We start from the raw sequence: 57671 nt of genomic DNA, 5'->3' as shown, positions 1-57671 counted from the left end.
AGGAATATTCACGCCACGCTGCTGCAATTCGGTCAATGCCTCGATTCCATCCATCACCGGCATCAGCATATCCATCAGAATCACATCCGGCTGCAGCTCCAGCACCCGATCTACACCCTGTCTGCCATTTTCTGCCTCGATCGTCTCATAACCGGCCTCACGCAGCAGTCTGGATGCCAGCACCCGTGCCAGCTTCGAGTCATCCACAATCAGTGCTGTCGCCATCGTTTATCCCCTTCCATCATCATTTATTTCCGGCCGGCCCCGGTTACCAGTGTCACAACTTTGTCTGCCATCAGCGCCAGAGGCAATACCATGCGGGCGGCATTCATCTCCACAGCTTTATGAGGCATGCCATAGACCACACAGCTTGATTCATCCTGCGCAATTGTCATGCCATTTTCTTCCCGGATTCGCTTCAATCCGCGCGCTCCGTCATCCCCCATGCCGGTCAATAGCAGGGCAATCGCTTTGGCGCCGAAATGGTTGGCGACGGAGTGAAACAACACATCCACGGCAGGGCAATAGAGATCCCCTTCACTATGCGGAGAGAACTGCAACAGACGATTGGCGTTGACTGTCAGATGCTTTCCTTCCGGTGCAAAGTAGACAAACCCGGCCTTCAGCGACTCAAGATGGGAGGCCTGTTTGACCTTGAGTTTCGAGCATGAGTCGAGCCAGCTGACCATGCCGGGTAAAAAACCCTCGCTGATATGCTGAACACAGATGACCGGCAGCGGAAAACTGGCCGGCAGGGCTGACAGAATAGCCTCATAAGCCAGTGGCCCACCGGTTGAGGCACCGATCACCAGCACATCAAAACTTCCGGCAACAGGCGGTAACTCCACCGTGGCAGGTCGCGGTGGCGGTGGCGATACACGCGCGGCGCCATGGCTGCGACGGGTGAAGGCAACCACACCGCTGATCGCGCGAATTTTCTGAATCAGTGCGCGGGCGACAGGTTCATCGGCCGTACGCAGCCCCGAACGCGGTTTGGCAAACACATCAACCGCTCCGGCCTGAAGCAGGTTGAAAACATTATCAGACTTGCTGTCAAACACGGAGATACTGATCACCAGAATCGGACGGGGAAAACGTTGCATCACCGCCTCGGTAAAGCGCAGCCCATCCATCACAGGCATATGCAGATCGGTACAGATCACATCCGGCTGCAGTGCCGGAATCAGATCGAGTGCCTCCTGGCCATTGGCAGCCCGCCCGACCACCGTGATATCCGGCGCTGTTTCGAGAATGCGACTGATCGTCAGCAGTGCAATCGGTGAATCATCAACCAGCAGAACCCTGATCATCGCACTTCACCACGACGCAGTTGTTGTACACACCACATCAGATCAACCGGCGCAATGTTTCAAGCAGTATTTTCTGATCAAAGCGGGGTTTGGAGATATAGGCATTGGCACCAGCTGCCAGTCCTGCCTTTTTATCCTGATCCGATGCCAGGGTCGTCACCAGAATCACCGGCATCTCATTATACTTGCTCTCCCGTCGGATCATCGCCGTCAGCTCAAGGCCATCCACATTCGGCATCACAATATCCGATACCACCGCATCGATCCGGTTGGTCACCAGCTTGTTCATTGCATCGATGCCATCCACTGCCGTGACCACCTCATAACCTCCGCCCTCAAGAATTCTCTTCTCCTGTATGCGGGTTGTCATCGAATCCTCGACCAGCAGCACCACCTGCTTGCGCTGCTCCACCGTTGCTTCCACCTCTTCACTGTCCATGGTGACATGCCTGTGTACGGAACGGGCCAGATCCTGCGGATTGAGAATCATGCACACCTCACCGCTATCGAGAATCGTCACACTGGAAACATTGCGAATACGCCTGAGCAGGGAGCCATGTGGTTTGACAACGACCTCACGCTCATCCAGCAGGTCATCGACCAGCAAGCCGAACCGTTCACCAGCCACCTCCACAACAACACAGAGAAGATAGCCATTTTCAGCCTTTGCCGGCGCCGCCTCCTGCGCCTGCTTCTCGACCAGTCTCGATTTAAGCAGCCGCTCGTCCACCTCAAGCAGATCGGCCAGTGCCACCACATGCAGCGCTGTCCCCTGCCATGTGATGTTTTTACGTCCCTCAATGGAAAAAATCATGTTTCGGTCCAGATGAATACTGGTGTTCACCGCTTCGGCCGGAATCGCATAGGGCCGGTGATTAACCTCTGCAACCAGAACTCGGGTGGAAGAGAGCGTCATCGGCAACAGTATGCGCATCGTGCACCCGTTACCCGGAACAGAATCAATCTCGATGTGTCCTTTCAGGCGCTCGACATTGTTACGCACCACATCCATGCCGACACCACGGCCTGAGATATCGGTCACAAACTGACTGGTCGAGAAACCGGGAGAAAAAATCAGTGCCTGAATTTGCTCGATACTCATCAGATCGAGCTCCTTCCTGCTTAACAGCTTTCGTTTCAAAGCGGTTCTTGCAATCACTTCCGGATCGATACCGCGTCCGTCATCGCAAATCTCTATGACAATATTTGTAGCCGTCTGCCGGGCCCGGATAGAGAGTGTACCTGTGGCTGGCTTGCCTCTGGCCACCCGCTCAGCTTCCATTTCAATGCCGTGATCCACGGCATTCCGGAGCATATGCATCAGTGGGTCCTTCATCTCTTCGACTATCTGTTTGTCTGCCTGGGTGTCGCCACCATAGACACGGAAATCCACCTTTTTCCCCTGCTCGGCAGCCTGATCACGCACCAGTCTTGAAAACAGGTTGAAGATTGATGACAACGGCAACAAGCGGATATTACGCACTTCCGCCGCGATTTTGTCCGCCACACTTTCCAGACGGGTCATATCTTCAGCCGAGGCGCGATAGAGCGACTGAATCATACTGCCCAACTGATCAAATCTGCTGCGCCCGCCGCCCTGTCCGGCCTGATTGAGAAATGCGGCAGCAACGGGTGATCGCTGCCACTCCTCCCATGCATCGGCAAGCTGCTCGATCTCAACCATACGACGGGAGACCCGCCCCCTGGCCACAATCAACTCCCCCATCTGGCTCAACAAACCATCGAGTTTTTTCGTCGGCACCCGGATCGTTTCAATGCGATATTGTTGGTTCACCGGCTGGCCCGGCTGAGCCTGCTCCTCTTCATCCGGTGCCGCGACCTCCGCCTCAGGCGCCACAGGCTGCTCAGCAACCACCGGCTCTGCGACTGCGCCAGGCGCTGCTTCAACCGGCACGGCTTCAACCGGCGCAGAGTCACTGCCATGGCCGGCCAGTGCCGCATCAAGGGTCGCTATCACTCCTGCCACATCGATGTCAGCCCTGGCCCCTCCCAAAGCTTCATCGATCAATGCATGCATGGCCGAGAGCAGCGGGAAGAGATGACCGACCACGACCCCGGAAAACGAACTATCTCCGTTTTTCCCCAGCCTGAGTACATCCTCGCAGCGATGCGCCACCGTCTCCACATCAGTTAAATACAGCATGCGGGCCGCACCTTTCAGACTGTGAGCTGCCCGGAACACCTGATCAAGTGTGGTCTGATCGAACGGATTTTTCTCCAGTGCCAGCAATCCTTCATCCAGACAGAGAAGGTGCTCGTCACTTTCCTCCTTGAAGAGGTCGCGAAACTCCTGTTCATCGATCATCTGATATCCCCCGACTGACCGGGTAGCGATAGCCCCCGGTGACAGCGATCAAGGATTTAATGGGTGTCGTCAGCATGTCCGACCAGAGTTCTCAGCTTCTGGGCAGCATCCTTGAGGTTTCCGATACCGACCTTACTCTGGCTGATACCGGCTGCCGTCTCCTTGGCACCGGCATTAATGCCCTGCATGGCGTGCACCACCTGATTGATTGCCGCTGCCTGCTGTTTCACATTCAGGGCAATCTGCTGCAGGCTTTCAAAGGCGCTTCCGGTTGCATGCACAACCCCCTCAAAACCACCGGCCGTGTTGTTGGCCAGTCGTACGCTCAGCTCAACCATCTTGGTACTTTCATCCACGACCATCACCGTTGAATTGCTTGAGGTCTGGATATCCTCAACCAGTGCATTGATGCGCTCGGCCGATTTTTTACTCTGATCGGCCAGCTTGCGGATTTCAGCTGCCACTACGGCAAAGCCTTTACCATGCTCACCGGCACGGGCTGCCTCTACGGCCGCATTCAGGGCGAGCAGGTTGGTCTGGTTGGCCAGTTCACGAACCAGTGAGGTGATATTGCCAATCTGGGCGGTCTGCTCGCTGAGGCTGAGAATCTGCTGGGCCGTTGCCGCCACCTTTTCTTTCATGCTGATCATGGCATCAAGCATCTCATGAACATTGCGCCCGCCCTCTTCAGCCAGCATTGTCGCTTCGCTGGCACCTGCCATGGCTGCATCGGCCTGCTCCTCCACCCGTCTGGCCGAGGTACCCAGCTCATTCATCGTCGTCGAGGTTTCATTCACGGCCGATGCCTGCGAGGAGGCGGTACGTTCATGCTCTTCCACAGTCGTCGCCATCTGGGTGGATGTTGCGGCAAGATTCTCGGCCACCCTGCGAATCGGTTCACTCAGCGAACGGCCGAAATAGACGGCAAGCAACAGCACCGCCACCACGATCACACCGCTGACCATCCATATAATCCGGGCAAGATTGGCGATCGTCTGAAATGCCTCATCGGCCCCGATCTCGACCAGAATCGTCCAGCCCAGCTGAAACTTTTCATTCAGATCATCGCCCATGGAGGCGCCCACCACCTTCATATCGCGATAATTGTTGTAGATACCTGCCATCATCCGGTTCTGGTTATGAGCAAGACGGACCGGTTCACTGTCCACCTTCTGCTTCAAAATCACATCTTTAAGAAAACGCGATTCAGTCACCATAAAGCCATGTTGATTGACAATATATGCCTCACCGCTCTCACCCAGTCCCTCATGGTTGGTCGCAATGGCATTCAACTCTTTCAGATCGATACGACTGACAATCACGCCGAGCAGCTTTCCGGCCTCATGCAGATCCTTGATCGGTGATGCAATGGTAAAGCAGGGCAACTCCTTACCAGTAGCCACTGCGACATCATCAATATAGGAGCGTTTGATCCCCTGCAGAAATACTGCCTCCCGGCCATAGTCACGGCCGATCTCCTGACTGGCCGTCGATGTAATCACTTTGCCATCCATACCGATGATCAACATTTCGATGATCGATTTATCCAGCGGCATTTTTTTGACTTTAAGATATTCGACCAGCTTGTCCGCGTTATCCCTGTTCGCCGAACCGTTGACAAGTCCCTGTACTTTTTCCTCGATAAACTGATCTGCCGCCATCGATTCATTCAGTATACGCTTGGCATCCAGATACTGAATGACCGTGGCCTCACGTCCCTCTGCGATCGCCGTATAACTCTCGATGATCTGATCATTGAGTGCCTGCTTGCCAAACTGAAATCCGAGCACCCCGACAATCAGAACCGGAATCACTGATACCCCGAGCAACAGAATAATCAGTTTTCGCATCAAGCCTTTACCTATCAGATTTAACATATTTCACCTCGCCCCTTTGTTCAACATCATCACCTGCCTGTGGATACCTGCATCCGAATGCCTGCTTCCCGCTATACCATCTCATCAACCACGAGCTCCGGCGCTCTGATCACCTGTTCAAGGTCCAGGATGCCCAGCATCTGGCTGTCATAGGCGATGGTACATTTCAGGTAATTGTCATTGCCTGCGTGACCGGCCAGATCGCCGGAAATCCTGATAAGATCACGCACCTCATCAATGAGGATGCCGATAATTTGTCCATCCATCGCCACAACGATCAGTTTCTCTGCCCTGACACCACTGCGATCAGGCACACCGATCAGCCCCCTGATATCCACCAGTGTCAAAATTTCGCCCTTCAAATTCATATCACCGACAATATGCCTGGGTACGCACGGAATCGGCACCACATGACCGATCTCGGTAAACTCCCTGATCAGATCGAGCTCAATCCCGAACAGCTCCTTACCGATGGAGATCACAGCAACCATCTTCTCGTTGACGCCATTCTCTCCTGCAGGAGAAACCATCAACTCCCTGGCCCGCCCCCTGAAGACCTCCATCTCCTCATCCGTGGCTGCCGGACAAAATCGGCGGTGAGGTGATAGTGGTACCTCAGCCATGCCCTCATCGGCATCCGCAATGACATCGTGATCAAGCTCCAGCGCACAAACGGCCGTTGCACTCAGAAGCATGACAATGCGCTCGGCCAACTTGATCTCTGCACATATGTAGCTGGAAGGGTGGCGCTTTTTCTGTTCTGCCATTGGCGTATCGGCGATATCAGCCGCAGGTATATCCACCACATCGGAGACATCATCGACAATGATACCAACCAGATGACTGGCGTACTCGAGCACGATCACCTGGTGTTCAACCCTGTAGCCAGTCGAAACCCGGCCGAAGCGAAGATTCAAATCAATGACCGGGGCAATCACACCGCGCAGGTTCAGCACACCAACCACATAGTGCGGTACCTCTTCAACCGGTGTCAGCTTTGGTAACCAGACAATCTCGCGCACCGTCGCCACATCCACGGCAAAATCGAGACCGTTCAAAGTAAACAGCAAACAGGACAGCCCCCCGCCCGCGCTCTTGTCTGTATAAGCGTTCATCATAGCACTTTATTGTCCATGGCTATGATACGCATACAGCATGCCATTCACCGGCAGCTTAAACACGAAACGACAATAAAACCCATGCACCTGCTCACCCCCCGGCTGCCATCTGCTCCAGATGCGATTTTACCTCACTCAAGGCGACATCTTCCATAAAGGGAATCGGCGTACCGTCAGAGAGCTGTCCGATCAGATGAAGTGCGACCGCCCACTCTCTGGCCGCCCGCTCGGACTCGCCTGCGAACTGGTAGATTCCGGCAAGATCCATATGCGCAGCAATAAACTCGGGGGCAAGGTAGATCACCTTCTGTAACAGCTCACGGGCCTGATCACCGTTGCTTCTCTCCTGTGCCAGCTGGGCAAGGATATAGTAGGCATCTGCACATAACGGGTGCTGCCTGACCAGCCGCCGGCATAATGACTCTGCCCCGACCTGATCCCCCGTATTGGCCATACAACGGGCCATCATCACATTCGCCTTGATGCTGGCGGGATCCTGGTCCAGGTAGATTTTAAGCAAACCTGCGACCTGTCGATATTCCCCGCGCAGCAGTTGCTTCTCCAGTTCAGACAGTGATAACAACGCCTTCTGACTGGCTGAATGCGCCGCAGGTAACTGGCGCTGCCAGCTGCTCGCCGGATGATGCGGCCTGGCTGCAGCCGGCCGGGCTGTCACCGGCTGTTTTATCGGAGACGCCAAGTGAGCGCTGCCACTCCTGACCACGATCTCCTGCTCCTGATGCTCCGGCTGGCGCTGGAAGATCGTGGACTCGGCAAAACTGCGTAACTTCAAACCTGATTTTTCCGGGTTGGCCACTTCGGCATGACCGGTCAGCAAGTAGCCACCATCGGTCAGGGTTGCTGCAAACTTGCGCATCATGGTGTTGATTGCATCCTGGCCATAATAGATAAAGACATTACGGCAAATAATCAGATCCATGCCAAACAGGGACGACGTCACATCAGGGAAGCGATCATTCATCAAATCCACCTGAATAAACGACACCATTTGCCGAATCTTCTGATCCAGCTGCCAGCCACTGCGATGAGAATGAAAATAGGTACGAATCTGTTCATCGCCTGTGCCACGGAACGACCAGTCACGATAGATGGCTTTTTGTGCATCATGAATCGACGTCTCATTGATATCGCTGCCAATCAGCGTAAGGCGCCACCCCTGTCGCTGTTGCAACAACTCATGAATAAGAATTGCCAGCGTATAGGGCTCCTCACCGGTGGAGCAGCCGGCACTCCAGATTTTCAGACTGCGTTTATGCGCATTTCGCTCGATCAGCTCGGGTATAATCCGATGTTGTAGCAGCTGCAATTGTCCTTTATCACGAAAAAAATGGCTCTCACCACAGGTCAGCCTGATCATCAGCGTTTCCCATTCGCTTTCGTGACCACCGCTCATGAGATAATGATAATAGGCATCTTCACTGGCAAAACCGCCATGGTCGGTGCGGGAGCGTACCGTCAGCAACAGCTTGTCCATATCCTTGTCATAAAGGTGCAGACCCGTCTGCCTGCATATCAACTCACTAAACCGTTTGAGTGTATCCTCTGTTCCAGACATGCCTCTCCCCACTCGACATTGTTCTCTCGCCTGAGTCGTCTCTCAGCAAATCTTCCGCCAACTTTGTCTCCCCCTTCCTGAGGAGGTGCTGATTGATTGTGATTTATTGTCGTCCTGGCAAAAATCAGTTCGCAAAGGCAAAAGCGCGGTTTTGCCTTTGATTTGACTCGCTGCATCCTGCTGCTCACCGGGCGGCGGCAACGCCGTCCAATCCGGCTATCCTGCCGGATTGAGGCGCTCTATTTTCCGTCGTTAGCCCACAACCATGCCATTGACGGCGGCCATCGGCAGAGGTCTCGGTGCCTTGGCGCGGGCAATCAGATATTCGTGAAGGATCTCCTCTTCGGTAATGGTGGTCGCACGCTTTTCTGTACCCACACGAATACTGCCGGAGGTATTCACCGGTGCTGCATCGCGCAGCCCCTTCGCCCCTTTACGCATGGCAATCGCAGTCAACCCCTTACCCTTGCCGAGCAGCGGGAACTCTTCCCGCTTCACAATACCCATGCGACCATCCGAATCGATAAAGGCAATGGCATCATCTGACGGGCCGAACTCCCGGATACAAAGCAGCTTCGATTTGGCCGGCAGGTTGAGAAACACCTTACCCTTGCGATTGGCAGAAACCATGTCGCTGCCCATCGCCCGGAATGCATGGCCGGCGGTTGTGGCAACAAGGTATTCGGCTTCCGGCCTCACCATCACCAGCCGATTCGGCGCATCATTGATCGAGAAGATGAAATTCTTGGAAACCGGGTCGCCGGCACCTCTGCCGCTGGCAAGATCGGCAGCCAGCATACTGAATGCACGTCCTGTCCTGCCGATCAGTATCAATTGATCGGTGGTATGACCGGCCGCTGAATCGATCAGTGCATCCCCCTCCCTGAACTTCACAGAGGCCACATCAATGCCGGAGCCGCGCATGCCCTTAAGCCAGCCCTGCCTTGAAAGCACCGCCGTAATCGGTTCACGGGATACAATCTGCTCACGGCTCATCGGCCGTGATTTCGGCGCATCCGGTTGCACCTCGGTACGTCTCTCATCACCAAAACGCTTGAGCGTATCCTGCAGCTCGACGGTGATGCGTCCCCAGCGGTGGCCATAATCATCCACCACCTGTCGCAAATCCTCCGCCTCCCGACTCAGTGCATCGTGCTCGCCACGCAGCTTCATCTCTTCGAGCTTGCGCAACTGGGAGAGGCGAATGGCAAGAATCGCATCCACCTGAATGGCTGACAGGGAATATCGCTCCATGATGATCGGTTTCGGCTCATCATGATCGAGAATGATTTCAACAATCTCCCTGATATTCGGGTATGCCAGCAACAGTCCATCGAGAATATGTAAACGGGCCATAATTTCGGCAAGCCGGACCGTCGCACGATTCATCACCAGCTGTTCCCTGTAGTTGAGGAAGGAGTGAATCATCCGATCCAGCGGAAACAGGCTTGGCAGACGATAACGTTCACCATTTGCTCCATCCACCCACTGCTCCAGTGCATAGGTGGCATACTGGATCGTGACCTGCAGATTGGTGGCTGAAAACAGATGCAGCATAATCTGTTCGGGATCGAGATTCTTCGATTTCGGATAGAGAATGATACGAATACCATCCTTGCTCGATTCATCGCGCAAATCATCCAGCATCGGCAACTGGCGCGCTTCGGCGATGGTTTTATCGGAGATGCGCATACCGATATCCACCAGCAATGGCGACTTCTCTACCTCAAACGGTAATTCGGTGACAACAATCTGCCATAGCCCCTTGCCAAGCTGCTCCACGTGCCATCTTGCCCGCAACAGCATGCGGCCATGACCTTTGGCATACATCGCTTCCAGCTCTTCATGGCTGTTGGCAATAATGCCACCACCCGGAAAATCGGGGGCGGTAATATGCTTACGCACCAGGGCAAAATCACCCGGTGACTCAGCCTGACCGCTCTTTTTCCGACGTTTGGCAATGGCAATCGCCGCCCCCAGAAGCTCAGTCAGGTTGTGAGGAGGGATTTCTGATTTAAAGCCCACAGCCGGGTTGCCGGTCGTACCATTCATCATGATCATCGGAAATGGTGCGGGCAGCACCATCGGCTCCTTGTCCTGATCATCATAGTTGGGCTGGTAGGGAGTGATGCCATCCTTAAGATCAGCCGAAAGCATCGCCTCCGCAATCGGCGTCATTTTAGCCTCGGTATATCGCATGGCCGCAGCCGAGTCGCCATCAATCGAGCCCCAGTTACCCTGACCATGGACCAGCGGATAACGCATCGCCCACGGCTGAGCCATGCGCACCATGGCCAGATATACCGAGCTGTCGCCATGCGGATGATATTTACCGATCACGTCACCGACCACGCGGGCGGCTTTTTTTGTACCGGCATTGGCGCGCAGCTTGAGCATCTCCATCGCATAAAGAATACGGCGATGAACAGGTTTCATACCATCGCGCACATCGGGGATGGCACGATCACCGACCACCTTCAGACCATAACCCCGGTAAAGCTCACGAAACACCGTCTCAAACGGTGCAATGCGGTTATTTCCTGACTCATAGGGCTGAAAGCATCCCGCCTCATCCACCTCTTCCGTGACATCACACGGGTCGGCAATAAAACGCGCCTCCTCAATTTCCTTCCCCATCAACAGATCCCGTCGCTGCTCGGCATCATCACCCATCAGCTTGGTCATCAATGAGTCCATGCGATCGAAGTTTCTGGGATCGACCTTCACCAGCACCCTGTTTTCAGGGTCCATACAGGTTTCGGCCAGTTCAGGCGGATCCATCTCACCCAGACCTTTGTAGCGGATGTACTCGATCTTTTTCCCTTCAGCCAGCGCCATCGCTTTCAGCCCGTCCAGCTCTTCATCATCCTGGGCGTACTGGACCTGCTTGCCGATGGTGGCGCGATAGAGAGGCGGCTGCACGATATAGACACGGCCTGCTTCAACCAGAGGACGCATCTGACGCCAGAAAAAGGTGGCCAGCAATGTCTGGATATGGGAGCCGTCAATGTCGGCATCGGTCATAATAATGACTTTGCCATAACGCCGCTTTTCCGGATCACACTGCTCACCGATGCCGCAGCCGATGGCCGTCACCAGATCCGCGATCGCCTCACTGCCAATCGCATCCTCGGCGGTCACCCCTTCGCAATTGAGAATTTTACCCTTGAGCGGAAAAATCGCCTGCAGATCACGATCATTGGCCTGCTTGGCCGAACCGCCGGCAGAATCACCCTCGACCAGATAAAGTTCGGTATGTTCGATATCATTACTGCGGCAATCCTGCAGTTTGCCTGGCAAGGGAGTGCGGCCGGTATAGGTTTTACGATCCACCTTTCTGGCCTTACCGCTCTCAGCCGCTGTACGTGCAGTGGCCCGGTCGATAATCAGTTTGACCCAGGCATCGGAAACCTCCGCATCCCGGTTCAGCCATAGCGAGGCGGAGTCATGAATGACGCCGCCAACAAACTTGCTTGCCTCAGCTGAGGTCAGTCGCTGTTTGGTCTGCCCTTCAAAGGATACATCCTGAATATAAACCGACAGACCGAGCTGGGTATTGGTCATCACATCCGAGGCTGCAATACGGGTGTTTTTACCCAGCGACTTTTTCAGCTCCGGGCGCATTTCAATATATTCACGCACCGCCTTCAGAATGCCGGTTTCAAACCCCTTCTCATGGGTACCACCCCGTGGCGTTGGCACGGTATTCACATAGGAGCGCGTATAAAGAGGGATCGTTTCAACAAAGGCGGCAAAAAACCAGTGGATTTTTTCCATTTCGCCCAGCTGACCGGTAAATTCGAATACCGGCGTATACTCCATGCGGGTACTCATAAATTCAGCCAGACCATTTTTAAAGCAGAAGGATTCGGGCTCCAGCCCCGGTGCCTTGAACACCACCTCAAGACCGGGAATCAGAATCGCCTTGTCCATGGCTTGCTGGCGCAGCTGCTGAACACGGAATTTGGCACGTTCGTAATACTTCGGGTTGGGCGAAAAACGGATGCGGGTACCGTGCGTGCGCGGACCGACATCCCCCACCCGGCGCAACTTTTCAACCGGGCGTCCGTTCTCAAAACGCATGGTGAACTCGCCACCATCCCGCTTGACCGTCGCCTCCAGCCATGATGAGAGCGCATTGGTGACCGTCACACCGACACCGTGTAATCCGCCTGAGACCTTATAGGCCTCGTGGTCAAACTTGCCACCGGCCTTGTCCTTGGTCAGCACCAGCTCAACACCGGACATACCACTGGCATTTTCCTTCACCGGAATACCGCGACCGTTATCACTGATGCTGATCACCGTCTCGGATTCAAGCTCGACAACAATACGGGTACAGAAACCGCCTATGGCCTCATCACCACAGTTATCGAGCACCTCCTGCGCAATATGATGGCAGCCAAGCTCCAGCCCCGTATCGGTGTACATATTGGGCCGTAGCTGAATATGCGCGATACCGTCCAGATCCTTGATCGAATCAATATCGTAACTGCCTTGCTGACTCATAAGCACAATCCCTCTGTCGTATGGTCTTGCGGCATCCACCGTGCGTATAAACGCCCCCCGTGTGGTGCCAGAACAAACCAGCGACGCAACGACCATACACCCTATCCAACATCGGAACAGTGGAAAGATGTATGTTTTGCGTTGCCTTATCCCCTACTGCTAAACGTTATGCTTATTGATTTAACAATGCAAAGTCGAAGTTTTCACTATCCGGCAGCCAGCAGTGCAAGTGGTCGAAAAGAGACTCATCCCATGATGAAACAGATGATTGACAGGCCTTCGCCCATCATCCGGAATGCACGAAAGCACGGCATGCGTCAGCGCTTTCGCACTACGGGTGGCCGTAAAAAATATAGTTGGTGGCGTAATCACTGAACTCGAAATAGACCTTTTTCTCACCGGCATCCGCCTGCATATTCATATTGCTATCGAGAATACCATAACCAAATCGATAGGGACGGGGTGTATCGCCATTGGTACTGATGGCAGTGGAAATCTTGTCGATCTTGATAAACCGTTTCACCAGCTTGTCACCGGCATAAATCTCCAGCACACCATCTGTACCGGTATAATTCTGCACCACGCGACTGATCTTGTTCTGTTGCTCCTGAGTACAACCGCCAATGAGCATCAGTGCCAGCACGGCTGTAAATATCTGAATTCGCATCACCTTCTCCTGGTGGAGTAAACATTTACCAACACATCCACACGGCATGCTGGCCTTATTTCTCCAGTAAATCTCTTATTTCATGACTGAGCACAGCGATCGAAATCGGTTTGGAGAGTATTCGCTCGCCCTGCAATCCATTGCCGACCATAACCGCTCCACCCTTGTTATAACCAGTGGCAAACAGCGCTTTCACATCAGGGTTCGACTGCCGTATCCATGTCAGTACCTCTGCCCCGCCCATGTTCGGCATCACCACATCCAGCAGCAACAAATCGATCTCACCCTGATGCCGGTTGTATACCTCGATGGCCTGAGCGCCATCCATGGCTGTCAAAACACGGTAATGCAACCCTTCCAGCAGCTCCCGGGTCACCTCAAGCACCATCTCGTTATCATCCACCAGCAGGATCGTTTCGCCCTGCCCTTCGACCACCGCATCCCGATGAGACTGAATAGCCGGCTCCTCATCCAGATCCACCAGAGGCAAATAGATTTTCATGGCGGTGCCATGCCCCCCCTCACCCGGCTCGGCAAAAATCCAGCCGCCATGTGTTTTGATGCACCCGTATGCCATCGCCAATCCAAGTCCGGTGCCTTTACCGGCAGGTTTGGTGGTAAAAAACGGTTCAAAAATATGATCGAGATACGCCCTGTCGATACCACAACCATTATCCATCACAGTGATACAGACATAATCGTCAGTAGCAACCACATCCTCAGCGGCAGCACCCGCTATCGGCAATGATTGCCGTGCCATGGTGACCGTAATGCGTGGAGAAGCCACGCCTTCAACAGCATCGCGGGCATTATTGATCAGGTTCATCAACACCTGTTGCAGCTGATTAATATCCCCCCGGATCTTCAAGCCGGACTCTTCAATCGCATGCTCAAGCGTAATATTTTCAGGAATTGAAACGCGATGCAGTTTGATTATCTCTTTCAGAAACGGGGCGACCTGCAAGGTGTTCATATTGACCACGGCCTTGCGCGAAAAGCTGAGCAGCTGCTGAATCATGGCAGCGGCAGAAAAGGATAACGACTCAACATTTTCAATTTTGCCAACGATATCAGGATCTGTGGATTTCTGTTTGATCAGATAGAGGTTACTGATAATCCCGGCCAGCGAGTTATTAAAATCGTGGGCAATACCACCGACCAGCGTCCCTATTGCCTCCATCTTTTGAGCCTGATGAAAGCGATTCTCCATATCCTCATACTCTTTCAAACTCTGCTGCACTCCCACATAATGAGTCAGCTGCCCCTCATCGCCGCGAATCGGCGAAATCGTCAATAGTACCGGATATACACCCCCGTCATGTGTCCTGTTGAGTACGCGCCCCTGCCAGACCTTGCCTTCGCCCAGCTCCGTCCACATGGCCTTGTAAAAAGAGGGATCATGCTCTCCGCTTTCAAGCAGGTTGGCGCTATGCCCGACCGCCTCCGCCTCGCTGTAACCGGAGATGCGACAAAATGCCGGATTCACATATTCAATCACGCCCATACTATCGGTGATCATCACCCCTTCGCCTGCCTGCTCGATCGCCTGCGAAAGTGTTTTCAGTCGTGATTCGGCTCTCTTGCGCTCGGTAATATCCTCCCCGGATGAGATCATACCGGTCACCTGACCATTGTGATCCATCAACAGCTCATGATGAAACGCGAACATTCGCAGCTCACCCGAGCGGGTCATGACTTCATTCTCATGATACTTCAACGCACCGTCTTCACCGCTCATCAGCCGTTTAAAGACATCCCGGACAAGTTCCCGCGATGACGCCGGTACACAGTGGGTGAACCAGTCCTGGCCGAGCAGTTCGCTCTCGTCAAACCCGAGCATCTCCAGCCCTCTTCTGTTCATCAATTTCACGCATCCGTCGGGATTCAGGGCAACCAGCATCACACCGGCCACATCCAGGTAGCGCTGTGCCTGATTGCGCTGCTGGACCAGTTGCAAATAGAGCTCACGTCGCTCCGTGATATCACGGGCAACGGCATAAACCAGCCCGTCTGATGCCGGCACCGATACCCACTCCAGCCAGCGATAACTGCCATTCTTGCAGCGATAACGATTGACAAACTGGAAGATGCGCACGCCATTGGCCAGTGAAGATGAAGCATTGAGCGTCGCCTCCCGGTCATCCGGATGAACAAATTCGATATATGGTCGGCGGCACAGCTCCCCGGCTTCATACCCCAGTATCCGCTGCCATGTATCATTCAATTTTCTGAAGTAACCATCGGTTGTCGCAATACAGGCAAGATCCGGCAGCAGGGCAAAAAATGTTTCCCGCTCCTGCTCAGCCCGTTTAAGATCGGTGATGTCGCGCCATGACGAGCGGCTGCTGATGATATGGCCATGCTCATCCCTGATCGCAGAAGCATTCAGCATCACCTCAATCAGGCGCCCATCTTTGCATTTGACCTGTAACTGCTGATTCACCACTTCACCACAGCTGATAAAGCCTTCAAAGACCCGATGAACATCCTCAAGGCAACGTTCATCGTAGAGCTGAAAAACAGGCTGTCCGACCACCTCCGCCTTTGTGTACCCCAGTTTATCAAGCAACGTCTGATTACAGGTCAGCACACATGCAGTAGCAGCATCCACGGAGGCAAACATATCCGGCGCATTGTCATACAGATCCTGATATTTACTGCCGAGGAGCTCCAGATCCTTCACCTGCGCACGGACCTGCCGCCTGAGAGAGACATTCCACAGAACCGCAAACAGAATGATGACCACCAGTATGGCCGTGACTATCAGAGTTTTTTCTATCAGGGCTGCATATTTAGTCTGGCGGGGATCAATATGACCAAACCATCGGTCATAGATACGGTCATACTCGCCACTGGCCTGCACCAGCACCAGCCCGCGATTCAACTCCGCCAGCAGGTCACTGTTACCTTCATGCACGGCAAAGGCATAGCCCTTGCCGTATGCCTCAAGCGGCTGACCCAACGGCTCGATATTGGCAATGCCCATTTGTTGCAAAAGAATCAGACCGGAAAGTTTGGGAGCAATGACAAAATCATGCTGCCCGTCAGCAAGCAGCCTGAATGCATCGGCGATGGTATCGGTCAGGGTGATTTTATTGGTTAACTGACTGAATCTGACATATTCGTGGGATGAGTCGCCATTCATCACAATGACCTCTTTGGCGCGCAGATCCTCCAGTGAATGAAAACGCTGTTTATCCTGCTTGCGGATAAAGGCGACCGCATGACTGATGATATGTGGACGGCTGAAGTCGAAATATTTATCGCGTTCGACCGAGTAGGCGACCAGTGGCAGGGCATCGATCTCGCCGCGTTCCAGCTTGCCTTTGACCTCGCTCCATGGTCCCACCTGAAAAATCAGCTTCAGGCCCACTTCACGGGCAACCGCCCTGATCAGATCCACCGAATAACCGATAGCATGGCCATCCTGATCGACCATGGCATAGGGCGGATAATCGAGCTCGCTGCCAACCGTGATGGTACGCCCGACATAAGAGGATTGAGCCTCCTCTGCTATCACCACCCCCGCGACCCATAAAAACAGGCTGCCAATCAGCCCGGCGATCATCCGGCTGATCGCTGCAGATCCTCTACAGCGTCGATAGAGCATTCAAACCTCCCTGCCTTCACAACTGAAATATTTTCAGTGATTCCCCTGAAAGCCCGGAAACCAATCCCGTCACACCGGATCGGTCCTCCCCATACCCCAGTCTCGATTTATACATTGGCCACACGGTTACGGCAATCGCTTTCGCCACCGCCTCAGCCCGGACATCATCTGTAACGCATGCGTGTGCCCAGCTTTACCGACATCTGAATCTCATCGGCTGAAAGTTCAGGCGGAAAATAGCAGCCGGTAATATGTGCATCATGCAGACTGGCACCTTCCAGATTGCACGTTCTGAAATCGAGCCCGCGCAGATCAGCCATGCGAAAATAGCTATTGGAAAAATCAAGGTTTTCCGTCAAAAGGCCGCGTAAATGAAGTGCTCTGAAATCGGTCCCCGAGAAGTCAGGCTGAATACCGCGCCTGATCAGTTCATTGGCCTCTTCGATCTTCTCCTCACGCAACAAAACATTGAGCGGATCGTGTTTTACCCTGGGTCTGTTATCCATCGGTCACCACCTGCATGATATTCTGTGAATATCAGGAATGCTCCTGAGTTATCAGACATACATTAGCAAGTTCACGGCCATCGAAAGATGGCGCGGTCTCCCTCCCTGCCTGCAAATCCCCCTCTGATTTTCTGCAGCCGTCAGGGCATATGCCTATTATCATTGCCCCGCCATGACTCACATGCCATATGACCTCCACCTGCAGCAACTCGATGAATTTCTCGTCGAACACAGTTCACTTTGGCAACCTCAGCCGTTCAAAACAGTGCGGCCGGCATGGTGTTTCAGCCATCCTGAGCTCACACAGGCATTGCTCGACCTGGATGACGCGACCCTTTATCATTACGACTCTTGCCAGGATGCATGCATCGCTTTCATCTCAGCCTGGCTGCCACCACTTGCGCAAATCAGCACACTCACTGCCCTGCCCGAATCCGGACAAACTTCCGGGGATCCTGTCCCTGCCCACCTGAACACCGGCATGCCCGGCCGGAAATGGCAGCAAATCAGCGCGCTGTACCGGTCCATGGAAAATCCGCATCAGGCCATCACTGAATGGTGTGGAGGCAAAGGCTATCTTGGACGCCTGCTATCAACGCAGTGGCAACAGCCGGTGACAACGCTTGAGATCGACCTGCAGCTGATCCGGGACGGCATCACACTCGCCACCAAACACAAAACCAGACAGCAGTTCAGGCAGGTGGATGTATGCACGGATGCCTGTGCCCCATACCTGGATCACCACTACCCGGTCGCCTTGCATGCCTGCGGTGACCTGCACCGTGAGCTGGTCAAACGGCTTGCACACAGCCACACAACCGGATTTTCCATCGTTCCCTGCTGCTATCATCTGGGACAGGCACAAAGATACACTCCGCTTAATCACCACCTTCAACTCAACATCAGCAGAGAGGAGCTGCGGCTGGCCGTGAATGAAACCGTGACCGCCCGTCACCATGAGATTGAAAAGCGCGATCAGGATTCAGCATGGAAGCTTGCCTTTCATCAACTGCGACAGTCACTTGTCCCGATGGAGTACAAGCCATTTAAACCGGTACCCAAAGCATGGCTCAATGATGGCTTTGAGTCCTATTGCCGGAAGCTGTCTGCAAGGGAGAAGCTTTACCTGCCTGCTGCCACAGACTTCAGCCACTGGGAGCAAATCGGATATCAGCGCCGGCATGAGGTCGTACGACTGCAATTGTTACGCCACTGTTTTAAACGCGTACTTGAGCTCTGGCTGGTGATGGATATGGCTGTTTACCTGGAAGCGCATGGATATTTCGTCAATATATCCACCTTCTGTGACCGCACATTAACGCCTCGCAATATTCTGCTGCAGGGGGCCGCCCGGCCCTGATCTGTAAGCATTCACAGAACAAAATATCTGACAACGTGAGCTACCGCACATTTTTCAGCCGCGCGAGCAGCAAACATTCACCCATGCGACGACTGATCCTTTTTCCGACCTTTATTCTCTCTGCCCTGTGGCTGCATGGCTGCGCGGCCGTGACCGCTGCCTCAGCCGTACCCGGCTCCCTGGTGGAAATGGCTGCCACCCAGCTTGCCGGCGAAGAACGCAGCTTCCCCTACAGTGCGAACACAATATTGGCTGCCATTCAGTCCAGCCTGCGCACCATGAAGCTGGACGTCGATGTCGTCGAAATTGAGGAACAGGGCTACTCGCTTGCATTTACAGATGAAAATCTGACCGGCAAGATCACACTGAGATCCATGACGCCAAAACTCACCACGATCAACGTCAAGGTACGGCGCACCATGCGGGAAGAGTCGGTTGAGAAATCCATTATCCAGTCAGTGCAAACCGAATTGACCCTCAACAGCAAAAAGAAGAAAAGCTTCCGCTATGCCGGCTACCAGAACCTGAGGGAAAAAGCCGATATCAAAACGGCCCGCGTCGGCTGGTACCGTAAGAGCGCCACCATCGAAACCTGGCGCAATGGCAAATCCGACTGGTTCAGAATGAAACTCCCCTCGGGCAAAACCGCTTACCTGAAAGGAGATCCACTCCAGTTTGCCAGCAATTAGCGAGATGCTGATTGATGGCCATCATGGCAACCATCACTCCGCAAAGAAATAAACGCGGTTTGCCTGCCTGCAGATCGGTCAATGAGGCGTTCGATTTGATCGGCTGCTTTGTACAATCACCCGACACCCGCCCGCTATCATCACCCCTGGCGACTCTTCGAGGCTTCGGCAATATCAGCATGCACCTGTGCCATGTCGACGGCCGCAGCCTGATCGATGACATCTTCAAGCGCATGTTTCGGTAATGCACCGGCCTGTGAAAAAAGAACCACCTGCTCCCGGATGATCATCAGTGTCGGGATTGAGCGGATACCGAAATGCGCAGCCAGTTCCTGCTGCTCCTCCGTGTTTACCTTGCCAAAGCGCACATCTTCACGGTGTTCTGATACCTGCTCAAAAATCGGAGCAAACATTTTGCACGGGCCACACCACGGCGCCCAGAAATCAATCACAGTCATGCCTGTGCCCGATACCTGCTGCTCAAAATTATCCCGGGTCAATTCAATCGTTGCCATAAGCTCTCCTCTGCGTGCCTTGGTAGATAAACGATATTATATTAATCAATCATAATATATCAATACTGAAAACATGACATCATCCCGGGCGACCAGGGACTCACACAGCCTATAAAGGCAAAAGTTTTCATGGATGCACAAGATGATCGGCAGATGGCACGATACTTGTATTCCTGTTCGTAAAGGACGGTCATATCGAATTGAATACATCTTTTCTACTGATCAGAGAGCTGTTCACCCGCTGGAAACAAATGTTTTCAGGCCTGACCGGCACAGCCGGTGACAGCAGCAGAAATATTCACGAGCGCAATAAGGGCGTGCGCTATTTCGCGCTGGTCTTCGTCCCGGCTGCCCTCATATTCGGCGCTGTTGATCTTTGGCTGGGCCATCCACTGGTTGCAGGGCCGCTGCTTGGCTCGGCCATTGCAATCATCGGCTGCCTGCGCCTCTCCCCCACAGACAAGGTATCACGTTGCGAACATGTGATCATGCTCAGCTGTACCACCATTGCACTCGGGCTGATCTGCGATGGCGGCATGATGAACTCAGGCATCTACTGGGTGCTTCTATATCCGTTCCTGGCATTTTTTATCAGCGGCCAGCGACAGGGCTGGTACTGGCTGGCCACTCTGGTTACCAGTACGACGGTACTGGCTATCATGCAGTGGCAATCGCTGATCCATCTGGCTTACAGTGGCCATCACCTCCTTTACGGCTTTACCACATTTTTCTTTTTCGCGCTGATCGCCGCCGGATTAAATCAGTTAAAACATCGCTACGAACGGCTGCTTGAAGTCCAGCTCGGAGAGCAGTCACGTACGGCAATGGGCTACCTGGAACGTCTGGAGTATCTGGCCCTCTACGACGCCCTCACCGATCTGCCCAACCGGAACCTGGCCAGGGATCGTCTGGCTCAGGCTATTGAAGAAGCCCGTCGGGCCTCGGGATCTTTTGCACTCGGCTATCTGGATATCGAACATTTCAGCGAGATTAATACGCTTCTTGGCGAGCATAAATCCGATCAGGTCCTGAAAATGGCCGCCAAACGGCTGAAAAGTATTGTCCGCGGCGTTGATACGGTGGCGCGTCTGGAAGGAGATGAATTTCTGATGATCTGGTCAGGGGTGAACGAAGCCAGCATTCACATTGTCGTCAACAAGACCCAGCAATGTATGGAGGAGCCATTCATCATTGACGGAACAGCGATCAATATCCCTGTTCGTCTCGGGGTGGTCATTTATCCGCAGCACGGTCATTCGGTCAACGACCTGTTACAACATGCACGCACCGTACACCGGCGGGTCAAAACCGAACAGATCCGCTACCTTCTGTATCAATCGGAATGGCACTCGGAAGCACTGCGCCGTGTTCACCTGCTGAGCCGGATGCGCGAAGCCATCGACAACCATGTCATGCAGCTTCACTACCAGCCACAGGTTTCGCTGAAGGATGGAACATTATGCGGTGTCGAAGCGCTCCTGCGCTGGCCCGATGACAGGGAGGGGTATATCTCACCGGCAGAGTTCATTCCGCTGGCGGAGCGATCCAGATTTATTGAAGAGCTCACCTTCATGACCATCGATATGGCGGCCCGGCAGGATCAGCTGTGGCGGCAGGCAGGATTGGATATTCAGATGTCAGTGAACCTTTCCGCCCGCAATCTTATTGACCTGCATCTGCCGGAAAAAATCGGCGCTTGTCTGCAGTATTATGAGCATCAGGCGCATCATTTTATGCTTGAGATCACCGAAAGCGATATCATGACCCACCCGGATCTCGCCCTCTCGGTCATGCAGAGGTTAAGCGACATGGGCATTCGTCTTTCGATTGATGATTTCGGGACCGGCTATTCATCACTGACCTACCTGCGCAAACTGCCCATGAACGAGCTGAAAATTGATCAGTCTTTCATCCGCGATTACATGCGCAACGAAAGCGATCGGAAAATTGTCGCCACCATCTACTCGCTGGCTCATACACTGAATCTGCACGTGGTGGCTGAAGGAGTGGAAGATGCCGATACATGGCAGGCACTCAGCACACTGGGTGTCGATATTGCCCAGGGATATCTAATCAAACGGGCATTGCCGGCGGATGAATTGCTCATATGGGCCCAATCACTGGATAGCGGCAGGTTTCGCCTCTGAACCGGTCGTTCGCCACCGCAGCGCACGGATAAAGGTTAACCGCCCGCAGCAAGACCGAATACAAAGCTCCTGTTGAGCCGCTTTCCGCTACTCCCATGATGACAGCATGTCCTTCTGCACGCCATTCCCATGCACTGTCCTGCCGTTGACAGATAGCAGCATCACAGCTGGCCTGACAGCCCCAAATGGCCAGAGTCATCGCATTAGGAGGGCCGCCACTTAAAACCGTTTCACCGCAAAGAACAGCAAGTGCTTACAGCATTAAGTGGTTGTATTCGCCCTGCGCGTGACTTCCACCCACAGTCCCCATAAACAGAGATGCTGATTTATTGGCCTCGTGGTAAACATCAGTTCGCAAAGGCAAAAACGTGACAAAGAGGCAGGAAGCCGATTGGACAGCCAAAGGCCGCCCGCAGAGCGAGGATGATGCCCGGGTCATTTTGCCTTTGCTTACAAATCAGGCGCTTACGCACTCGATTTGACGCGCTGCATCCTGCAGCTCAGCGGGCGGCGGCAAAGCCGTCCAATCCGGCGATCCTGCCGGATTGTGGCGGGATGTATGGAATCTCCGGCCAGATCAGCACCTCTTCATGCACACTATTTCCGGACTTTCTCTGCGCGTTATTAAAAACAAAGACTATCGCGCGCCGGGAGCACCGGCGTTTACTTCTGCGGTCTGTTGCTGCTTTATAAAGACCTATGAAACAAAGGAATTTTTAATACGATTACCCTGCCCAAATGTCCGGGAAGATTGACCAGCCGGCCTACACCTGCTATTCATTCACCGCTCAATAAGCCCACACTTCATCATTTTTATGCAGAACTACTCCCGGCTTCGACCCCCGCTGCCTCCGGGCAAGCACCATGACCGGGAACTCTGTACCAGCGTAACCACTGAAGATGAATGTGAATACCGGCTTCGCGAGTGGCATTGAGGGAGGGATAAGGTTTATGAGGTCGACGCATGCACTCATGATCACAGCTGCATTACTTACAACAGGAGCTCTGCTGACGATTCAGCCGCAGATAAGCTGTGTGAGTGTGGCCAGCGCTGCAGAGGTCGGGCAAACCATGAAATTGCTCAAACCGGCCAAATTGCATGTAAAAGCCTCGGGCCCATCCAAGGTACTGGAAATCGTCTGGACCGATGCAACCGGCCAGTTGCTTGATCAGCAGGGTGAATGGATCCAGTTGCGCATGGAAAAGAACGGCCGTACCGGCTGGATTCACCAGAGCTATCTGAAAGCGGTATCCATGCCAGCAACGACCAGAGAGGCCTCCCCGCCTGCAGTCTCCCCATCTGCGCCACCAACAAGCGAGGTGGTGCAACCTCTCAACGGACCGCAACTCAAGCTGCGCAGAGCATCAAAGCTGCATGCGGAAGCTTCCGGCTCATCCAGGGCGATTGAAAAAGTCGAAAAGAACGAGGTTGTCACCTGGCTGGATAAACAGGATGTCTGGGTCAGGGTTGCGGTCAACAGCACGGGTCATCCCGGCTGGATTCACCAGTCTGATCTCGCCCCGGCCAGTATGGCTGTCGCCACACCGGCAGAAACCGTGGCTACACCGGCTGCAACCAGCTCGGCTCCGGGAACTGCCTCAACACCGGAGGCTGTCGCATCTGAAGCCACTGCCCCTGACACAATCGCTATCGATACCGGTATGGCAGCCACAGATCCTGCCACAGCCACCGCTCCCGCCATGGACATGGGTAACTGGCAGCCACCGGCCCGTACCCCCCATAAGAGCTCTTATTGGGGACTTGCCATGTGGGGCGTTGGCTCCGTGGTCATTCTGGCTGCACTGTTCTGGCTGCTGCAGATGAGAAGGCGGAAAGCTGATGCAGCAGTTGCAAGCAGTGAGGAAGCCAAACAGGCATCATAATACCGCGCGATCAACTTCTCACCTATGACCGGATATTGACCGGGTAACGCTTGCAGGAGTGCCCTGTGCCGGTAAAACATGGCCGGAGATCACTGATCAATTCACTTTGGAGATGCTGATGAGTTGCCAGCCCGCGACTCACCAGCATCCGGCTGAAAATATGCGTTACAGTGGCTGCGTCTGTCGACTGCCACCCTCTTCTTCTTCGGGCAGTACCCATCCTGCACGCGGATAATGGCAGGTGTAACCGCCCGGATATCGCAACAGGTAATCCTGATGCTCGGCTTCCGCCTCCCAAAAAGCCCCAGCCGGGGCTACTTCCGTCACAATGCTTGCGGGCCAAATGTGGCTGGCCTCTATCTCGGTGATAAGGTTGAGGGCGACCTGCTTCTGCTCCTCACTGACATAATAGATGGCCGAACGATACGATAATCCCTGATCGTTCCCCTGCCGGTTCAGGGTAGTGGGATCATGAATGCGGAAAAAGAACAGCAGCAGGCTGCGATATGAAATCACTTCAGGATCAAAGATCACTTCAATGGCTTCGGCATGGCTGCCATGGTGGCGATAGGTGGCATATTGCACATCGCCACCGGAATAACCGACACGGGTGCTAACCACTCCTGCCAGCTTGCGAATCAAATCCTGCATCCCCCAGAAACAACCACCGGCGAGAATCGCACGCTCATGTTTCATTCAGCCCTCCTCTACCTGATCAAGCCAGGCGGCATATCCCTCCGCCTCCATCTGATCCCGATGAATAAAGCGAAGTGCTGCTGAATTGATGCAGTACCGCAGCCCGCCATGCTCTTGCGGTCCGTCAGGAAATACGTGACCAAGGTGACTGTCACCATCCCGGCTGCGCACCTCAACACGCAACATGCCATGACTGCGATCCTGCAACTCAAGCACATGCGCCGGTTCAACAGGCCTGGTAAAGCTCGGCCAGCCACAGCCCGAGTCAAACTTGTCGGATGAGACAAACAGTGGTTCACCGGAGACAATATCGACATAGAGGCCCGGCTCGCTGTTGCGCAGGTATTCACCCGTACCGGGATATTCCGTACCATTTTCCTGTGTCACCCGATACTGCTCGGGCGTCAGGCGGGCAATGGCGTTCGCTGATTTCTGATATTTCATAAGCAGGGATCATCCTATAACAGGTCACGCCGTGTCCAGAACAGCAATGTGTGCTCCTCAATCACGACACATGTTGGTGACCTGATCTGTCCATTCCGCCCCGGATGTAAGGGATGTGGAGCAGGCCCATGCAATACGCCTGAACTTGTCTATAATGCCGGCGGAAATTCAATCGCCCCGACTCAGAGAGGAAAATCAGATGCCAGATGACAGAAACCTTGAAGGTATCAAGCCAAGGTCTGAACAATCCCATATTGAAATAGTATTTGAAGATGGCTTGTGGTTCGGTCGCTGGATGGTACTGATTGCTGTGATGGGGGGAATGCTGACAGCAACAGGTATGTTTATCATCGGTTCGGTCGATGTATTTCATGTTGCCGAGATGGTACTGGAGTATCCCGCAATACAGGAGCATGAGGCCAGAGGTATCATGCGGGCCAATCTGGTTGGGCATATTGTTGAAGTGATTGACGGATTCCTGCTGGCCATCGTGTTACTCATCTTTTCATATGGCATCTATGAGTTGTATGTCAGCCGCATTGACCGGGCCTACTCCAAAGGCAGTGCTTTTAAACATATGCTTTCCATTTCCAGTCTGGATGATCTGAAAGCCCGCCTGGGTAAAGTGATTTTGATGATTCTGGTTGTAAAGTTTTTTGAGATGGCGATTAGCATTGAGTTTCACACGATTGACGATTTGTTGAAGTTCTCCCTTGGCGTCATTCTTATCGGCACGGTGATTTTCGCCGCACAACTGGTCGACCACAAAGTGCATGGTAAATAAATAGCCTCCTGCGTACTGAGGGAACCGCGGATGAGTCCGGTGATGCCATGCGGGCCATGGACGGCTTTGCCGCCGCCCGGTGAGCAGCAGGATGCAGCAAGTCACATCAAACGCGCCAATGTTTGATGTGTATGCAAAGGCAAAACAGCGCTTTTGCCTTTGCGAACTGATGTTTGCCAGGGGGGCAATAAATCAGCATCGCCCTAAAACAGGCTTGCGTACATCAACGATACAGGCATAAAAAAGCCCCCTGTTTTGGCAGGGGGCTTTATTCATATGTCCGGTCTGATTAAAGATCAGCCCTGATTACGTTCAAACTCCTGCATCCAGGCAACCAGCAGATCCACACCCTCTTCCGGCATGGCGTTATAAATGCTTGCACGCATTCCACCAACGGAACGGTGACCTTTCAGTGTCACCAGACCGCGTTCGGAGGCGCCTTTGAGGAAGGCTGCATCCAGCTCCGGATTGGCCAGCGTAAATGGCACGTTCATCCATGAACGGGCATGAATGGCCACCGGATTGGCGTAGAAGTCACTGGCATCAATAGCAGCATAGAGTTTTTCCGCCTTACGCTTGTTGATCGCGGCCATGCCTTCAAGACCACCAAGCTCCTTCAGCCATTCGAATACAAGCCCGGCCACATACCAGCTGTAGGTCGCCGGGGTATTGTACATCGACTCGTTTTCGGCATGGGTAGCGTAGTCGAACATGGTTGGCGTACCGGCAGAGGCCTTACCAATCAAATCCTCACGAATAATCACAATGGTGAGTCCCGCCGGGCCGATATTCTTCTGTGCGCCAGCGTAGATCATGCCAAATCTGGATACATCAATCGGGCGAGAGAGAATGGTCGAGGACATATCTGCAATGAGAGGCACATCGCCGGTATCCGGAATATAGTCGAACTCAACACCACCGATGGTCTCATTCGGTGTATAGTGCACATAGGCAGCATCGGGATTGAGCTTCAACTGATCCTGACTCGGCACAGTGGTAAAACCGCTGTCAGAGGTGTCGGCAGCGATATTGACCGTAATATAACGCTTCGCCTCGGAAATCGCTTTTTTCGACCACATACCGGTGTTGATATAATCGGCACTCTGCTTGTCACCCACCAGATTCATCGGGATCATGGCGAATTGCGAAGAGGCTCCACCCTGCAGAAAAAGAACCTTATAGTTATCAGGGATTGCCATCACATCGCGCAGGTCGGCTTCCGCCCTGGCCGCAATCGACATATACTCCTTGCCACGATGGCTCATCTCCATGACGGACATTCCCGACCCGTTCCAGTCAAGCATCTCAGCTTGCGCGCGCTCGATCACGCTAGTCGGCAACATTGCCGGCCCTGCACTAAAGTTAAACTTTCTAGCCATGGTTAATATTCCTTTTCCCGGGTAATTTCTGGGCACAGACGATCTGCGCCCCCGCCAGTTTTTCGAACGCGAACAAGATACCCCCGCAATGCCGATTCCTCAATGAGCGAATACAGACAGCCATCGCCTGTACAGTTCTGCGAGCAAAATCAGCTGAAAAAACGGACGAAAACATCATGCCCGGCTATGATGCATGCTGCTGCGGCAAGAACCACCTTTTCTATCCTGGCTGCGATACTTTGGCCGCTCTTGCTGATACTTCATCATCGCTGTTATCCTGTGGCGGAACAGGGAGACAAGCAGGGTTCTCTCCAGCAGGGCTGCGAAAAGACGGTCCCCCTTGTACCCATGGACGGGTGGGCAAATCAAACGATTGGCTTATGCTCTCACTTCTCATATCCGGAGCGTTGAATGGCCCTGAAGACATTGCATTGACGACAATTAGAAGGATTGGTCACCCCCATTGAATGCCCCAGCGAATATGAAAGAAGCCATGCCATCCCCGGCGTTGACACGTTCTCAGCAGAGCCCTGAATATGTCGAAACCCTCATTATCGGCACCGGTTTTTCCGGGCTGCTGGCAGCCGTCCGGCTACAGAAAAAGAAGTTCAATGATTTCCTGCTGCTGGAGAGGAGCCCGGAGCTTGGCGGCACCTGGCAGATCAACTCCTATCCCGGTGCCGAGGTGGATGTGCCAACCGGCCTCTACTCGATCTCCTTTATTCCCTTTCCGTTCCGTAAAACCTTTTCGCCGCAAAGCGAGCTGCTGGAATACACCAATCACATCATCGAAAAGTTCGGGCTGCGCAAACATGCAAGAACGAATCAGACCGTCAGCAGCGTCAGTTATGACGAGAGCAATTACCTGTGGCACATCGAGACCGAATCAGGCGACCGCTATACGGCAAGATTTGTCATTGATGCCAGCGGTGTGCTGGCAAATCCGCATATTCCCCATATTCCGGGGGCTGCGAGTTTCAATGGCCCGATCTTCCACGCCGGTCACTGGGATCATACGGTGGATTACGCCGGCAAGCGCGTCGGTGTGATCGGCTCGGGCTGCTCAGGAGCCCAGATCGTGCCGGCCATGGCAGACAAGGTTTCCCGGCTCACCCTGTTTATGGGCAGGGCGCAGTGGATTCTGCCGCGCACAGATCGCCAGTTCAGCGCTATTGAGCGTTATCTGCGAACTCTACCGGGAATCCGGCACCTGATTCGCCTGGCGATCTTTATCTTCTACGATATCCGCTTTGTCGCCTTCCGCCACTATCCGCTGATTTCGGCCATCACGGCGCCGGTGAAAAGAGGGTACCTGAAAAAGCTGAAAAAGCAGCTTGAGACATACATCGATGACGACAGGCTGCGCGCGCACATGACCCCCGATTATGCTTTCGGCAGCCGGCGTCTGATCCTGAGTAATCAATATGTGCCGGCGCTGGGTCGCGACAATGTTGATGTCGAGATCGGCGGTATCGAATGCATCACGCCCACAGGTATCAGGACAAAGGACGGCAAGGATATTGCGCTCGATATCATCGTTTACGCCACCGGTTACTATGCCTATTCGGATATGAAACGGGCACTGACCTTTCAGGTTTACGGTCTGGGAGGCCGCAACCTTAACAGCGAATGGGAGCAGGAGATCGTCTCCTACAAGGGCATGACCGTTTCCGGTTATCCCAACTATTTCAAGGTGAACGGCCCGAATACCGGCTCCGGTCACAGCTCGCAGATCTCCTATATGGAGGCCGCGACCGGCTACATCGTGCAGGCCATTGCGGCTGTGAAACGCGACCCGGGCATCAGGGCCATCGATGCCAGAGCCGATCTGCAGGCGGCCTATGTCGCCAACATGCGCGCGAAAATGCAAAAGACCGTCTGGCAGAATGCAACCTGCTCGGCCTTTTACCGGCGAAACATGACCGAAGAGGTGACCAGCCTGTCACCTGAGCCGGTGACAGAATTTATCTTTTCACGGAAGTGGTTCCGTTTGAGTGACTATCATCTATTGAAGTAATCGCAGGGCGGATATCATGATATCCGCCCTGCCCATATCCTGCCTCTGTCAACCGAACTGTCTGATAAACGGCGGCAGACCGGATTGTTTCCTGTTCATGATCTGATCGATAAAGCCAGGCTGTTTCGCCCTGGGTTGCTCGGCTTTGATGACTGTGGCAGCGGTAACCGCTCTGGCGGAATCCTGAAGATCAGCCAGCTGCCCCATAGTCCGCCGCATATTCAGGCTCAGCGAACGCGAAATCGCCAGCATCAGGGCTGTACCGACACGCGGACGTCTTTCCAGAATATATTCGAAGCGCTCGCGCGTCATCACCAGCAACGTGCATTCACTGCAGGTTACAACGGTGGCGGAACGCGGGAAATGGTCGAGCAGGGACATCTCGCCAATGGTACGACCACGACTCAACGTCAAAACGGAGACAGATTTTCCGCTTCGTGTTTGTTTGAATGCCTCCAGCTTGCCGGACACAACAAAACACATGTAACCGCTTTCATCGCCCTCGGAAAACAACCGTTTGCCGGCCGCCAGGCGAACGACTTTCATCTCCTCAGCTATCATTGCAACCTGCGTATTATCGATCCGGTCAAATAACGGTATAGCCCCTGTCATTTCAATGATCTCGTCAATCCGCTCCTTGTGATGATTCATCGAAGCCGACTGCACCGCATTGGCGCACTGCTGCAGCCCGTCAACACCTTTCGCGTTTCCACTCTGTTGCATATCAACTCCTTTTAATTCACATCCTTGAAGAGGATAAATGCAAGCAGTCAGCCAAACGAAAGAAGAAACAAAATCGTTTAATATTAAATAGTTAATAATTTCACCTGCAAACGAACACTTAAGAACGGGCAATAATTACCGGTTCTCTTTGCAATAACTTCCCCCCTTCAACCGGAAAACATAATGCCCGCAGGGCTCTCCCCCTCTTACGGCAGGTGGGCGTCATGTGTCGATATGAGCTCAGGCACAGGCAGTTCCCCCGCCTGTCATCAGTTGATAAGGGCTTCAGCCCTGGCATTTCAGAGAGCCGGTCACCCTTGCCGCCATTTGTAACAGTGACGGCAAAGAACCCTGTCTGTCAGATAACCAGGAGTCTGTCGGACTTAACTCAAATCTACTGCGCGGCAGGGATAGCGGCCCAAAATGCCCCAGGCTTTTGTCGCATAGTCACCACTATGCTCATCAATCCCGGAACATTTTTTCTTGCAGACATTGCTATCGCGCCATTTGAAGTCATGCCATGGCTTCAACGGCTTGCTCCTGCTCGCTACGGATTGCTTAAGTACGACAGGCTCCCAGGAATGTGATTATCGAGATGCTGATTGATTGTTCCCCTGGCAGACATCAGCAGCCGGCATGGCAAAAGCGTCCCATCCGGGCTTTCCTGCCGGAGTTGTGGTGTCCGTTGATGGCCTGCACAGAAGCACTGAATCAATCAGAGCTGCTCAGTGATCAAGCTCGCTGCGAATCAGGCGACTGAGTGCTTCTATCGTAAACGGCTTAGCCAGGACAATCTCGCCTTCCACATCATGGCGCACTTCAGCATCATAGCCCGTAAAGAAAATGATTTTCGCATCCGGATCAACCATGCGCATGGCTTGTGCGGCTTCTACCCCTCCCACCGATGGCATCACCAGGTCCATGATAACCAGGTCGATAGATGATGGCTGCCCGGAGAACAGCTCAATGGCCTCCCTGCCATCGATAGCCACCTGTACGGTGTAACCGATCATTTCCAGCAACTCCCTGACGGGCTCAACAATGTCCCGCTGGTTATCCACCAGCAGAATCTTTTCCCCCTGCCCGGTCATCACCGGCTCTGCGAAGACTGGCCCGGCAGAAACCTCATCCGCAGCCTGTACCAGTGGCACATAAATGTGGAAGGTCGCACCGCCTTCTGCATTATTTTCGGCTTCGACAAACCCTCGATGCATTTTTATTGCACCGTACACCATGGCCAGGCCGAGCCCCGTGCCCTTACCCGACTGCTTGGTCGTAAAAAATGGCTCGAACAGATGCTGCATCTGATCTTCCTTAATACCACAGCCGTTATCCGCCACGCTGACATGCGCATAGGTACCACATCTGAAATATGGATGTGCTGCCATCCAGCTATCGTCAGCGGTAAATGACTCCATGCTGACAGTGATGCGCGGGGCATTTACGCCATCGACCGCATCACGTGCATTGTTGATCAGGTTCATCAACACCTGATGAATCTGAGTGGCATCACCAACCACACGAAGCATCTCCTTGCACGGATGTTGGCGGAAATCGATATTATCCGGCAATATCGGACCAAGAAAGCGTAAGGTCTCCTTCACAAGCGAGGAGAACAGCAACGGCTTCATCGCGACATCGCCCTTGCGGGCAAAAGAGAGCATCTGACGAATCATGTCGGCGGCACGAAATGAGATTTTCTCGACATCGGCAATTTTCTTTTCCACATCGGGCAGGCCTTTTACCTTCTGCCTGGCCATATAGAGGTTGCAGGTCATACCTGCCAGCATGTTGTTAAAATCATGGGCAATACCACCAACCAGTGTACCGAGCGCATCCATTTTCTGCGCCTGATAAAAGCGGTTTTCCATATCCACCAGTTTGCTCAGATCAGAATGGATGGAAACGATATGAGGGTAGGCATCTACAATACCCGATTGATCCAGAACCGGAGAAACCGTCATCATGGCAGGATAAAAGCTGCCATCTCTCTTCATCTGGTTAATCCTGCCATACCAACTCTCACCATGCATGATGGTATCCAGGATCTCTTTGTTGAATCCGCCATGGCGACTTTCCGGATCCAGATGGCGGGCCATCTGCCCGACAACATCTTCACTCGCGAATCCGGTCAATGCAGTAAATGCAGGATTCACGTATTCGATCACCCCCCTGCGATCAGAAATCATGACCGACTCTCCCGCATGTTCAACCGCCTGCAGCAGCAGCATGGCCTTGGACTCCGCCTTTTTACGCAGTTCCAGCTCTTCGCTGAGCAACCTGTTCTTTCCCTCCAGCTCAATCAACTTGTCTTCCAGTTTGTGAATCAGTCGCTCGTTATAGAGCTTGAGATACTCGGCATTGTCATCAATCTCACAGACAGCAACCTGCCGTGCCCCCTCATGCCACTCAGCCAGCACGGATTTCACCTCATTCAACAAAACCTTTGGTGTCGCAGGCTTGAGCAAAAAGCGAACAGCACCCAGTGCGAGAGAAAACCGCTCATCCTCTTTGGCAGTATAGGTAGCGGTATAAACAATAAACGGAATATGTTTCCAAACAGGATGACGCTTGCATTCGTGGCAAAGCTGATACCCATCCATCTCAGGCATCAGAATATCTGAAATAATCAGGTCGAACGCAGAGAGCTCCAGACACTTTAATGCCTCCACGCCATTCGTCGCCTGGCATACCTGGTACCCCGCCTTTTCCAGCATAAAGCGCAAAAGAAAGAGATTTGCCTCAATATCATCGACGATCAGAATCCGTTTCTTCGCATCTTGTGTCATTGGCTGTATCCTTGTCATGAAATCAATCCCCATAAACACAAGCACTTACCATGCCACTAACATCAAAAAATCGGTGAGCCAACCGCGATAATAAAACTAACAGCAAGGCAGCAGATGTCCCCTCGCATGGCTATGGCTTACGCTTCAATCGCAAGCCATAGCCATGGCAGACGTGCCTGTCATCTATGATTTATTTCTATGGCACAGGCGTACCAGAAAATGACCATGTTTACACCCGGACCAACATCAAATCGCAAAGAAAACATCAATGTTTTCCCTTTACTTAGCGATCAACCGCAATAGTTTCTGAAAGTGCTGAGAATCATATATGCCTCTCTCCTGCCGCCGCCGTTGCTGCGCATCCGGTTCATACAAAGGACCGCATGCATCCGATGGCACCATTGCTGCTTATGACATGAAAACAGTAAGGAGTACTCGATGAATTCGGCAAACCTCATGCAAAAAAAGCTGCCGGCGCTGCTTGCCAAAGAATTGCCGGGCATTGAGCCAAGTATCCTCCAGCAGGTAGCTGATGTGATCATCGGGCGACAGATCAGTTGCAGCATAGACCAGTTGGTAACATCACTGCTGGCATCCAATATTGGTGTTGGACAGCTGGTGGCAGCCTTGCTCCGCTGCGAGTGGATCAGCGTTCAGCAACTGATAGCGACACACGGTAGTGAGGAATCCGATGCACGTCAGGTCGAGCGTTTTTCCCGCTCGATCGAGCATTTCAACAGTTTGCAGGAAGCCATCATCACGGCAGCAGATCGAAACTGGCGGGAAAGCATGGACGTGGAGTCGCGCGATGAAGAGCTGGAGGACTGCCATCATGAATGGCTGCAGAGCGGCCGGGTTTATCTGCATAACTACTTCGAGGAAATGCCGGTTTCCACCCGTGCCCGATTTATCGAATACAGTGATGGTATCCTTTGGATGGAGGCAAACGACAACCTTGCCAGAGTCTTTTGTGTCTCACCTCGCATGAACAGCGCCCTGATCTCAACCCCTGATCGCATGTATAACTTTCATGTACGTGCCCAGCGCTTCGAACAGGGGCGCGTCGGAGCCAGAATCGGTGCCATTGAACGGGCCGAACGTGAACGCCGACGCGATTTACGTGTCCGCCTCGATACACCGCTCAAGGTCGTACTAAAGACCGAAATCCATCAATTACAGGCTGAAATTATCGATATCTCCTGCGGTGGCATCGGAATTCGAATACGCGGCAGCAAACTGGTTACGGATAGCGCTGTTTTATGCAGTTTCGGAATAACCGGCAATGTTCATTTTGATGATCTGGCCGGGCTGGTCTGCTGGGAGTCTGTTACCGGCGCCTGGTTCAGGGCTGGTATCGAGCTAAAATCCGATAGCTCCCAGCGACAGGCGCTCTATCGCCAGGTCTTTGCCGAGGAACAGAAGATTATTAAACGCTTGCGCTTGTTCGATATGCCATGGTGGATGAAGGAAGGCACAGATGAACCAGCCCCCGGATCATAAGCAGAGTCTCTTTCCCCTGAGGCGTTCTGACCCCCCTCCTTTATCAGACCTGTAATAACCTACTATTTTAGTCTGACTTGTACTATACTGGTCACTGCCAGTGCAGGCTTACCCTGTACTCACCGCCGGAGAATGCTCTGGCCGGCTTTTTGGAACCGACCTCTTGCAGCCCTGAGTGCATCCGCATTCTTCGACAAGGAGGTTCGTATGTTAAAAAAATCAGTCCCGCTATGGATGCTTGCCGGAATAAGCATCGCTTTACTGATGCCTGCGCCGGTGATGGCCACGTCCGACCAGGCCGGACGTCACCAGATCATTGATGGCGTATCGATCTATTTCGGTATTTTACCGATTCAAATGGCGCGAAATGAAGCCGATGAGTTAAATCTTCCCACCAGGGTATACAAGGAGAATCAGCGCTATTATGTGCTGTTTGCCATGTTCGATGCAAAAACGGGCAAACGCATCGTCAATGCAAACGTTAAAGCCAGGGTGGAAGCCCTGGGGGGCCTCGACTTCTCCGAAAAAGCGCTGAAGCCGATCCATATCGACAAACTGGTCAGCTACGGTAATTACTTTCATCTGGCCGACCCCGATATGTATCACATCAAGTTCTCGGTTTCCCTGCCGGATCAACAACAGCCGATCAACGGTACGTTCGACTATCATCGTCCGCCATCCAGCATCGCGATGTACTGATCCGATGTATCAGCAAGGCGGCGATTACCGCCTTGCTGATAACCCCTCAGACGACAGGCAAAACGGGATAACGAATGCACTTGCCTGTATAGGGAAGCGATGATGTGTCGGCACTTCCGAGCGAGCCATGGATGGCCGCCAGGTGAGCGGCAGGATGCAGTGAACCCAATCAGGCGCGTAAGTGACTGATTTGTAAGCAAAGATAAAATGCCCCGGGTATCATGCCCTCGCCCTGCGGGCGACCGTTGGCCGTCCAGTCGGCTTCCTGCCTCTTTGTCACGCTTTTGTCTTTGCGAACTGATGTTTGCCAGGAGGGCAATCAATCAGCATCTCCATAGATATGCCAACAGATCCCCTGTGATGACAGACCTGCACCACCAATTTTTATAGTCTGCGGCATCATGGAGGGATTTCAGCATGAAAAAAATGCTATTCGCGTTATCGGGGCATCTTCCCTGCCGGCTGATCAAAGTGGAGGGACAACCTTATCTGGAGCGATATTACGTTGGCTCCCTGTTTGGCTTTACAGCTTTTTTACATCGATTCATTGCAGCTGATGGCGACAGGGAAGTGCATGATCATCCCTGGCGGATTGCCATGTCGATCGTGCTTTCCGGCTCCTACCGCGAAGAGTGGGTTCGTCACATCAACCTGCTCGACCAGGCCGGATGGACAGCCAAAATGCGCCACGTCCGCTGGTTCAACTGGATACCCGGCCACCGATTTCACCGCATTGCCGATGCAGAACCCGAAACATGGACCCTGTTCATCCATGGGAAACGGACAAAAGGATGGGGGTTTCTCAATCACCATGACAATGTCGTCACCTATCACCAGCCTCGCGATCTGACAGAAGCAGGTGATTGGCATAAAACCTCTTCCAGCGGCAGGGATTCGGACAGAGTGCCCATGCCGAGGTAAAAGAGCTCGCCCGGCGCCCGGCTTTATCTCACAGAAAAACGGCTGTATTCCCCGGCTGCCATGGCTGAAACTTTGTCATGACATTTATGAACAGAGGATCCTGCATCCATTGGCTGTGCCATCGCTGCAGATGGCGCAATGGTAAATGCCCGAAGTAGCCTGTATCCACCGCAGCAAACTGGCGAACGAAGGGAAACAGTGCGGCATCCGCCAAAGAGATATCATCACCGAACAGATAGATGGAATCCTGTAGCTGTTGATCAAGTCGGGCTAGAAACACCATTGCCTGCTTCAGATGCCCGGCCCGTAATTCCTCCGGCGGTCTCTTTTGCTGCTCCAGCGCCGGGACAAACCGCTCCGGATATTTATATCGATCAAGATGATGCTTGAATTCGCTGTCATTCAATGCAATCAGCGTGAGCATTTCATCCCATGTTCCTGACTCCGGCTTAAGCCAGCTCTCCGGATCCGATTGCTCCAGAGCCCAAAGCATAATATCCAGACTCTCATCAATCACACGGCCACCACAGAGGGTCAAAACAGGCACCGTCGCTTTCGGTGATACACCAATGAGTGCTTCCGGTTTGGCTTTCAGCACCACCTCGCGTAATTCGCACTGAACAGCTGCATACGACAGAGCCAGCCTGGCCCGGATCGCATAAGGACAACGTCTGAAGCTGTAGAGTACGGGACAGGTCACTCGTGTATTTCAACGGGGTCAGCTTTCATTTTGCTATCCCTGTACGCTTTGGATTTGCGATCGCCGCCCCTGGCCTTCGGTGATGCCTGCCTTTTCGTTAATGTTTCAACCTGCTCCTTGAACGTCCCTGAGCCAAGCACCCATGATTTGTTCGTCGCCTCACGAATTTCATCGAGCAGCGCTGAGTCCATATCCGCCTCAAACAAACGGCTGTAAGCCTCGCAACGCGCCTGCGGATGATTGCCGAGCTGCAGATACAGCGCATGCGCAGTCACCAGATCGCTCTCATACCCCTGGGCATTATACTCATAGCTTGACCATGGATACTCGCCGGGATGCTCCACCATGCCCGCACGGACCGGATTTAGTTCGATATAACGACTGCATGCCATCAGATATGCTTCCGAATCAAGCACGGTGGACCTGTAACGCCCCTCCCAAAGCGTACCGGTTCGCTGGTACTGACGATTGAAATACTGAACATAATAGCGGCCCAGTGATTGCATCACTTTTCCGATCCCGTTCCCTGTATTCGGAGTCATCAACAGATGAACATGATTGGGCATCAACACATAGGCATGCAACTGACAATCAAACCGCTCGCAGACCATCGCAAGCTTTTCCAGATAGAACTGATAATCCTCATCGGCAGCGAAGATCGCATCGCGGTTATTGCCCCGCTGAATCACATGCTGTGGCTGGCCGGGTAATATAAACCTGGGTTGACGCGCCATGCTTTCACCTCACTTAAAAAATGAGCAGAAGCTTAGGCGTCACCATTGCCAAATTCAATCGAATCTGACCCCTTGTTTATCAGTGGTTTTCTGCAACCACATCGCCAAGCCGGATGTAGGTCTCAATCCCCTTCGCTGTATTATTCAGAATGTCGGCAGAGGGAGCCCACCTGCCCTTTTCTCCACATAAAACCACGGTACTGCCACCAAAAAGAAAATATCCTTTTTCATCACCCTTTTTAAACGGCCCGGCTTCATCAAAGGACTGCACGATTTTACCAACACAGGTAGCACCTACCTCGATATAGGCAAGCTTGCCGAAATGCTCCGTTTCCAGAATCGCAACGCGCCTCTCGTTTTTGATAAAAATATCCTGCCTGTATTTCAGGGCCAGCGGATTGACCGAATGCAAATCACCGGGAACAGAAAAAGCCTGCAGGGTTTTGCCATGATCCGGATAGTGGTAACGATGGTAGTCGACCGGACAAAGTCTCGCGATCATCAGCGGGCCACCGGTAAAATCTTTGGCCAGCTCCCGATTTCCAATCAGATCAAGTGCGCGCAACATCGATCCCTTCACCGGAATCGTGAGATCGTCAGTCATATTTTCATGGCCGAAGTAGCGTGCTTCCGCAAATGCCCCCATTTCATGATCGTTCGGGGTAAAGGTTCGCTGCCCCTCCTTAAATTCACGGATAAAGAACTCGTTGAATGATTGATAGGATGTTTCAATTGGATTCTCTGTAAAAGAGCCCTTTTTATATTGATCAATCCGGATGTGAAAATTCCTGATAAAGGGAGCGACTTTTTTGGCCGACTTCGGACTATCCTGAGTGTTTCCATAAAACCGGCTGAACCATTTGCTGGCAATCACAGGCCCAAGCATCCGCCCGACGGGATTGCCATAGGCAAACTTGACCATACCATCGCCATAGACCTTTTCGATCTCGATCTTGTTTGCGTAACGGTTAAAAACCTGAATTTCAAAACCTTTGCTCATTGCATGGAACCCTTTGTCCTTTTCTACTGAAGCGATGATATCATGTGAATCGCAGCAGGCTTTGTATATGCCCTGATCAGGATTCGTCAATTTCTGCTGATTGCACCTCTATCAAGTCAACAACAATGCAGAAAAAGTCCGATCCGGCCCTGACGCCTGTTTATGCCTCTTCCACGGCCATGACAGCCATCTTCATGGTGCTGTCAAATGATTCCGCGCCTGCAATGAACAGGCCGTTATGGCAGAACATGGCATCATCAATACCGGTCACCGCTTGCAGCTCGGCACCGGACAGGCCGGCCCATGCTGCAGGCAGCGACTTCCTGTTTTCAAATGAACCGTGCTCAACCGGTACGGTCTGAATGCGCCACTCACCGGTTTGCGATGGGTAAATCACATACAGCGCTTCCTCAGACAGGGTGCGTACAGTTTTTTTCCACGGCGTATATTGCTCAAGTACAATCACGCGCGGATCGGATGCCTGCTCAATCGCTTTAGCCACAATCGCTTTGGCGCTGATACCACCCTGTGCTGCGGCAATAAAGCGGGTTAACACGCGCACTGCGAAATCAACCGCTTCATGAAAGGCAGTATCAAAAGAGGTATCTTCCTGCCATGTCGGGTTAAACATGCCAATCGTCTGGCTAAGGCTGATGCCTTGCTGAATCCCCTCCACATGACCGCAATCAACGGCATCAATCGTAGAGACCAGGCCTGCGTCCACCGCATCGGCAACCTCCTGACTGCCATGGCACATATCCACACCATATTTCTGCCAGATCAGACCGAATGACGAATAGGGTATGCCATTTTCGCGCGCACCGGCACCACCCCGCTGATGATGATCGAAACGATCCCTCTCCGGATCATATTCCAGCCCCACATCAATCACGATATCAGCCTTCGCGATCAGCTCCGGGTTACGTGTGCGCATCAACTCAAAAGACGGGAGCAGGCTTTTGAATACAGCGACGCTGAATACATCATCAGCATGAAAATTACCGTTGTGTGTTACGATCATTTTATCAGTCATTTGTTGGCTACCATCGCGAATAGAAATTCAGGCAACCCTACCTGTTTCCCGATATTTTTCCTCCCTGCTTATCAAAGGCAGACCTATGCCACTTCGCTTTCAAAGATAAATAACCAGAATAAGGCCTCTTATTCACATCATCCGTATAAAACCCTTATCAACCAGGTATTGATTTCCGCCACAGGCAACAGATGATCCATATATGGATATCGAACTGCTCGACAACTTCGCCCATCGCCAGCTGCTCAATGCCGAGCTGCATCAGCATCCCTACGAGCCGCTGTCACCACCTGTACGAGTATTTTACATTGCCATGCTTGTATCCCCCGAACAACGTGGCGCTGAAGGCATACACCTGCAGCGCCTGCTCGAACATTTCGGCCACAAGCTGGAACAGGGCAGCAATCGCATACGCCGGGATTTTGGCGATTTCCGTTTCAAGATGGAGTGTCACCAGGAATTCACACGCTACAAATTCGTGTTTCCGGTCAGCGATCAGATGCAACAGGATCCGTTTGCAGATGACCCTATGCCACCATTTTTAAAATCATGGCTGACAGGACTGCCCGGCAAAATATTGATCGCCATGGATCTCCCCGTACTGCCTTGCCCGACTGATACTCCACAAACAACGCTGGTCGAACGTTTCAGCAACTGCTTCAACCAGCAGGCACTAACCGCCTCACAAGCAGGCCGAAGCGGCGGACTGGTAATCAGCGATTTTATGATTCGAAGTGATGGCATTGTTCGCATGCTGCTCTTCTCCCGCTCCTCTATGCCATCGCAAAACGGACGTCTGGTACTACGCCTGCTTGAAATAGAGACGTATCGCATGCTCGCGCTGATGGCACTACCGGATGCCAAAGCGCTGCTCAGGGTATTGCAACATGCCAATACAAGACTCACTGAAATCACTGAGGCGATTGCGGAAAGCGGAGGCAATAAAGATGAGGAGTTGCTCGAAAATCTGACGGCTCTGGCTTCGCACGTGGAGAAGCTGGTCGCCGCTAATTATCACAGGCTCTCGGCCTCGCGAGTCTACTTTAACATGATCACGCAGCGACTGGATGAACTGCACATCAAATCGGTGGAGACAACGCCTTCAATCGACGGCTTCCTTAAACGGCGTCTGGAACCATCACGTATGACCTGTGAATCGGTATCACAATGGCTTGACCAGCTTTCGCAACGCGTCGCCCATGCAAGCCAGCTTCTCAGGACCAGAATCGATGTTCGTCATGAGCAGCAGACCCATGAACTGTTAAAAGCGATGAACAACCGCTTCCACCTGCAACTCAGACTACAATCGGCGGCTGAGCTACTATCTATCGCCATCTTCACCTACTATGCAGTTAACTTACTGACCTATGTTGGTGAAGAGGTCTGTGCCTATTTTTCTCTGAACTTCGATCCGGTACCCTTCAAAGGTGTTGCCGCCCCCATTATGGTTGGCGTTGCCTTGCTGTTTATCTGGCAGTCACGAAAAAAACGTAAAATCGAGTAGCAGCGATGGATCCGAATATTCTGCAATCCAGTGTAAAATAGACGGCTATCATAACAATGTCGCACCGAACAGGTTCGAACGGCGGCATTTAAAAGCGCTCAAGTGTATATAGAAAACATAAAGGCGATTCATACAGCAATGAAGAAGATTAGAGATCAACATCATCTCATATCGCAATATTCGATCCCGGCGTATATCGACCTTCTCGTCAATCATTCAGCGCATCTTTATCAAAGTTCCGCCTTGCTGGAAAAAGCATGTCAATATGCGTGGCATGCACAGGACACTGAGTCCGAGATGCCGAGCAGCCTCGATGTCGCAATATTGCTAAGCCAGTTAAGTGCCGATGAGACAACGATAATTGTATGTTTACTCAGCGACAGCCGGCTACGCTCACCTGAGTTTCACAAGATCATTCAACGTGAATTTCCTGATGAAGTACTGCAGATGATCAAAGGGCTTGAAAAACTGCATGGGTTTAAAGCCGGAAAACAGAATGGTCATGAACAGTCCGAGCGTTTGAGACGCATGTTATTAGCCATGGTGGATGATGTACGCGTCGTGCTCATCAAACTGGCCTATCGGGTGCAGCGCCTCAGGGAACTGGCAACAGCCGATGTCGAAACACAAAAAGCGGTTGCCGCTGAATCACTGGAGATCTTTGCTCCGATCGCCAACCGACTGGGTATCGGACAACTGAAATGGGAGCTCGAAGATCTATCATTTCGCTATTTGCAGCCTGAAACCTATAAGCGCATTGCCAGGTTGCTGGAGGAAAAAAGAAGCGGACGCGAATCCTATATTCGTCAGGTTGTCACAGAAGTTGATACGCTGCTAAAGAGTGCGGATATCGATGCCAGGGTTTATGGAAGACCCAAGCATATCTACAGCATCTGGTCAAAAATGACCCATAAGAACAAACAGTTTTCAGAATTGTTTGATGTGCTGGCCATCAGGGTCACGGTCAATACCATCACAGAGTGTTATACCGCACTGGGGCTGATTCATGGCCACTGGCATTATATTGCCAACGAGTTTGATGACTATATCGCCAACACAAAAGCCAATGGTTATCAGAGTCTGCATACAGCCGTGTACGGACCGGAAGGGAAGCCTGTCGAAATTCAGATCAGAACCAAAGCCATGCATGAATTTGCAGAATTCGGTGTCGCAGCACACTGGCGTTATAAAGAGCGTACCAAACAGGATGAAGTGCTGGAAAAAACCATTCACTCGATCAGAAAATTATTGGAAACACCGGATAGTGAGGATGAAGAGTTTTTAGCCAGCTTTAAAACAGAACTGTTCTCTGATCGGGTGTTCGTGTTAAGCCCGGATGGAAAAATCATTGACCTTCCACAAGGCTCGACCCCTCTTGATTTTGCCTACGCCATTCACACAGAAATCGGTCACAAATGTCGTGGCGCCAAAGTGAACGGTCAGATCGTTCCGCTGACCACGCAACTTCAAAATGGTGTGCAGGTCGAGATTTTAACCACGAATCAGGCTAGCCCCAGCCGCGACTGGCTTAATCCCAACCTGGGTTATATCACCAGCAACAAGGCACGCTCAAAGATCAAAGCCTGGTTCCGGCAACAGGATTACGAGCAACATGTGATGGATGGCAAAACCGCGATCGATCGCGAACTCAAACGTATGCACATTGCTAACCCTGATACGCAAAAATCGCTCGCTCATTTCAAAGTGAACAGCGAAAAAGAGTGGCATGCCAAAGTAGGACGCGGCGATATCACATCCCGTCAGTTGGCTTATGGATTAAATCATATCTATTTCGACGATCCGGTTCAGGCATTACCCCAGTCAAGGCTCCCCGGACGCAAGCTGAAAAACACAGGCTCGCATGATCAAGCGATCAATGTTTGCGGTGTAGGCAACCTGTTAACCTATATGGCCAACTGCTGTAAACCCGTTCCCGGAGATGAGATTATTGGCTTCATCACACACGGCAAAGGGGTTTCGGTGCACCGGCAGGATTGCATCAATATCCTCAATCTGGAACATGAAAAGCAAAAGCGATTGGTCTCTGTTGAGTGGGCGGATCATGATCACCAGACCTTTGAGATCAACCTTTCGATCCAGGCTGTTGATCGCACCGGCCTGTTAAAAGACATCACAAGCATCCTTTCCGATCTGAAAGTCAACGTACTCAGTGTTCATACCCTGTCCAATAAAGATACGCAAATGGCAGATATGCAAATCATGCTGGAAATCGAAGACCTCGAACAACTGCAAAAAGTCTCGGATAAAATCCGGCAGTTACCGAATGTGCAAAAGGTCTATCGCCAGAGGGCATAAGATTCGGGACAGATGCCTGAAGCGACTCAGACTCCCTGATTGGTTATTGCAACCATATTGGCATGCAATCATTCAACCAACGAACTCCCGACTGCATGGCAAGCCTCAAACAATGATTGTTCGAGGCCTTGTCATCTACGGCACGAGCGATGGCAACACCGCCAATCATCATGGCAAGCAGTGCAAGCGACCTGTTCCGACTGTCAGCAAAATCCTCAGCCATCTGCGCATCAAGTGGGGTGGCAGCTTTTTTGAAAGCCTTTCCGTACGTACTGCGCACATCAGCTTCGCGGTTGGCAACATCAGTCACCAGAAACGCCAGCGGACAGGGTGATTGACTCTGATCCACATGTGCCGGATCCAGGTACTGTTGTATGAGTTCAAGCACCATCGCTTTTCCCGATGCTTGTATGATGCCTTCGACTGAAGCTATCACTTGCAGCCAGATCAATAGCCTCGGCATACAGCTGCTGCTTTGATTTGAAGTGCGCATAGAAAGCACCATGCGTCAGATCGGCATCCCGCATGACGTCAGCAATTGAAACACCATCAAATCCGCGCGATGAAAACAGCCTGATCGCACTTTGAAGAATCCGGTTCCGACTGATTTGCTTCTGTTGTACTGGCCAGGACATCGCTCGCCTCAGCATATGATATAGATCATATGGTATCACCTTCTAAGGTAGCGACCGGAGATACGCAACAGATAAGGAGATGCTGATTTATTGCCTACAGGAACCACTGTTACCGGGTGCTCAATTTCACCCTCTCCTTCTGCGAAAGGAATGAACCGGCCATACAAAAAACGGCTATTGCTGTGGCCTTCCATGATCCGGGCATCTGGAGCCATGGCACTTTCGATTATCTCCCTCACGCCAAAACACTGGCTTGCGAATATCTTATTGAGCATGGCCTTAATGAATGGCATGAGGAGATAGAAGCCATGATCGGATACCATCACAAATTCACACCATACGGACTGCATCCCGAATGGCTTGCGGAATCATTTCGCAAGGCCGACTGGATCGATGTTTCAAAAGGATGGCTGGCCTTCGGTATCGATGCCTCCTTTCTGAAAGGTCTCATTGCCGCATTTCCCAACGCAGGTTTTCATGCACGCCTGAAATCGCTCACTGTCGAACGATTTAAAAGCCACCCATTCAATCCACTGCCGATGATGCGGCTTCAGATCGAGAAGCAGGAGTGGATATCAGACCTGACAAAGAACCTAGAGCCGCAGGGCAGCTCTTTACTTTATAGCAACACCACGGATAACTTTAAAATACAATAAAAACCCTCAATGAAGGCACACTATCAACTAAAGAACTGGCCCCGAATCTTCGCGATTGACGATGTGAATGCAGTCTATGAAGAATTGCAGACATCTAATAGATTCAGGGAAAGCTCAATCAACTATTCATTCATGGAGCAACCAATATGCTGCATTTTCAGCAGTTCCGTATTTCAGATAACCGCTCAAATTTTTCCGATAAATCGGGTGCCGTCCCCCACTGCTGGGGATTAACCTCAGCCAGGAAGCCTCTGCTCTTCTTCGGCGGACTCGCTCTGGCGCTTTTTGTGAGCGGCAGCGCATTTGCCGAAACTTCGAACGCCTATTGCAAGGCAGCGAGTGGTCTGGGCTACTGGATTTATGAAATCGATGATCAAAACAAAAGCTTCAGGTTGCGAGACGACTCCCACCTGGACTTTCTCGAGTTTCCACTCAGTGAGGATACCAGCTACAAAGAGCGTGTTGTCTCCTTCTCAAAAAAACGCATCAAATATTGCCGTCTGATCAAGTATCGGAATGATGAGGTTTGCTACACACTCGATCGAGTTAAGTGGGAATTGACGACACAACACTTTGCGGGGGAAGTAGCCGGCGACCACGCAGCTCATGGACAACACGGTCTGGCAAAAGAAACCGGCGGACACGGAGCCCACAGTGATCCGGCAAAGCAGACAACTCGACACGCTTCGAAGAGAGAAGCCCTGGCCCCCGAAAAAACCCCATGCTCGCAAGGGCTGCCATCGAGGAGATCAATCGCAAACTGATCGCCCGAAAGCCTGACCCGGACTTTATGGGTGAATCTTCTCTTTGTTGCAGGTCACTAAGGAAGCGCTGATTCATTCGGCGCTTCCGTGCGAGCAATGGACGGACGCCACAATCCGGCAGGATCGCCGGATTGGACGGCTCTGCCGCCGCCAGGTGAGCGGCAGGATGCAGCGAATCAAATCAGACGCGTAAGTGCCTGATTTGTAAGTAAAGGAAAAATGACTCGGGCATCATGCCCTCGCCCTGCGGGCGGCCGTTGGCCGTCCAATCGGCTTCCTGCCTCTTTGTCACGTTTTTGTCTGTACGGACTGATTTTTGCCAGGAGGGCAATAAATCAGCATCCCCCTAATTTATAAGCGTATTGCAAAATAATTTCGCCTGCTTCCGTGTGGATCTAGAGCTCCACTTGTGACCACTCCTGGATTTACCTTCGGCAATCTACATGGGGGGAAAATTTTTTTTGGGGGGGGGGGGCTGAGCGACAGCCATGCATGCCTTTCGAAAATACGATGGTGTCGCATTGGACATGGCGTTCATTCGGCGCATGCTGAAATTCCGTGCGAAACGCGTGAAAACAGACCACCCCACTGCTGTGGCCCTATCTTTGCTTCTGATGATCGTGCGGAAGAACGCAATGCAGCGTTTGGCAGCAAAAATTGTGACTCAATATCTCAAAGGGGCTTTACATGACACCGATTCAATTAAGTTTTTTTAAAATCACCGTGGCAATTGCAGCAGTGGATAACAACATCGATGACTACGAAGCCAGGCGAATCAGGGATATTGGGAAAAAAATGGAAATTCCTGGCGATATCGTGGATCAAGTCATCAAAAAAATGCTCTCGTTCGATAGTGAAAAGGACATGGTTGAATGGCTCAGCAGTGATATCGTTGCCATCAGCCGGCAATCCAAAGGGGTGAGACAAAGCATGCTGGACTCCATGAACCGCTCCGCCAAAAATGATGGTGATGTATGCCCTGATGAGGCCTCACTTCTGAAGCAGTGCATGAAGGCTTGGAGTATCAGCATCAACGAATAACGTAGCCCACACAAACCACGCTTGCCCGCAGATCTAAAGGGGACGCTACCCTTTTTGGGATCAACTTCCGGTAAAGACAAAATTCAGTGCTGCAATAATCTCGTCCCGATAGCATTGAAGATTGGTGATCGACTCTCCCAGAACAGCCAGAGATACACCTGCAAGCTCTGCAGTAGATAACACAAACCGTTCGCCATCCACCTCCAGTACCGGATTCAGATGAAGCATCGGTTTTGGAATCGACTCGTTGGTATACAGCGGGATGACCACCCGAGTGGCCAACACATCCAGCAGATCGGCCTGAACATCAAGCAAGTATGGAATAAATGCGTTTGTATCCGAATTTGGATTTTGATAAAGGTCGAACTGCGCCATCAGAAGCGCCGCAGTCCGTCACTGAACGTCCCTTGCTGCTCAATACGCTTGTTATACGCCTTCACCCGCTCTTCATTTTCAGCCAGCCACGCAGCACGTTTCTTTTCACGCAGTATACTTTCCAGCGACTGCTCCAGAGTCTGGGACAAATTAATCCCCATCGCTTTTGCCTGATCAATCAGGCTCTCATCGATCCGCAGGTTCACAGCCCGTTTAAGCGGTTTACTCATCAGATACCTCAGCACAATTTGCGCGCATGGTTTATACGCACAATACACCTTCATTTGACGGATCGCCAATCAAGCGCCAAAAAAAAGCCCCCTGCCAGCACGTAAACCGGCAGAGGGCTTTGATGTGTTGAAGCGCGGTCGGTTACTTCAGCTGATCAAGGTTACGGACTGCACCCTTGTCGGCAGAAGTGGTCAGGGCTGCATAGGCCTGCAGGGCTTTGGACACGTAGCGATCACGATCCACCGGCTTCCAGGCAGCAGCACCTTTCGCTTCCATGGCGGCACGGCGGCTGGCCAGCTCCTCATCGGAAACAACCAGCTGGATCGAGCGGTTCGGGATATCGATTTCAATCTTGTCGCCCTCTTCCACCAGACCGATGGCACCACCTTCAGCCGCTTCCGGAGAAGCGTGGCCGATGGAGAGGCCTGAGGTGCCGCCGGAGAAGCGGCCGTCGGTGAGCAGTGCGCAGACTTTGCCGAGGCCCTTCGACTTCAGGTAGGAGGTCGGATAGAGCATCTCCTGCATGCCGGGGCCGCCCTTCGGGCCTTCGTAGCGGATGATCACGATATCGCCGGCAGCAACCTTGTCGTTCAAAATACCGTGAACAGCATCGTCCTGGCTCTCGAACACGCGGGCAGTACCGGTGAACTTCCAGATCGATTCGTCCACACCAGCCGTCTTCACGATGCAGCCACGCTCGGCAATATTGCCGAACAGCACGGCGATCCCCCCCTCTTTCGAGTAGGCATGTTCGAAATCACGGATGCAGCCGCCCTCGCGGTCCAGATCGAGCGACTTGTAGCGCGCATCCTGAATGAAGGCCTCCTGCGTCGGGATACCGCCGGGAGCGGCCGCGAACAGCGTGCGGGCAGCCGCATTGGCCTCGTTGACGATATCGTTGGCATCGAGCGATGCGCCGAGTGTGGCGGTATGTACGGTCGGCACATCGCGGTGGATCAGGCCGGCGCGATCCAGCTCGGCCAGAATCGAGGTAACACCACCGGCACGGTGCACATCTTCCATGTGGTACGCCTGCGTGGCTGGTGCCACCTTGCACAGGCACGGCACTTTGCGTGACAAACGATCGATATCGGCCATGGTGAAATCGACACCGGCCTCCTGGGCACAGGCCAGAAGATGCAGCACGGTATTTGATGATCCGCCCATGGCGATATCCAGCGCCATCGCATTCTCAAACGCTTCAAACGTGGCAATCGAGCGCGGCAGAACGCTTGCATCATCCTGCTCATACCAGCGTTTGGCATTCTCCACCGCCAGACGACCGGCGCGCAGGAACAGCTCCTTGCGATCGGCGTGGGTCGCCACCAGCGAACCGTTGCCCGGCAGGCTCAGACCCAGCGCTTCGGAGAGGCAATTCATCGAGTTGGCGGTAAACATACCCGAGCAGGAGCCACAGGTCGGACAGGCCGAACGCTCAACCGCATCGACATCTTCATCGCTCTCATCGGGACTTGCGGCCATCACCATCGCATCAACGAGATCGAGATGCAGCTCGCGGTTGTTCAGCGTGATCTTGCCCGCTTCCATCGGCCCACCGGAGACAAAGATGGCCGGGATATTCAGACGCAGGGCTGCCATCAGCATACCGGGGGTGATCTTGTCGCAGTTGGAGATGCAGACCATGGCATCGGCGGTGTGCGCATTGCACATATACTCCACCGAGTCGGCAATCAGATCGCGGGACGGCAGCGAATAAAGCATGCCGCCGTGGCCCATGGCGATACCGTCATCGATGGCGATGGTGTTGAACTCCTTGGCCACACCACCGGCTGCCTCGATTTCACGCGTCACCATCTGGCCCAGATCCTTCAGGTGGACATGGCCCGGTACGAACTGGGTGAATGAGTTGACCACAGCAATGATCGGCTTCTGAAAATCCTCATCCTTCATGCCGGTGGCGCGCCACAGCGAACGGGCGCCAGCCATATTACGGCCATGGGTCGAGGTACGGGAACGATAAGCAGGCATAGAAACTCTCCAAGTCAAAAACGTGTGCGAAGCGTAACGGCAAACAAATGCTTTCACCACAGAGGGCAGAGAGTTACACAAAGAAAACCTTAAATCGATTCGCTGGTGGCAATGCCTGCCCCCTCCAGCCTGCACAAAGACATACCATGTACCAGTTTATGACCATACCCTGCGAAACTTTGGGGTGAAGATATGGATGTGAGCATTTGACAAGGGTGGAGTCGCACCGGAAACTTTCGCTTATGAATGCACAGGCGCTGCTGGAACAGCTTTACGACACCCCCGAATCCGAATTAATCGCACAAATCAAACAACTGAGAGCCGACCTTGGCGATCAGGTACTGATACTTGGACACCATTATCAGCGTGAAGAGGTGTTCGCTTTCGCCGATATCACCGGTGATTCGCTAAAACTTTCGCAGAAGGCGGCAGAAACTGATGCGCCCAATATTATCTTTTGCGGCGTACACTTCATGGCCGAGACTGCCGATATTCTGACGGCCCCACATCAGGTGGTACTGTTACCAGATCTTGCTGCCGGCTGCTCCATGGCCGATATGGCGGATGATGAACAGGTCAACCGCTGCTGGCGTGAACTCTCGGAAGTCATCAATCCGGATGAGTGCGTGACACCGGTGACCTATATCAACTCCACTGCGGCGCTGAAATCATTCTGCGGTGAGCACGGCGGCATCGTCTGCACCTCCGGCAATGCCCGCAAGATTCTCGAGTGGTCGTGGGCTCAGCGTGAAAAAATACTTTTCTTCCCCGATCAGCATCTGGGAGAAAACACTGCCGTGACCATGGGTATCCCCGATGATCAGATGATTATCTGGGATCCGGCCCTGCCGATGGGCGGCAACAGTCGTGACGCCATCGAGCATGCCCGTCTCATTCTTTGGAAAGGTTTCTGCTCGGTACATCAGCTGTTCAAAACAGAGCATGCCGACACCATGCGACGCAACCATGACGGCATTGAGATACTTGCGCATCCTGAATGTTCGCGGGCCGTATGCGAAACCGCCGATTTCGTCGGCTCGACCGAAATGATTATCAAGCATGTCGCAGAAGCACCGGCCGGCAGCAAGTTTGCCATTGCCACCGAACTGAACCTGGTTAACCGCTTGCGCCTTCAGTTTCCTGATAAACCGATCTGGTTTCTCTCGCCGATGGTCTGCATGTGCTCCACCATGTTCCGCACCGATCCGCAGCACCTCTATGCGGCCCTGCTCTCGATTCGTGATGGCAACATCACCCACCAGATCATTGTCCCTGACAACCAGAAACGCCTGGCAAAACTGGCACTGGAAAGGATGTTAAGCCTTGCGTAAAAACACCTCCCCCACCTGTACCGCAGCACTGTTAACCCTCCTGTGCTGGAGCATGCCCGGCCAGTTGCTGGCTGCTGATCCGGATGAGGATGCGTTGCAGGAGAGTATTGCAACCTTCAAGGAGGGGGAAAACAGCGTTTACGCGCCCAGAACCATTGAGCGGGCCGAAGCCTATCTCGGTGCCGCCCTGATGGCCCGGCAACAGCAAAAAATCGATGATGAGCGTGCCGCACTGAACATGGGCGAACAAAGTGTCGCCGAGGCCAGACAAACGGCTGAAGGATTCCGCTCCCGCTTCAGTCAGCTGCTGGATCTCCGTGAAACGGCCACCTCCATCGCTAAAATCATCGCCACATCAAGCCAGGGGGCCTCTGACCGCACATCGGCACAGGCACTTGCAGACGCCAACAAGGAGCTGCAACTGGCCATTTCAACCCATGAACAGGGTGACCTTAATCAGACGCAGGAACACGCAGCAGCTGCAGAGAGCGGTTATCGCAAATTGCTGGATCAGTCCCTGCCCTGGCTGGCTGACCTGGCGGAAAACGATATCGGCAAAGCGGCCAATGCCGGCGCCAAACAGTTTGCACCTGAAACCTATCGCACCGCAAAAGAACGGGTGGCGGCACTGCGCAACTATATCGATGGCATTGACCACACACCACCCGCCCACCCGGCTGAAGCGCTTTATCTGGCGCAGGAGTCCAAGCATCTTGCTCAGCAGGTGAAGGTATGGCGCAAGGATTCAGGCAGTCATGAGTCGATGGTTCTGGAGAACCGTGACTTTAAACTCAAACTGGCAACGATACTGGGGATGGAAATCGATCAACAGAACTCGATGATCAACAATATCCCGCGTGAAAAGCTGCTGACTGCAGCCAAACAACTGAAAACAGCACTGGCGGATGAGCGCAGTGCCCGCAAGGCTGAACGCAAGGAGATGAAGCAGCAGTTTGAGGCAGAACTGGCCAAACGCCTGGACGAACAGCGCAATGAACTGGCGCAGGCGCAACAGTCGCAGATGAGTGATATCCGTGAGGCATTCAAGGTAAAGCTTGAGCGGGAAACCTATGAACAGAAACGCCAGCAACGCATGCATGCAACCTTCAAGCAGGGTGAAGCCGATATCTTCGTCAATCTCGATGGCTCACTGCTGATTCGACTGAGCGCGCTCAAATTCGCCAGTGGCAGCAGTAAAATCAATGCCAAATATTATGATATGCTGGGCCATCTTAAATCCGCCATCGCCATTTATGCCGATCGCACCGTGCGCATTGAGGGCCATACCGACGATCAGGGTGATGTCAAAGTCAATCAGGCCCTCTCGCTCAAACGTGCGGAATCGGTGCGTGATTTCCTCATCTCTGCCGGTGCTGACGGCACCCATCTGAAAGCGCTCGGTTATGGTGAGGTTCGCCCGATAGCCAGCAATGAGTTCGAAAAAGGCCGGGAAATGAATCGTCGCATTGATGTTATTATCGAGGCTGCTGCCACTAAATAGCCAGAGCACTGTCACCTGAAAGATTGGCACAACTCGTGCGTACTCTTTCATCAGATATGAGGAGCTATCATGACAGAACTGGAACGAATGGATGATCTGCCGGAACCACTGCGTAGCGATGTACATCGCCTGCTCAGCGACTATCAGCATGACTCCCCCTACAAGCGGGCCATTGTTGTTGAGGCCATGCGACTGCTCAGCGGTGATTACAATAATGCCGACATCAAAATGCTGGCAAAAACACTGGCTGAGTTGCGCAAGGGGCTGAATGTATTCAAGCCCTACCAGTCATGGCGCAAGGTTGCAGTCTTCGGCTCGGCACGCACTGCTCCAACCAGCCTGCGCTACCAGCATACGCGCGACTGTGCCCGTGCCCTGAAAGAGGCCGGCTTTATGATTATCACCGGTGGTGGTGGTGGCATGATGCAGGCGGCCAATGAAGGGGCCGGTGAAACCAACTCCTTCGCCATCAACATCAACCTGCCGATGGAGCAGCAGCCTAATCCCATCATGGATGGCTCCCCCCGCCACTTCTACTGTCAGTATTTCTTCACCCGCAAACTATTCTTTCTCAAAGAGAGTGATGCGGTCATCCTGACAGCCGGCGGATTCGGTACACTGGACGAAACATTTGAAACCCTGACCCTGCTGCAAACCGGCCGTAACCCGCCGATACCGGTTGTATTGCTGGAGGCACCCGGCGATGACTATTGGGGGCCGTTTACCCACTCATGGATGCGCCGCCTGGCCAACGATCACCTGATCGATGCCGATGACCACCACCTGCTCTACCATACCGACAACATTGAGGCAGCGGTCGATTATATCAGCGACTATTACATCAACTATCACAGCTTCCGCTATGTCGGCCAGTGTACCCTGCTGCGCCTGCTTAACCCGCTGAATGATGAGACCATGCAAAGACTGAATGCCGAGTTCAGTGATGTGCTCTGCCAGGGCACCATTGAGCAGGTATTCGGCTGGCCAAAATCAGATGACCCCTGCTATGCCCATCTGCCGCGTTTGCGCATGCATCTGGATCGCAGACGCATGAGTGTACTGCCGCAGATTATCCGGCGCATGAATGCGCTGTATCAGAACAGCAATAACAGCTGAAAGCGAAGGCATCATAAGCAGCGGCTGCACAGGTGTGGCCGCTGCCTGTCACCACCTCTACTTTCGCTCTTCCTCCTGACTGCGGGAAAGCTCGCCACGCAAACGCTCCAGTGCAGCCTGTGTCTGCTCAAGTTCGCGCAACAGATCATCTTTTGACGGTGGCTGCCGCATGGAGGCCAGACGCTCCTGCTTCGCCTCTTCAAGGTTATTGATCACCACCGCAATAAACAGATTGATAATCACAAAGGTTCCCATAATCACAAAGGAGACAAAGTAGATCCAGCTGTATGGATTCATCTCCATCGCCGTGTACATCACCGATGTCCAGCTCTCCAGGGTGACAATGCGGAACAGCGTCAGCAGTGAAATCCCCAGGTCACGCCAGTGCTCCGGATCATGTTCATGAAACAGCTGCTGACCGGCGACGGCATAGATATAAAAGATCACTCCCATCAACAGCATGATATTGCCCATGCTTGGAATCGAACGGATCAGCGTCTCAACAATCAGGCGCAGCTCAGGGATGGCCGTAATCAGACGCAACACCCGCAACAATCTCGCCAGTCGTGCCAGCATCGCCATTTCGCCGGTGCTGGGCAGCATGGCAAGTAAAATGATAGAAAAATCAAACAGATTCCAGCCACTGCCGAAATAGAGGCGCAGCCTGGGAGCAACGGCGAAGATCTTCAGCATCGCCTCCCCAATAAAGATCGAGAGAACGATTCTGTTCCCCCACTGAATGAGCCCGCCATAGGTGGCACTGAGCTCTTCAGACGTCTCCAGTCCAATCAGGACAGCGCTGAACAGAATCACTGCAATAATAAAATATTCGAAAGCACGGGCTGAAACCACGCGCCGGGCAAGCTCTTGCACCGTTTATCCCTCCGTTCTCAAAACTGCCGCGCATTGTGATAATGCCCAGACAGCGAAGCAACCACACAGATGAAGCATACCTGTATACCCGAGGTTGACGCTGCCGGTGATGGTCGCAAGTCTGCACTGCATCAATTCTGGAGGATCTCATGGGATACAATGTTTACGGCGTAGGCAACGCTATTATGGATATGCAGGTTCGCTGCTCAGATGAATTCCTTGCACTTGCCGGCATCGAAAAAGGCATCATGACACTCGTCGATGAAGAGCGCCAGAAGCATGTGCTGGACGCGCTGGCTGATCATCAGGTGAATTACTGCTCCGGCGGCTCCGCTGCCAATACGATTGTCGGCATTGCCGATATGGGCGGTACCACTGCCTATGCATGTAAAACAGGCAGCGATGGCTTTGGTGAGCAGTATCTGGATGAGATGAAAAAGATCGGTGTGGCCATTGAGGTTGCATCCAGTGCCGGTCAGACAGGCAGCTGCGTGGTGCTGATCACCCCCGATGCACAGCGCACCATGCTGACCAACCTGGGCATTTCCGCCTCACTCTCGGCTGATGACATTTCGGAAAGTGAAATTGCCAAAGCCGAATATGTCTATATCGAAGGCTACCTCTTCGCCGGCGACAGCACCCGCTCTGCTGCGCTGCGTGCCATTGAGCTGGCCAAGAAGAATCACGTCAAGGTTGCCCTGACCATTTCAGATCCGTTTCTGATAGATATCTGTCGCGATCAGTTCCAGAGCCTGATTGAGACATCCGTTGATCTTCTCTTCTGTAATGAAGAGGAGGCGCGCGCCCTGACCGGCCTTGAGGATCCGATTGCCTGTGCGCATGCCATCCACAAGCACTGTGCCAACGTCGCGCTGACACTGGGTAAAAATGGCTCAATCATCATGCATCAGGGCGATGCACTGCCGGTAGAGGGGGTTATTGTCGAGGCCATTGATACAACCGGCGCCGGTGACATGTATGCTGCAGGTGTGCTTTATGGCATTACCAATGGCCTGACATGGCAACAGGCCGGCCACCTGGGTTCGCATGCAGCTGCACGCGTGGTTTCGCAGCTGGGCGCCCGACTGCCAAACCCGCTGACACAGGATGAAATTCAGCAGCTTCTCGCCTGAGATCAGACGAAACTCAACGACTAATCGATACCTTTGGAGTCATCATGAAACTGATTACAACCGCTACGGCATCTCTGCTCATGCTGCTTGCCCTTTCAGCCTGCTCGCCGGAACCGGGAAGCGAAGCCTGGTGCAATAAAATCAAGGATACACCCAAGAGTGACTGGAGTGCGAATGATGCCGGCACCTATGCAAAATACTGTATTCTTGGCCAGTACAAAAAGTAGAGCGTTATTTCGGTAAGTAAAAGGCCGCCTGAAACATGGCGGCCTTTTTTATTGATCCGTCACCTTGCTGGCGCGGGTTCGAATCCCGAAAGAGACGAAGGCATCACCGGCAACCATCAAACAGCGCCGACAGCACCTGTCAGCTGCAGCGATCACAAGGCGGCAGCAGAAATAAAAAAAGCCCGGAAACATAAGCTTCCGGGCTTTCGTTTTTCGAATCAATCAAGATTCTTGTTTGGTACTCCCAAGGGGAATCGAACCCCTGTTTCCGGCGTGAGAGGCCAGCGTCCTGACCGCTAGACGATGGGAGCATCTCTCTGCGGGCGGCGATTTCTAACCTTGCAGAGAGCCTTCGTCAATCGAAAATTTCAGACAATATTTCCGACAACATGTTTTCACCGCCTTTGAGGTTACGCTTGGCAAGAAATGCACTGGCACCAGCTGCCAATGCAAGCTGCTGGTCATGTTCACTTTCTCGCGTCGCAATAATCAGAATCGGTGTATCCTTCAACGCCTCCTGACTGCGCAGACGCGAGATCAGAGTGATGCCATCCATATCCGGCATATCAATATCGGTCACCAGCAGGTCGTAATCACGCAAACGAACCTTTTCGAGCATGTCAGCCGCACCGATCGCCGTATCAACACGACAGCCAATCGTTTCAAACATCGCCCTCTCGATCTGCAAGGCCAGTGAGGAATCATCTACCAGAAGAACATGGCGCTGAATCGGCTGCGGTATCGCATCCCTGACCCTCTCAAGATCAATATCAGGCGCTGTTCGCCACATCATCTTCAGCCCGTTCGGCTCCAGCATCAACAACACCGAACCATCGGCAATAATGGCACAGCCCATCAGCCCTGCCGGACGATAGTGCCTGAGGTATGGATCCACCTCACGCAGCATCACCTTCTGACTCTCAAGCAGCTGATCAACCACGACCGCCAGATAACCATCCATATGGCTGACAATCAAAACACTGCTGGCTGAGTGATCCCGCGCCTGAACGCCTGCGACCATCTGCGCCATATCGATCAGAGGTACGCGCTGCCCCTCATAATCAATATAACCACGCGCATAAGGGCCATGACCCTGTTTGATCACCTGCTCCTGTAAAGGCAGGACCTGCTCAACCAGATCCTCCAGCATACCGAACTGCTGTCCGGCCACAGTAAAGATCATCACCTGCTGCAAACCAACCGCAGCCGGTACCGTCAGGCGGAATCGAGTTCCCCTTCCCTTTTCGGTACGAATATGAATGGTACCGGTCAGCTCACGAATGACATCCTGGGCAATGGTCATACCCATGCCCCGTCCGGCCAGATCAGTCACGGTAGAACGGGTAGAGAATCCAGGCTGAAAAATCAGCTCAAGCATCTCATTTTCGCTCATCTCGTCAGCTTCCTGAGCACTGATCAAACCAATGGCTATGGCCTTTCTTGCAATCGCATCCAGATCCAGGCCGGCACCATCATCCATCACATCGATACAGACCATGTGCCCCTGCATGGAAGCAGCAATAACAACCTTGCCCTCTTCGCGCTTGCCACGCTCCAGACGAGCCTCGCTGCTTTCAATGCCGTGAGCGATGGCATTATTGATCAGATGAACAAGCGGCTCCATCAAGGCTTCAGCCGTCAACTGATCCATTTCAATTTTGTCACCGGCCAGCGTCAGCTGAACCTTTTTACCGGCACGTGCCGCAACATCCCGCACAGTGCGCGGAAAGGCTGCAAACACAGACGAGAGCGGGCGTAGCATCAAACCGAATACCTGATCGCGCAAGTCATCCAGCATCGCTGTAGAACGCTGGTGATGATAGCGAAGCTCGCCGGCAAAGCCCTGCAGTTGACGTGCCTGGCGCTCAATATCTATCTGCATGGCCGCCAGGGCCTTGGCCTGCTGCTCACCCTGTCCGAGCGAAGCCAGAGACTGCATACGCCCTTTAAGAGCGAGCATTTCATCGGCCAGGCTGCGCAGCTGTGTTTCAGTGGCATCCGAACGATAGCGATCCGTACCAAATTCAATGATCTGATTGGAGAGACGCAATAATCTGGTTCGATCCACACGCAGGAATGTATTCGCAGGTGGTGCTGAATTCGTTGAAGGTGCCGGAGCCGCCGGAGCCGCCGGAGCCGCCGGAGCCGCCGGAGCCGCCGGAGCCGCCGGAGCCGCTGGAGCCGCCGGAGCCGCTGGAGCCGCTGGAGCCGCCGGAGCCGCCGGAGCCGCCGGAGCCGCCGGAGCCGCTGGAGCCGCTGGAGCCGCTGGAGCCGCTGGAGCCGCTGGAGCCGCCGGAGCCGCCGGAGCCGCCGCAGCCGCTGGAGCCGCTGGAGCCGCCGGAGCCGCTGGAGCCGCTGGAGCCGCTGGAGCCGCTGGAGCCGCTGGAGCCGCTGGAGCCGCTGGAGCCGCTGGAGCCGCTGGAGCCGCTGGAGCCGCTGGAGCCGCTGGAGCCGCTGGAGCCGCTG

General features: G+C 53.1%; 48 protein-coding genes, 1 tRNA gene and 1 pseudogene (1 of these 50 running past the window's edge). 21 read left to right on the top strand and 29 right to left on the bottom strand.

Annotated elements, in window-relative coordinates:
• The 10 genes from FEF65_RS13375 to FEF65_RS06235 all read right to left on the bottom strand — a co-directional run.
• Window positions 1-225, bottom strand: the beginning of a protein-coding gene (locus FEF65_RS13375; RefSeq protein ID WP_161595191.1) for a response regulator. Its footprint begins 753 nt before the window's first position; the window shows 225 of its 978 coding nt (coding positions 1-225); its start codon is at window positions 223-225; its stop codon lies off the left edge, out of view.
• Window positions 226-248: 23 nt separating this feature from the next.
• Window positions 249-1310 carry a chemotaxis-specific protein-glutamate methyltransferase CheB gene (gene cheB, locus FEF65_RS06275; protein ID WP_138238956.1) on the bottom strand — a complete coding sequence of 354 codons (1062 nt, stop codon included), beginning with the start codon at window positions 1308-1310 and terminating at the stop codon, window positions 249-251.
• A gap of 37 nt (window positions 1311-1347) precedes the next feature.
• Entirely contained in the window at window positions 1348-3636 is a 2289-nt protein-coding gene (locus FEF65_RS06270; protein WP_138238955.1) for a hybrid sensor histidine kinase/response regulator, read from the bottom strand.
• Between the two features lie 56 nt (window positions 3637-3692).
• On the bottom strand, window positions 3693-5513 hold the full coding sequence (locus FEF65_RS13555) for a methyl-accepting chemotaxis protein (RefSeq protein ID WP_138238954.1): 1821 nt from the start codon (window positions 5511-5513) through the stop codon (window positions 3693-3695).
• 71 nt (window positions 5514-5584) lie between these two features.
• Window positions 5585-6628 (bottom strand): chemotaxis protein CheW, encoded by a 1044-nt coding sequence (locus FEF65_RS06260; protein ID WP_161595190.1) that lies wholly within the window; start codon window positions 6626-6628, stop codon window positions 5585-5587.
• 94 nt (window positions 6629-6722) lie between these two features.
• On the bottom strand, window positions 6723-8207 hold the full coding sequence (locus FEF65_RS06255) for a CheR family methyltransferase (protein WP_138238952.1): 1485 nt from the start codon (window positions 8205-8207) through the stop codon (window positions 6723-6725).
• A gap of 252 nt (window positions 8208-8459) precedes the next feature.
• Complete coding sequence (parC, locus tag FEF65_RS06250; RefSeq protein ID WP_138238951.1) at window positions 8460-12716, bottom strand: DNA topoisomerase IV subunit A; 4257 nt, start codon at window positions 12714-12716, stop codon at window positions 8460-8462.
• A gap of 331 nt (window positions 12717-13047) precedes the next feature.
• Window positions 13048-13383 carry a hypothetical protein gene (locus FEF65_RS06245; RefSeq protein ID WP_202978239.1) on the bottom strand — a complete coding sequence of 112 codons (336 nt, stop codon included), beginning with the start codon at window positions 13381-13383 and terminating at the stop codon, window positions 13048-13050.
• 55 nt (window positions 13384-13438) lie between these two features.
• Window positions 13439-16993: a PAS domain S-box protein gene (locus tag FEF65_RS06240; RefSeq protein WP_138238950.1), complete on the bottom strand. Its 3555-nt coding sequence runs from the start codon at window positions 16991-16993 to the stop codon at window positions 13439-13441.
• A 164-nt stretch (window positions 16994-17157) separates the two neighbouring features.
• Window positions 17158-17499 (bottom strand): pentapeptide repeat-containing protein, encoded by a 342-nt coding sequence (locus tag FEF65_RS06235; protein ID WP_138238949.1) that lies wholly within the window; start codon window positions 17497-17499, stop codon window positions 17158-17160.
• Window positions 17500-17671: 172 nt separating this feature from the next.
• Here FEF65_RS06235 and FEF65_RS06230 point away from each other — a divergent pair, with 172 nt between their 5' ends.
• A complete protein-coding gene (locus FEF65_RS06230; protein ID WP_138238948.1) occupies window positions 17672-18859 on the top strand; it encodes a methyltransferase in 1188 nt (395 codons plus the stop codon).
• 83 nt (window positions 18860-18942) lie between these two features.
• Window positions 18943-19548 carry a DUF3568 family protein gene (locus tag FEF65_RS06225; protein WP_138238947.1) on the top strand — a complete coding sequence of 202 codons (606 nt, stop codon included), beginning with the start codon at window positions 18943-18945 and terminating at the stop codon, window positions 19546-19548.
• Between the two features lie 140 nt (window positions 19549-19688).
• Here FEF65_RS06225 and trxA read toward each other — a convergent pair.
• Window positions 19689-20072, bottom strand: a pseudogene (gene trxA, locus FEF65_RS06220) (thioredoxin); the annotation flags it as partial.
• A 191-nt stretch (window positions 20073-20263) separates the two neighbouring features.
• Here trxA and FEF65_RS06215 point away from each other — a divergent pair.
• On the top strand, window positions 20264-22210 hold the full coding sequence (locus tag FEF65_RS06215; RefSeq protein WP_138238945.1) for a putative bifunctional diguanylate cyclase/phosphodiesterase: 1947 nt from the start codon (window positions 20264-20266) through the stop codon (window positions 22208-22210).
• A gap of 1035 nt (window positions 22211-23245) precedes the next feature.
• Window positions 23246-24094 carry an SH3 domain-containing protein gene (locus tag FEF65_RS06210; protein ID WP_176582340.1) on the top strand — a complete coding sequence of 283 codons (849 nt, stop codon included), beginning with the start codon at window positions 23246-23248 and terminating at the stop codon, window positions 24092-24094.
• 165 nt (window positions 24095-24259) lie between these two features.
• Here FEF65_RS06210 and msrA read toward each other — a convergent pair whose 3' ends face one another.
• Complete coding sequence (msrA, locus tag FEF65_RS06205; RefSeq protein WP_138238943.1) at window positions 24260-24790, bottom strand: peptide-methionine (S)-S-oxide reductase MsrA; 531 nt, start codon at window positions 24788-24790, stop codon at window positions 24260-24262.
• Window positions 24791-25234, bottom strand: a complete 444-nt coding sequence (gene msrB / locus FEF65_RS06200) for a peptide-methionine (R)-S-oxide reductase MsrB (protein WP_138238942.1) — start codon at window positions 25232-25234, stop codon at window positions 24791-24793. It lies immediately after the preceding gene.
• A 199-nt stretch (window positions 25235-25433) separates the two neighbouring features.
• On the opposite strand from msrB, the gene FEF65_RS06195 reads away from it, so the two are divergent.
• The gene (locus FEF65_RS06195; RefSeq protein ID WP_138238941.1) at window positions 25434-26018 is read left to right on the top strand and encodes a YqhA family protein; all 585 of its coding nucleotides are present in this window, start codon (window positions 25434-25436) and stop codon (window positions 26016-26018) included.
• 296 nt (window positions 26019-26314) lie between these two features.
• On the opposite strand, the gene serC is transcribed toward FEF65_RS06195, so the two are convergent.
• Entirely contained in the window at window positions 26315-27397 is a 1083-nt protein-coding gene (serC, locus tag FEF65_RS06190; protein WP_138238940.1) for a 3-phosphoserine/phosphohydroxythreonine transaminase, read from the bottom strand.
• Between the two features lie 481 nt (window positions 27398-27878).
• Here serC and FEF65_RS06185 point away from each other — a divergent pair, with 481 nt between their 5' ends.
• Window positions 27879-29414: a flavin-containing monooxygenase gene (locus FEF65_RS06185; protein WP_238701222.1), complete on the top strand. Its 1536-nt coding sequence runs from the start codon at window positions 27879-27881 to the stop codon at window positions 29412-29414.
• Window positions 29415-29462: 48 nt separating this feature from the next.
• Here FEF65_RS06185 and FEF65_RS06180 read toward each other — a convergent pair whose 3' ends face one another.
• Window positions 29463-30137 carry a Crp/Fnr family transcriptional regulator gene (locus tag FEF65_RS06180; protein WP_138238939.1) on the bottom strand — a complete coding sequence of 225 codons (675 nt, stop codon included), beginning with the start codon at window positions 30135-30137 and terminating at the stop codon, window positions 29463-29465.
• Window positions 30138-30862: 725 nt separating this feature from the next.
• A complete protein-coding gene (locus FEF65_RS06175) occupies window positions 30863-32926 on the bottom strand; it encodes a response regulator (protein WP_161595189.1) in 2064 nt (687 codons plus the stop codon).
• Window positions 32927-33364: 438 nt separating this feature from the next.
• Between FEF65_RS06175 and FEF65_RS06170 the strand changes: the two genes are divergently transcribed.
• The 3 genes from FEF65_RS06170 to FEF65_RS06160 all read left to right on the top strand — a co-directional run bounded on the left by FEF65_RS06170 (window position 33365) and on the right by FEF65_RS06160 (window position 36046).
• The gene (locus FEF65_RS06170) at window positions 33365-34426 is read left to right on the top strand and encodes a PilZ domain-containing protein (RefSeq protein WP_138238937.1); all 1062 of its coding nucleotides are present in this window, start codon (window positions 33365-33367) and stop codon (window positions 34424-34426) included.
• A 207-nt stretch (window positions 34427-34633) separates the two neighbouring features.
• Complete coding sequence (locus FEF65_RS06165) at window positions 34634-35125, top strand: hypothetical protein (RefSeq protein WP_138238936.1); 492 nt, start codon at window positions 34634-34636, stop codon at window positions 35123-35125.
• A 417-nt stretch (window positions 35126-35542) separates the two neighbouring features.
• Complete coding sequence (locus FEF65_RS06160) at window positions 35543-36046, top strand: hypothetical protein (protein WP_138238935.1); 504 nt, start codon at window positions 35543-35545, stop codon at window positions 36044-36046.
• Between the two features lie 28 nt (window positions 36047-36074).
• Here FEF65_RS06160 and FEF65_RS06155 read toward each other — a convergent pair whose 3' ends face one another.
• The 4 genes from FEF65_RS06155 to FEF65_RS06140 all read right to left on the bottom strand — a co-directional run bounded on the left by FEF65_RS06155 (window position 36075) and on the right by FEF65_RS06140 (window position 39513).
• Window positions 36075-36746, bottom strand: a complete 672-nt coding sequence (locus tag FEF65_RS06155; protein ID WP_138238934.1) for a glutathione S-transferase — start codon at window positions 36744-36746, stop codon at window positions 36075-36077.
• Window positions 36743-37480 (bottom strand): REP-associated tyrosine transposase, encoded by a 738-nt coding sequence (locus FEF65_RS06150; protein WP_138238933.1) that lies wholly within the window; start codon window positions 37478-37480, stop codon window positions 36743-36745. Before FEF65_RS06150 ends, FEF65_RS06155 begins: the two co-directional genes overlap by 4 nt.
• A 79-nt stretch (window positions 37481-37559) precedes the next feature.
• On the bottom strand, window positions 37560-38480 hold the full coding sequence (locus FEF65_RS06145; protein ID WP_138238932.1) for a phosphatidylserine decarboxylase: 921 nt from the start codon (window positions 38478-38480) through the stop codon (window positions 37560-37562).
• A 160-nt stretch (window positions 38481-38640) separates the two neighbouring features.
• Window positions 38641-39513, bottom strand: coding sequence for an MYG1 family protein (locus FEF65_RS06140; RefSeq protein ID WP_138238931.1), 873 nt, complete (start codon window positions 39511-39513; stop codon window positions 38641-38643).
• Window positions 39514-39715: 202 nt separating this feature from the next.
• On the opposite strand from FEF65_RS06140, the gene FEF65_RS06135 reads away from it, so the two are divergent.
• A complete protein-coding gene (locus FEF65_RS06135; RefSeq protein ID WP_138238930.1) occupies window positions 39716-41017 on the top strand; it encodes a DUF3422 domain-containing protein in 1302 nt (433 codons plus the stop codon).
• A 297-nt stretch (window positions 41018-41314) separates the two neighbouring features.
• The gene (locus tag FEF65_RS06130; protein WP_238701220.1) at window positions 41315-43333 is read left to right on the top strand and encodes a RelA/SpoT family protein; all 2019 of its coding nucleotides are present in this window, start codon (window positions 41315-41317) and stop codon (window positions 43331-43333) included.
• Between the two features lie 43 nt (window positions 43334-43376).
• Here FEF65_RS06130 and FEF65_RS06125 read toward each other — a convergent pair whose 3' ends face one another.
• Genes FEF65_RS06125 through FEF65_RS06115 form a run of 3 tightly spaced genes read right to left on the bottom strand, consistent with a single transcriptional unit; the run spans window position 43377 to window position 44261 of the window.
• The gene (locus FEF65_RS06125) at window positions 43377-43826 is read right to left on the bottom strand and encodes a hypothetical protein (protein ID WP_162530329.1); all 450 of its coding nucleotides are present in this window, start codon (window positions 43824-43826) and stop codon (window positions 43377-43379) included.
• Complete coding sequence (locus FEF65_RS13790) at window positions 43714-43968, bottom strand: TetR/AcrR family transcriptional regulator (protein ID WP_161595188.1); 255 nt, start codon at window positions 43966-43968, stop codon at window positions 43714-43716. The genes FEF65_RS06125 and FEF65_RS13790 overlap by 113 nt, the downstream gene beginning before the upstream one ends.
• A gap of 35 nt (window positions 43969-44003) precedes the next feature.
• A complete protein-coding gene (locus FEF65_RS06115; RefSeq protein ID WP_138238926.1) occupies window positions 44004-44261 on the bottom strand; it encodes a hypothetical protein in 258 nt (85 codons plus the stop codon).
• Between the two features lie 15 nt (window positions 44262-44276).
• Between FEF65_RS06115 and FEF65_RS06110 the strand changes: the two genes are divergently transcribed.
• From FEF65_RS06110 to FEF65_RS06100, 4 genes are all read left to right on the top strand, one after another.
• Window positions 44277-44624, top strand: a complete 348-nt coding sequence (locus tag FEF65_RS06110; RefSeq protein WP_138238925.1) for a hypothetical protein — start codon at window positions 44277-44279, stop codon at window positions 44622-44624.
• Between the two features lie 146 nt (window positions 44625-44770).
• Window positions 44771-45388 (top strand): hypothetical protein, encoded by a 618-nt coding sequence (locus FEF65_RS06105; protein WP_138238924.1) that lies wholly within the window; start codon window positions 44771-44773, stop codon window positions 45386-45388.
• A 488-nt stretch (window positions 45389-45876) separates the two neighbouring features.
• Window positions 45877-46104, top strand: coding sequence for a hypothetical protein (locus tag FEF65_RS13615; RefSeq protein ID WP_238701219.1), 228 nt, complete (start codon window positions 45877-45879; stop codon window positions 46102-46104).
• Entirely contained in the window at window positions 46076-46429 is a 354-nt protein-coding gene (locus tag FEF65_RS06100; protein WP_138238923.1) for a tellurite resistance TerB family protein, read from the top strand. Before FEF65_RS13615 ends, FEF65_RS06100 begins: the two co-directional genes overlap by 29 nt.
• Before the next feature lie 60 nt (window positions 46430-46489).
• On the opposite strand, the gene FEF65_RS06095 is transcribed toward FEF65_RS06100, so the two are convergent.
• From FEF65_RS06095 to ilvD, 3 genes are all read right to left on the bottom strand, one after another.
• A complete protein-coding gene (locus FEF65_RS06095) occupies window positions 46490-46804 on the bottom strand; it encodes a CcdB family protein (protein ID WP_138238922.1) in 315 nt (104 codons plus the stop codon).
• Window positions 46804-47034, bottom strand: coding sequence for a type II toxin-antitoxin system CcdA family antitoxin (locus FEF65_RS06090; protein WP_138238921.1), 231 nt, complete (start codon window positions 47032-47034; stop codon window positions 46804-46806). Before FEF65_RS06090 ends, FEF65_RS06095 begins: the two co-directional genes overlap by 1 nt.
• Before the next feature lie 142 nt (window positions 47035-47176).
• A complete protein-coding gene (gene ilvD, locus FEF65_RS06085; protein ID WP_138238920.1) occupies window positions 47177-49024 on the bottom strand; it encodes a dihydroxy-acid dehydratase in 1848 nt (615 codons plus the stop codon).
• 242 nt (window positions 49025-49266) lie between these two features.
• Between ilvD and nadA the strand changes: the two genes are divergently transcribed.
• From nadA to FEF65_RS06070, 3 genes are all read left to right on the top strand, one after another.
• On the top strand, window positions 49267-50355 hold the full coding sequence (gene nadA, locus FEF65_RS06080; RefSeq protein ID WP_138238919.1) for a quinolinate synthase NadA: 1089 nt from the start codon (window positions 49267-49269) through the stop codon (window positions 50353-50355).
• A complete protein-coding gene (locus FEF65_RS06075) occupies window positions 50348-51856 on the top strand; it encodes an OmpA family protein (protein WP_138238918.1) in 1509 nt (502 codons plus the stop codon). Before nadA ends, FEF65_RS06075 begins: the two co-directional genes overlap by 8 nt.
• A gap of 69 nt (window positions 51857-51925) precedes the next feature.
• A complete protein-coding gene (locus FEF65_RS06070) occupies window positions 51926-52972 on the top strand; it encodes an LOG family protein (RefSeq protein ID WP_138238917.1) in 1047 nt (348 codons plus the stop codon).
• Between the two features lie 57 nt (window positions 52973-53029).
• On the opposite strand, the gene FEF65_RS06065 is transcribed toward FEF65_RS06070, so the two are convergent.
• Window positions 53030-53845, bottom strand: a complete 816-nt coding sequence (locus FEF65_RS06065; protein ID WP_138238916.1) for an ion transporter — start codon at window positions 53843-53845, stop codon at window positions 53030-53032.
• A 149-nt stretch (window positions 53846-53994) separates the two neighbouring features.
• On the opposite strand from FEF65_RS06065, the gene FEF65_RS06060 reads away from it, so the two are divergent.
• Both FEF65_RS06060 and FEF65_RS06055 read left to right on the top strand, forming a co-directional pair.
• Window positions 53995-54978, top strand: coding sequence for an adenosine kinase (locus FEF65_RS06060; RefSeq protein ID WP_138238915.1), 984 nt, complete (start codon window positions 53995-53997; stop codon window positions 54976-54978).
• 44 nt (window positions 54979-55022) lie between these two features.
• A complete protein-coding gene (locus tag FEF65_RS06055) occupies window positions 55023-55205 on the top strand; it encodes a DUF3012 domain-containing protein (protein WP_138238914.1) in 183 nt (60 codons plus the stop codon).
• Between the two features lie 236 nt (window positions 55206-55441).
• On the opposite strand, the gene FEF65_RS06050 is transcribed toward FEF65_RS06055, so the two are convergent.
• Together FEF65_RS06050 and FEF65_RS06045 are read right to left on the bottom strand one after the other, a co-directional pair.
• A tRNA-Glu gene (locus FEF65_RS06050) sits at window positions 55442-55516 on the bottom strand.
• 44 nt (window positions 55517-55560) lie between these two features.
• On the bottom strand, window positions 55561-57273 hold the full coding sequence (locus FEF65_RS06045; RefSeq protein ID WP_238701217.1) for a hybrid sensor histidine kinase/response regulator: 1713 nt from the start codon (window positions 57271-57273) through the stop codon (window positions 55561-55563).
• Window positions 57274-57281: 8 nt separating this feature from the next.
• Between FEF65_RS06045 and FEF65_RS06040 the strand changes: the two genes are divergently transcribed.
• A partial coding sequence (locus FEF65_RS06040; RefSeq protein WP_238701216.1) for a hypothetical protein occupies window positions 57282-57671 on the top strand: 390 nt, incomplete at its 3' end.

The sequence above is a fragment of the Mariprofundus erugo genome (genome assembly GCF_005818865.1).
Taxonomy (GTDB): Bacteria; Pseudomonadota; Zetaproteobacteria; order Mariprofundales; family Mariprofundaceae; genus Mariprofundus; species Mariprofundus erugo.
Note: the sequence above shows the minus strand (reverse complement) of the source record. Positions and strands in the feature narration are given on the sequence as shown.

Bases quoted from the DNA above. Each gene is read 5' to 3' on its own strand.
- FEF65_RS06185 (WP_238701222.1), top strand. From the start codon at position 27,879: ATGAAAGAAGCCATGCCATCCCCGGCGTTGACACGTTCTCAGCAGAGC.
- FEF65_RS06110 (WP_138238925.1), top strand. From the start codon at position 44,277: ATGATCGGATACCATCACAAATTCACACCATACGGACTGCATCCCGAA.
- FEF65_RS06145 (WP_138238932.1), bottom strand. From the start codon at position 38,480: ATGAGCAAAGGTTTTGAAATTCAGGTTTTTAACCGTTACGCAAACAAG.
- FEF65_RS06195 (WP_138238941.1), top strand. From the start codon at position 25,434: ATGCCAGATGACAGAAACCTTGAAGGTATCAAGCCAAGGTCTGAACAA.
- FEF65_RS13555 (WP_138238954.1), bottom strand. From the start codon at position 5,513: ATGTTAAATCTGATAGGTAAAGGCTTGATGCGAAAACTGATTATTCTG.
- FEF65_RS06180 (WP_138238939.1), bottom strand. From the start codon at position 30,137: ATGCAACAGAGTGGAAACGCGAAAGGTGTTGACGGGCTGCAGCAGTGC.
- msrB (WP_138238942.1), bottom strand. From the start codon at position 25,234: ATGAAATATCAGAAATCAGCGAACGCCATTGCCCGCCTGACGCCCGAG.
- FEF65_RS06105 (WP_138238924.1), top strand. From the start codon at position 44,771: ATGCTGCATTTTCAGCAGTTCCGTATTTCAGATAACCGCTCAAATTTT.
- FEF65_RS06240 (WP_138238950.1), bottom strand. From the start codon at position 16,993: ATGCTCTATCGACGCTGTAGAGGATCTGCAGCGATCAGCCGGATGATC.
- cheB (WP_138238956.1), bottom strand. From the start codon at position 1,310: ATGATCAGGGTTCTGCTGGTTGATGATTCACCGATTGCACTGCTGACG.
- FEF65_RS06115 (WP_138238926.1), bottom strand. From the start codon at position 44,261: ATGCCATTCATTAAGGCCATGCTCAATAAGATATTCGCAAGCCAGTGT.
- FEF65_RS06160 (WP_138238935.1), top strand. From the start codon at position 35,543: ATGAAAAAAATGCTATTCGCGTTATCGGGGCATCTTCCCTGCCGGCTG.
- FEF65_RS06070 (WP_138238917.1), top strand. From the start codon at position 51,926: ATGACAGAACTGGAACGAATGGATGATCTGCCGGAACCACTGCGTAGC.
- msrA (WP_138238943.1), bottom strand. From the start codon at position 24,790: ATGAAACATGAGCGTGCGATTCTCGCCGGTGGTTGTTTCTGGGGGATG.
- FEF65_RS06260 (WP_161595190.1), bottom strand. From the start codon at position 6,628: ATGAACGCTTATACAGACAAGAGCGCGGGCGGGGGGCTGTCCTGTTTG.
- FEF65_RS13615 (WP_238701219.1), top strand. From the start codon at position 45,877: ATGCATGCCTTTCGAAAATACGATGGTGTCGCATTGGACATGGCGTTC.
- FEF65_RS06230 (WP_138238948.1), top strand. From the start codon at position 17,672: ATGACTCACATGCCATATGACCTCCACCTGCAGCAACTCGATGAATTT.
- parC (WP_138238951.1), bottom strand. From the start codon at position 12,716: ATGAGTCAGCAAGGCAGTTACGATATTGATTCGATCAAGGATCTGGAC.
- FEF65_RS06270 (WP_138238955.1), bottom strand. From the start codon at position 3,636: ATGATCGATGAACAGGAGTTTCGCGACCTCTTCAAGGAGGAAAGTGAC.
- FEF65_RS06150 (WP_138238933.1), bottom strand. From the start codon at position 37,480: ATGGCGCGTCAACCCAGGTTTATATTACCCGGCCAGCCACAGCATGTG.
- FEF65_RS06095 (WP_138238922.1), bottom strand. From the start codon at position 46,804: ATGGCGCAGTTCGACCTTTATCAAAATCCAAATTCGGATACAAACGCA.
- ilvD (WP_138238920.1), bottom strand. From the start codon at position 49,024: ATGCCTGCTTATCGTTCCCGTACCTCGACCCATGGCCGTAATATGGCT.
- FEF65_RS06170 (WP_138238937.1), top strand. From the start codon at position 33,365: ATGAATTCGGCAAACCTCATGCAAAAAAAGCTGCCGGCGCTGCTTGCC.
- FEF65_RS06135 (WP_138238930.1), top strand. From the start codon at position 39,716: ATGGATATCGAACTGCTCGACAACTTCGCCCATCGCCAGCTGCTCAAT.
- FEF65_RS06100 (WP_138238923.1), top strand. From the start codon at position 46,076: ATGACACCGATTCAATTAAGTTTTTTTAAAATCACCGTGGCAATTGCA.
- FEF65_RS06125 (WP_162530329.1), bottom strand. From the start codon at position 43,826: ATGCGCACTTCAAATCAAAGCAGCAGCTGTATGCCGAGGCTATTGATC.
- FEF65_RS06090 (WP_138238921.1), bottom strand. From the start codon at position 47,034: ATGAGTAAACCGCTTAAACGGGCTGTGAACCTGCGGATCGATGAGAGC.
- FEF65_RS06175 (WP_161595189.1), bottom strand. From the start codon at position 32,926: ATGACACAAGATGCGAAGAAACGGATTCTGATCGTCGATGATATTGAG.
- nadA (WP_138238919.1), top strand. From the start codon at position 49,267: ATGAATGCACAGGCGCTGCTGGAACAGCTTTACGACACCCCCGAATCC.
- FEF65_RS13790 (WP_161595188.1), bottom strand. From the start codon at position 43,968: ATGTCCTGGCCAGTACAACAGAAGCAAATCAGTCGGAACCGGATTCTT.
- FEF65_RS06130 (WP_238701220.1), top strand. From the start codon at position 41,315: ATGCCGAGCAGCCTCGATGTCGCAATATTGCTAAGCCAGTTAAGTGCC.
- serC (WP_138238940.1), bottom strand. From the start codon at position 27,397: ATGGCTAGAAAGTTTAACTTTAGTGCAGGGCCGGCAATGTTGCCGACT.
- FEF65_RS06235 (WP_138238949.1), bottom strand. From the start codon at position 17,499: ATGGATAACAGACCCAGGGTAAAACACGATCCGCTCAATGTTTTGTTG.
- FEF65_RS06055 (WP_138238914.1), top strand. From the start codon at position 55,023: ATGAAACTGATTACAACCGCTACGGCATCTCTGCTCATGCTGCTTGCC.
- FEF65_RS06245 (WP_202978239.1), bottom strand. From the start codon at position 13,383: ATGCGAATTCAGATATTTACAGCCGTGCTGGCACTGATGCTCATTGGC.
- FEF65_RS06140 (WP_138238931.1), bottom strand. From the start codon at position 39,513: ATGACTGATAAAATGATCGTAACACACAACGGTAATTTTCATGCTGAT.
- FEF65_RS06165 (WP_138238936.1), top strand. From the start codon at position 34,634: ATGTTAAAAAAATCAGTCCCGCTATGGATGCTTGCCGGAATAAGCATC.
- FEF65_RS06255 (WP_138238952.1), bottom strand. From the start codon at position 8,207: ATGTCTGGAACAGAGGATACACTCAAACGGTTTAGTGAGTTGATATGC.
- FEF65_RS06225 (WP_138238947.1), top strand. From the start codon at position 18,943: ATGCGACGACTGATCCTTTTTCCGACCTTTATTCTCTCTGCCCTGTGG.
- FEF65_RS06060 (WP_138238915.1), top strand. From the start codon at position 53,995: ATGGGATACAATGTTTACGGCGTAGGCAACGCTATTATGGATATGCAG.